This window comes from Pseudoalteromonas sp. AWM4_233 (assembly GCF_056158285.1).
In genome coordinates, this window is the sequence record NZ_JBSWSZ010000001.1 from 1,209,353 (window position 1) to 1,267,023 (window position 57,671).

Here is a 57,671-nt window from a genome sequence, read left to right on the forward strand (position 1 = left end):
TGGCGTTAACATTAAAACGCCCAGTGCTCACTACCAGTAATAAAGATGGAGAAATCACCACCACTCAATCATCGGTTGAGTCAGAAATTCATTTGCCATTACTGACCTTACTTCCTTTAAATGCACTCGCTGTTGATGACGTGAACATTCATTTTAATATGGAAGTTAAATCGAGCTTTTCTCATGAGAAAAGCAATGAGCAAAGTCAGTCGGTCGGCGCAGAAGCGTCGTTTACTCAGAAGCTGAATTACGGCTTAGGCTCTACAGAAGTCTCAGGCTCAGTGTCATATTCGAATGAAAGTAAAAATAGTGAGACTGAAAAATATAATAAGAGCAACAAAGCAACTTACGATGTCAAAGTACATGCAGGTCAGTTGCCTTTGCCCGAAGGAGTTGGGGTGATAATTAAAGCGTATACAGACAACATTTCACCTGTGATCATCAGTGGCGATGGGACCAAAGCTGACGCCTCAGGAGGTAAAAGTAACTAATGAGTACAATAATTGATTGTCCATATTGTGAATCAGAAGGGCGTAAAAGCCCTATTGTGATTGAGCCTAATTTATTGCTGCAGGGTAAATCTTTTACATGCAGTTGCTGTAAGAGTGAGCTCTCTTTAAAGCCGCAAAGCGCGAATGTATTTGAACGTGGTTTAAAAGCGTATCAAAACTATCAACATGTGACTGCGTCATTGCAAGATGCAGGTAACACACCGAGTTTGGCTTAATATCTATGCTACCGAGTATATGTCGGTAGCTGTAAGCTCATTTTTTAAACTCAACCATAACCCGACATGAAGTCGGTGCTACCTAAATTTATTTAGTCCCAAAAATTAAATCTCTGTAGCAGCGAATTTACTTCGCGTCTCATCAATACCACTAAGTTAAATATAATCCCCTGATTTTACAACGCATTCCACCGATTAAACACTTATTTAAAACAACATACTAAGGCTGTTTCAAAACACATAAATGAGATTAAAGAGGATATTTATGAAACAGGTTTTATGGTCGTTGTTGTTTGTGACATGCGGGTTGTTTACAGCAAAGATAAATGCAGAAGATCAGCAATTATGGGTGTCGGCAAATAAGACGCTTTTTAAACAAGGGACGGTTTCAAGTTCATTTTACACCGAATTGAGAACTCAAAATGGAGTAGATGACTTGAGCGGTTTTTTTGCCGGGCCCAAGTTGAGTTACAAGCTTAACGAACATGTCAAAGTAGCAACCGCGGGTAAGTTCATCCGCTTGTATAACACCGCAGGTGATGACCAGTTACAACGTTTAGAACTAGAAGCGTCGTTTTCATCAGGAAAGCTCGCCAGTGGCTGGCGTTTTGGTTTACGCAATCGCGTTGAATATATTGAAAAAGACAGCGAAACCAATGGTCGCTATCGTATTAGAGTAAGTGCAGATAAAGATGCATCACTCGCTCATATTAAGCGCTTTCACATTCGCCAAGAGTGGATTTTAGATGAAGACTATCAGCTTACTGAATACCGCCTTGTACCTTTTGCTTTCACTTTAAAAGATGCTTTGATGGGCGCACAAGTCAGCTACTTGTTAAGACGAAAAAGTAAAACCGGAGAATACAGCCATGTATTAGGTTTGGCTTGGCAGTTTTAAGGAGTGAAGGCGATGTCTGTAAATACGGCACTGAATACATTGAAGTTAAATGGGCATATTGCGGTGATTTATTCTGCTGATCCTGCACAAGTAGGTTCAGTGATTTATCGAAGCTACAACACGCGAAGCTGGAAAAGCTATCAAAAGGTGGCGAATGATATCAAAGAAGGGCTTGAGCAAGCAGGATTTAATCATGTTATCTGTTTGGCCGATGATCAGCATTTAGCTAAGCAGTTAGCTGAAAATAAAATCGACTTTGCTTGGCTAAATACGGGAGGGATGCAAGGCGCAGATCCTTGTTGCCATGGTGCCGCGCTGTTAGAAAGTTTGGGTATCCCTTATGTTGGGCATACGCCGCTTAATGCCGCGCTTATGGATAATAAATTTCTGTTTAAAAAGCTTTTACAGCAACTTGCTATTCCTACGGCAGAGTATGTGCTTTGGCATCCTGAAAAGCCAAATACGGCTGAAGAATTGGTGCTCAGGCATAACAAACTTCACTTCTTTGGCGATGCTAAACTCATTGTTAAACCTGTATCGGGGCGGGCTTCTAACCATGTGCATTTAGTAAACTCTTTGCGCGAATTAAATGAGGTTTGTCAGCAGGTTTATTCACACACGCAAAGTGCCGTTTTAATTGAGCAGTTTTTATCAGGAGACGAATACTGTGCTTCGGTGATCCCAACCATGGGGGAACTGGCTTCGCCCACTTGTTTTGGTATTTATCAGCGCAATTTAGGGCCAGGCAATCGCATATTTACGTCAATGGATATCAAGCCAATCGGTACGGACTCCATCATTACATTATCTGATGAGCAACAAGCGCATCTTAATGAGACGGTGACAGCTTATTGTAGAAAGCTCTTTTCCGTGTTGAACTTATATTGCTTGTTTAGGCTTGATTTGAGAATGGATTCAAAAGGACAGTTATGTGTTCTTGAAGCAAACCCTAAACCTGATTTAGGGGCTGTACATAATGGAACAGGCAGCTTGGTTGCAATGGGTTTGCAAGAGCTCAAAGTCTCGTACACGCAATTTTTAGACTATTTAGTTCAAGTCAGTTTGAGCCATTTATCTTTGCATCGAACACCTAAATATCATGCGCTGTTAGCACGTATAGGTGCGCCATGTCAGTAGAGTCAGAGGTTATGCATAACCCCAAAGAGCAACATGAGGCAGTAAATCGCATTGGGCTAATGTATTTGCTTAAGCAAACTGTGCAATTGCAAGTCACCTTATTATTGTGTGTTGCTGTGATAGTGTTCATTGCCGCGGGTGAAGCATACCGGGTTGCCCCAGAGTTGGTGCTTAAAAATATTTGTAATCAATCACATATCTTACGTCAGCAAATTAATCAGTCGCTCAGCTTAGGTATGCCGATTGAATACAAAGGGTTTGCACCGCAAGTACATACTTTTGCATTGCAAACCCAAGGGGTCGAACGGGCTGAAATAAAACCCATTTATGCGCAAGCTGACACGCAAAACAGTGCTCTCATTCCCTTATCTTGCTCAGCAGCTCCAGGACAACTCGTTGAGCAAATTGACATTGATATACTTGGTTTAGTGCTGCCTAAAGCAGCCTCACAGCAATATGTTTTGCAACTGCCATTGGCAACTAATACCGCTGATGTAGGCGTGCTTTCAATCGCCCTGACTGCGGGCATTTTCAATCAAGAAATCCATCAAGCATTTGGCAAAATTATCGATTCAATACCTTGGGTTTTCATTATTTTTACCTTTTTTGTGGCAGGGCTTTTCCAAAAACAAGCTAAGGCCAGTACCTTGAAGTGGGCGTTTTATTGTGTATTTAGCTTACTTATCGTGCAATTGGTGATGACCTCTTTTTCTCTATATCAAACCAAAATTATTGGTCAAAGTGATGCTGTGCTTGATTTATTGTCGCAGCGTTTGAGTGAAGTGACCGATATGGGGTTTGATTTAGATCATCAGGTACGTGGTGTTGATGAGTTATTAGAGCCTTATCGGGTTAATAACAGTATTTTGCACAGTTTGAATGTGTTTAAGTTGGGTGAAGCATCAGGACTAGATAACAAAGAGGGTGTCATAACAAACTGTCGACAAATTGGTTTGTCTGATTACCAAGTGTGTAGTGAGGTGCTAAGTAACGACATTTATCAAAAATTGTGGAAGGCCGTTCGCAATATTTTCATTTTATTAGCCGCTTTATTATTGATTTTAAATGTCTTAGTTGAAGCTGTAGTCAGCAGTCAGCGAAGCAGTAAAGTGAGAAATTCTGCTTTACCGAGTAGCTATCGAGCAATCAGAGCAATTTTTGTTTTGGGTGTTTTGCTTGAGTCGATCACCTTATCTTTTTTTCCTGCTTACTTAAGGCAAACACTGGCGCTTGGTAGCGGCGAATTACAGTTGATATTCAGTTTGTACTTCTTAGGATTTGCTTGTGTCATGGTGCCAGCAGCAGTGTGGGTGAGACGTTTTGGCGTTCAAACAATGCTTCGTTTGGCCTTGGTGGTAAATAGTCTGTCGTTGCTTGTGCTTGCCTATTTTGTTGAAGCTGAGTTACTTGCAATTGCGCGATTATTATCGGGTATGTCACAGGGGTTATTGGTGATCTGTGTGCAAAGTCAGTTTTTACGTATCGCTCAATCTCACCCTCAGTTTTCAGCGAGTAATCAATTATTAATTGGTTTTTATATCGGGGCCATCGCTGGGGTGTCAGTGGGAGCGGTCGTGGTGCCAATTTTAGGCGTTTCAGGGGTATTTATGAGTGCAGCTGTTATTGGCGGCCTGACATTTCTTTATAGCTTGAATCAATCTATAGAGCTGGCAGTCGATACAAGTGGTGACGACGATGCTAAACCCTCTGCAAGCAAGGGGTTACTAACAGACTTATTAATGATGTTTAAAGATAGGCAATTACAGCAATGCTTGTTACTTATCGCCATTCCAATCAAAGCCATACATACCGGGGTGATCTTGATTTATATCCCAGTGCTTATCAATCAGCAGTTTGCAGACCCTAATATCGCTGGGCAAATCATTGCCTTGTATTTCTTCGCGATCCTGATTGCGACACATTTAGCTAAGCCCAATGCCAATAACCAACTACGAGCCATTAGTTTGAGTGTTTTGGGAGCAGGGTTAAGCATTATGCTCATAGCCAGTTTTGAGTGGGTGGCGCATACCTTAAGTCACTATGGGTCACTGCAAAGCTATCAAGAACTGTTGTCGGTGAGCGTTATTGTGATTGCGGTACTTATGGTGGGCTTTTTTCAGGGCACATTGGGCAGCCCATTGGTCGGGGTGATGCTGAGTAGTCACTATGCTAAACAATTTGGCAGTGACATTACCGCGGCTAATTATCGATTTTTGGAACGCATGGGGGCGGTATTGGGCCCCATGTTGACAGCAGTAATTTTGGTACAAGATAGCAATAGCAAAGTGAATACTAACTTGTCTTTGGTGGCTTGTATTTTCGTTGCTATGGGATTTGTTTTTTATATTTTTATGAGGTTAACATGTCAAAAGGACAAGTAATATTGACGCTGTTTTTCACAGTTTTTTTAAGTGTGTTCAAAACTCAGGCTTTTGAAGTGGGTTTTTGCGATAGAATGTTTATCGCTTATCAAAAGGTTGCGCCAGAGCATAATGGTTTAACCTGTAAAAAGCGTTTTGTAAAAAGCGCCAAAACAGGGCGATTGAAAGAGCAAGCGGAGTTAAATCGCTACCCCGATCCGCAATTTAAGATTTTGGTTTTATCACCCAAATGGTCCACCGCCTATGATATTTCTACGGCAGAGATTGCCCGTGATTTTAGAAACTCAGGCATAAAAACCAATTTCACTTTATTCAATTATGAAGGCAATGAAGTGGAAGCCGAAGCTATGGTTGCATGGGCGCAGTTAAAACAGTTCGATCTCATTTTTTCAATGGGCTCTAAGGCAACTGATTTTGTAAGTCGAAATTACAAAAATGGCGCGATTCCGGTTGTCAGTGCCTGTAGTAAAGATCCGATAGCCATGGGTTATGTTGATCCCGTGTTGATGAAAAGCCAAACAAACATTGCTTATACATCTTTGAACATTAATGTAGACACGCAACTGGCCTATATCAAATCTAAGTTCTTATCAGATCTCACAGACTTGGCAATTATTTATGATACCAATAACACCAGTTCAGTGGTGACACAGGTAAAACCGTTTCTGAGCCTCCAAGAGGCATATAAAGTAAAAGTGAGCGAAATTGGTGTGGATTTAAAAGACCCAAATCATAATCTTGAGCGCAAAATGCAAGAGTTTGTTGAGCTTGAGAAATCGAACCAAGCCAAAGCCTTTTTAGTGACAGGCAGCTCTGAGCTTTATGAGAATGTCGATCTGATTAACGTCTATGCGCAAAATGTGCCTGTGCTGAGTGTCACGCCGAGTCATGTTGAAGGTGGTGAGCGCAGTGTCTTTATGGCTATAGGTGTCAGCTTTGAAAGTAACGCCCGTTTAGCTGCAAACTATGCGAAGCGTATTCTAATGCACAAAGGCAAGCCAGGTGAGTTGCCCGTAGGCTTAGTAAAAGCACCTGATATTGCCATAAACTTGATGCGAAAACCTGATGAAATCACCAGTCTACCCATTAACTTCTTAGAAGATGCCCTGCATATTTTCAATAGCCAAGGAGAGCCGATGAAAGTTGGCGGCTTGATTGTGTCTCCGACACAGCTTTAAATAAATAGGGCTGACAGTTATGACAGAGCTCGAGGAAGCAATGGCAGAGCTGGAATTACTGGTGGCTTACATTTGTCGTCAAGGCTTACAGCTTGACGGCAAGTTACTCAAAGACGTACTTAGAATAAAAACCGAGTTTAACGAACAAAAAGCATTGTCAGAAGAAGAGGAAGCGGCGTTTTGGCAATACTTTAATGAGCTAGTTAAGCAGGTTGCGCCAGCCAGTGTAGTGAGTATTCGTGACAGTAATCCTAGCCACTCTTGGCAGGCGCGCTTTCCTAAGCAATTCAAACAAGTACACCGTATTCCTTTATATTATGGGTTGTTAGTATGTGCCATTATTGTACTGACAGTGAGCTTGCAAACTTATTATATGGTTGGTATCGGGGTAATTCATAAAACCCATGCGTTATTCGCAGAACGTAATGAGTTTCGAGAAAAGCTACAGGCACTGAGTTTAAATCCCTCACATAAAGCAAGTTCTGAGTGGCTAGCCATAAAGCGCAAAGAGCAAGAGCTTGATCAGGAGTTTGATGCAAATCGTACCTTGCTACTCAGGTGGAACACATATTGGCGATTGGGTTTTAGCCATGAAGTGACGATTTCGGAGTTTGATAAATTTAAATATCAGCAGAGTAAAGCCAAGTTAACGGCGCAATTAGACTTCATTACTGAGCAGCCACGAAGTCATGAAAGCGCTAAGCAAATTACACAGCTAAAAGATAAGATCTCGGAGTTAGATAAAGCCTTTGTGCTTCATCAAGCTCGGCAAGCCTTTTTTGACTCACGGCTTTCGGCCGAATATGTGGTTAACTTATTGGCGAATTATATTTTACCCCTGCTGTATGGGCTATTAGGCGCATTAACTTTGGTATTGAGAAACCTACACCTTGACTTCAAGCGCGGTACGTTTTCCAAAAAACTCTGTTTAGATTACAACTTACGTATTTTGCTCGGTGGTGTTGCCGGTGTGTCTAGTAGTATGTTGATGGGGGAGGGCACAGGGGTACCACAAGGTAGTTATTCACCTATGCTGTTCGCGTTTGTTCTGGGCTACAACGTCGAAATTATGTTTGCATTGATGGATAACATTGCGAATCGATTAGGTGATAAAAAAGCCTGATTAGTCAGAGGGTTTCCCCAATTTATCGATTTTAATCTTGTTTAAAGTGTGATTTTTCAGCAGAAGAGTCACACTATGAGGCAATCCCTTTTTTCTTTAAAAATCAGCGCTAGACGGCATGGTATTGGTAAAGTAGTTCAGTTACTTATAACCCTTAAACTATTTATTTCTGGTGTCTTGTTTTCTATTCACAGCCAAGCTTATACGCCAAAAGATGAGCATGCTCTCACGATTGATGCTTCAACGCTTTGGACCACACAGCAAAACACTAAACAAGGATTTTCGAGCTCACTATTTTCGGCAAATATTGATCTTGGTCTGCAATTGAACACACAACAATTAATTCAGCTTGGTATTGAGTACAGCCAAACGCCCGATGAGCAAGGACAAGCTTTGTTCGCATTATTCGAAAGTAGTGCCGACTTGCTGACCACACAAGATGCAAATGAAGCCGGCAGAGCTCAAATTTCTACGTTTTATTGGCAAGACTCAGGCGCATTTAAACAGCCAAATAGCAATACAGACACCGAACTCACCATTGGTTTGTTAGATATCGAAGGCGGTGTCGATACCAATGGCATTGCCAATGACGAAAACACCCAATTTTTACTGCCAGCTTTGGTGAATAACACCAGCATCTACACGCCAGATTACACCTTGGGCATACGCTATCTAAAACAGCCCAGTGAAAATGAGCTGGGATACACTTTATTAGTGAGTCGAAGTGAGGGAGTGGCGGATAAACAAGGCAATTACGCTGATGTACTTATGCAGGGCAACAGCCAACTATTTATCGCCAGTGAAGTGAAATGGCGCGTTAACAACTCAGAAGTACATTTAGGTGCTTGGAAAAATCAGGCCGAAGCGGCAACGGGAATTTACTCTGCCTTGCAATATCACCAACCAATAAGCACAGGCGAATTAGCTTTGTTGGTGAGAATGGGCTTTACCAAGCAACAGCAAAGTGACGTCGAAACACAAACGGATATTACTTCTCCTGAATTTAAGCAAACACTCACCCATTCTACTCTGAGTGTGGCTTCAACATGGACGCAAAGCAACTGGCAGTTAGGTCTAGGTGTAGCGACTGAAAGGCAACAAGCAAAGCAAGATGATGAAATACATCAAGGAGAAGCCTGGCTCAAATATACCTTGCATGATATGGCCTCTGTATCCTTGTTCAATCAATGGCAGTGGCCAGATAAGCAAAGTAATAGGGTGCAAGCAAGACACTCAGGCTTACGGTTGTTTTTGCAATTTTAAGACTATGTTTGATGAGCCAGTTTCTGATAACCGCTTATATTCGCCACTCTTATGCGACCGATCTGCTCAGGCTACCTGAGCAGCATCCGCTGTATCGTAAACATGCGTGTTTGGTAGTAAGTGACTTAACCCATAAAACCTCTGCAGCGCATGGTTTTGGCTTTAACGGTTATATTAGAGAATCTATTCCGCGCAAAGGGAAAGTTATCTATAAGCAGCCACTTCTACTATCAAAAAATGAAACTAAAATTGACGAGCTCTATCAGCACCTCACCAGCCGCTATGCACCAAATTACAGCATTGAGCATTATAACTGTGTTGATCACTTGTATTTTTGTCTAAAAGAAGTAGGCATTAAAAGTAAGTTATTAACTCATTTTAAAAAGGCTAATATGAAATGGTATAAAAATGAAAGGCAATAAATTTTTTGTTAAACCTTTGCTCTTTAATGGAGCTAAATTGGGTATGTTTTTGTTTGAAACTGTGCAAAAATATTGAACCATAATAATTATTCTTTAGGGAAAATAAGATGAAAAAACAATATGGTTGTTTAGCTGCAATAGCTTTAACTGTGGCGCTTTCTGGTTGTGCGACTTCGCCAAACGCAGAAAAAGACGACAATACCAATCAATTAACTGTGGGTGTTGTGCAAAAAGAAATAACAACTGGTATGCCGTCAACAGACGTGTTAACAGCACTTGGTAGCCCAAATATTGTTAAAACTAACCCAGAGGGCAATGAAGTTTGGGTATATGATCGCTTTTCAAAAGAACAGGTATATCAAACCACAGGCGGTGCGTTAGGTTACTTCTCTGGTAATGGCGGCGGTATTATTTCTTCAGAGCAAGGCTCTAGCCAAGTGAGCTCTAAAACACTTACCGTGATCATTAAATTTGATGCGCAAGATAATGTTGCTTCGATTGCTTACCACCGCAGTAAGTTTTAATTGAGGTACAAGCATGTTTAAACTGAAATTAGTCATTGCAGCTTGTGTGGCTTTATTTCTTGTTGGCTGTGCCTCGAACCAGACGCAAATGTCGACAATGGAAGTACGAAGTTTACAAACCAAAGAATATCAAACTTCAGACCATATTCGAGTCTATAAAGGGTTAATCAACGCTTTATTAGACAGGGGTTTCACTTTAAAGTCGTCTGACGCCAACTCTGGTGTGGTGATTGCGCATTACAGTTCTACCGAGCTCAATGGCGCCGAAATTGTCACTAAAGCGGTCGCAACTTATTTAACCTTTGGTCTGAATTGGATTTTTGGTGATAATAATTTCGAAGATATTTTAATCGTAGATATTTCGGCCAACGTTACTGAGTTATCTGGCGTGAGTACAGTGCGTATTAATGCAGTTGGTAAGCGTATGAATAGTGACGGTGAAATTGTTGATACTAAAATGGTGACTGATCCTGAATACTACAACAGCATTTTTCAGCAAATCGAAAAGTCTGTTTTCATTGAAGAAAACCTAAATTAAATTATGTGGGGTTTGGTGATTCGCTGACATTGAATACGCCGCCAGACCTCTTATCTCGTTCAAATAGTCCTTTCTCACATTTATCAAATAAACTTTTGGTTGGCTTTAACCTCACCTTTCGTTATGTTCATCATGTACTTAACCGATACATAAGGAAGTAGCCATGACCATTGAATGGACGTATTTAGCCAAGCATCCTCAACATATCAAACAGTTAGCCGAGTGGTATTTTGATGAATGGGGCGAGTATGTTGAAAACAGCACCGAGTTTGCATTTCAAGAGAAACTCAAAGCGTATTTAAACATTGATGGTATTCCATTAATCATCTTAGCGGTTGAAGGAGATACCCTGGTGGGCGCGGTACAAATTAAGTACCGTGAAATGACAATTTATCCCGATAAAGAATATTGGCTGGGTGGTGTGTATGTTAACCCAGACTACAGAGGACAGCACATCGCATCCCAATTGGTTCAGAATGCAGAAAAACGTGCCATTGAACTCAAAATCAACCTCCTACACTTGCAGACTGAGTCTTTGAATGGGGGTCTTTATGCCAAACTTGGCTGGGAGATTGAAACCCAGGTTAATTACCGAGGTGTTGATGTGGCAGTGATGCAAAAAGTATTAAATTAAAAGAATTTAAAATAAGCAATAAAAACATATAGTTGTGTTTCTATGTCGATGTTTTCAAGACGTTGGCGGGAAACTGTCGTGACGGTTTTTATATAAACTATGTAATCTGCTGAAAAAGTTTAAATACAACCCTAAAAACCATAATGAATAAGCAAGTGAACATTTCTAAAGAAAAAGTCCGCCAGTTAAGAATGAGTAAAGGTTGGCCGCAAGAGCAATTGGCTCTAGCTTCAGGTTTAAGCGTGCGCACAGTGCAAAGAGTTGAATCTGAAGGTGCAGCGTCTTTGAATACGGTAATAAGTTTAGCAGCAACTTTTGAGGTCGACGTCTCTGAACTACAACAAACTTATCAACTTGAAACGTCACAAAAACTGCAATACGGCTTATTTATTGGGTTAGTCATACTCACCTTGTCACTTGCAACTCAACCTTTACAGCTTCCAGGTGATCCTTACTCTACGTATATGAGCTTTATGAGTTATTTTCTTACAGGTCTTGGTATCTTAATTATGACGCCAAGTGTCATTTCAGCCTTTAAGCAAAAACAATTTATTCCTCTTGTATTAGCTTCGATTGGTACGCCTCTCAGCACCATGCTTGTGATTGGCGTGTTGTATTTTTTTCTGAGTCTTGGCAAACCGATGTGGGAGCTATTTGCATTGGGGGTAGGTGGATTATGCCTAATGACGATATCTATTATTAAATTTCGACAATAAAAAGAGGGATTATAAAGCGACAATTGAGGTTGTGTTCTGACAATTAATAATAGAAAGAGTTAGCCAGTTAAGTTGTACTTAGCTGGCACGGTACAAAACTAAAGAATGACAGGAATGGTCCAGCTTGCTTGACTTGAGCCACCAATTCCGGAATAAACAGCACCTTCCTTGATACCCTTAATTATTTGATCTTTTTGAATGTTAGGCAGTTTTTTCATTAGTATATCAAGGTCTATTTCAGACTGGTCAGAGTAATTAACGTCAACCCCCGTCACCGTAAAACCGAGACTACTTGTTTCTATGAAATCAAAGTTACCTAAATAAGTTGCTTTTCCTGGCTCTATTTTAAACTCGACTTTCATTGGGTTTATCGGTGTTAAGGTTGCATAGCCACTTTGAACTCTCCAACGCCATATATGATATTCGCCAGCGGGAAGCTCAGTAGCAAAGACTTCACCTTTTCTATTTAGGTGAGAAAAGTCTCCTTTTGGTGGGATTGGGATAAGCGTAGAACCAGCACCAAACTCAACATAATCTAGTTTATTTGTTTTTGTGTTTTTAAAATAAACGGCGTAGCCAGAATAACCGCCTTGGTAACTAATAGAGGTCACTAATAAGCCCTTATCAGTAGATTCATTTAGGCTGTAATCTTGTTTGACAGTAGTAGCCGCACAACCTGAAAGTAGAAATGTGGCTAAAAGAATAAATAAAATTTTCTTCATTAAGTTTTCCATTATTTTTATGAGAACCGCAATTTTCCATAGGGCTCAAGCTTATTGTTATAAAAGGGGTTTATTCTTTCATTTTAAAATAAAAACCAAACCTACATTTAACTAGATATTTTTTCAATTAGATTAAGTTATTGATGTGAAGGATACCCTAACAATACTTTGAATTTTTTAATAACCCCTTTGGCCAATACCACTTGCCTATAGATGATTTTAACTTGCATAAAGTTAGCACTCCATGGCGTGTTATTGGGCTCCGGCCCAACAATACCATAGCGGGTTTTAATGCTCTTATCTTCTTCTACAAACGTACCGAATAACTTGTCCCAAATGATTAAAACGCCGGCATAGTTCTTATCAATATAAGGGGTATTAGTGGCGTGATGAATTCTATGGTGCGTAGGTGTGTTGAATACCTTTTCGAGCCAACCTAAGTTGCCTATGGTTTGCGTATGCACAAAAAACTGAAAGGCGAGGTTGAGGGCGACAATGGCAAACACAATAGTAGGCGCAAAGCCCAGTAAAATCATGGGCAGCCAAAACAGCCACATGCCTACAAGTGGATATAAAAGGCTCTGCCTAAAAGCGGTTGTGAAGTTCATATGTTTTGAGCTGTGATGGACCACATGGGCAAGCCAAAACCAGTGGATATTATGAGACGCACGATGAAACCAATAGTATAAAAAATCTTGTAGTAAAAAGCCGACTAATAAACTGCCAATTGAAAAGGGCATATCAAACAAGGCAAATTGATGCAACCAATTAAAAAATGGCATCAATAATATGAGCGCGATGGCATCACTACCTTGATGCAACAGCCCGAGCACAGCGTTGTTTAAGCTGTCTTTTATGTTGTAATACTGCCTTGCTTTATAGAACTCAACAGCGACACATAATAAGAAAATCGGGCTGAGACCAAGTAAAATAAGTTCAACGGGAAGCATATATATCTCCAAGTCTATTTAGGCATTGTTCTATGTCTTTTTGAAGGATGGCTTTGAGAACAAATTTGGGAATATACCAAGGACTTTGACATTGAATTCGATACGAAACTTGGGTGTGTTCGCCGATTTTATGAAAATGAATCTTCCCGCGGTGCTGGCGAACAGGGAAGTCATTGAGCACCTGATAACAAATCCCAGTTTGGTCAGCTTGGGTGATCTGCTCTTCAAAATTTACATACAATATTGATACCTGTCGGATACACCCCTTGCCACCTGTTATTTCATCCTTGTTGGCAGGTTTGAGTACTTTGAATTTTGCATTAAAAAAACGGTCAAGATTGCTGTGGTCGAGCAAGGCATTGAGCAAAGTATCTGCGCTACAAGCAATCTGTTTTTGATATTCAACGACTAACATAATCGGATCACATTTGGCTTTTTTAACAGCATAATTTGACAATAAGTGAGGTTCTTGCGCTAATACGACATGGTTTTGTTATTTTGCGACAGGGTTGTTATGGCGTCAGTTTCAAATGCATATTTACATAGTGTCTTGGCTTTTTTGAATGAGCAGGGCATTGCTACAACAGAAATAAAATGCGATATCGCACAGCTCTCATCTGAGCGCATTGCCATGCAAATCTATGTTGATTTGCTTAACTTTGGTGCAGAGCGCACAGAGCTTAGCTTGTTTGGGTTTGAATTGGGTAAGCACATTCAAGCAAGAGATTACGGTGTACTGGGCTATTTGGTCGAAAGCTGTGAAAATCTTTCACAGGCCATAGATGTTCTCATGCGGTTTGATGCGCTGGTCGCTGATATTGGGCAAACTCAGCTAAGTGCTACTGACACATTTGCGCACTTAGATTGGCAACCGCTCACCACCGACTGCAAACAGATGGTGCTTCGAAATACCACAGCTTGGGTTGCGACGGTGAGAAAGATCCTTGGTGAAACGCTTTCTCCTCATCAAGTTTCATTAAGCTTTGCTTTGTCAGCACAAGAAATTGCACAGCTAAAAGAATGGTTTAATTGCGAGGTAATAACAAATACTAATGAAAACCGCATCAGCTTTGATAAAACACTGCTAGCACTACCATTTACCTCTGAAAATAAGGCCATGTTTCAAGCTCTGGTTAAACTTTCTGAAACTGAGCTCTCTCAAACTATTCGAAACAGTAATATCAAACAGCAAGTTGCCACTTTACTCAGTGCTACAAGCAACTTACAGGGTTGCGATCAAAAACGTATCGCCGAAGCACTTTTTATGAGTGCGCGTACATTACAAAGAAAACTAAAAGCTGAGCAAGCAAGTTTTTCGGCTATGTTAGAGGCTGAACGTAAATCTCGTTTAGATAACTTACTTAAACACAATACCATTACGCAAACTGCCTATGAACTGGGTTTTGTGGAGCAATCATCATTTACCCATGCATGTAAAAAATGGTTTGGCATAACACCACTGGCCTATCAGAAATCACTATCAGGGCTTACTGACAAAATGGCAAAATAATTCATTACAATTTTATTGGTGATATTCAGTTTAAATCTTTGGGTCTTAAATAAAAATGCTTTAGTTTGGTTGATAGAACTTGAGATAACAGGGGCAAAGATGAAACAAGATCAAATTAATTTTGCAGACAAGTTTGCTAAATTCAATGAGCATTGGTCGCCGAGAGTGATCGCAGAGATGAACGACTACCAGTTTAAACTGGTTAAAGTTCAGGGCGAGTTTACCTGGCACGACCACAAAGACACAGATGAAGTGTTTATTGTCATCGAAGGCGAGATGGGTATTGAATTTCGAGACCGAAGTGTTCATCTGAAAACGGGCGAAATGTGTGTTGTAGCTAAGGGTGAGGAACATAAGCCATTTGCTGAAAATGAGTGTAAAGTGATGATTGTTGAACCAAAAGGGGTTGTAAATACGGGTGAAGCAGGCGGTGAACTGACCGCACAAAACGATGTGTATATTTAAGTAACCTGAGCTCTGGATAATAAATCTATCTCCAGCGGCTACTTTCAACGTTAACTGCGTTGAATTTACTTGCAATAGACCAGCTATTGACGCGCAAATTCGCCTTGTTATCGTTAAAAGTCTCCGGCTGCAGACTTGAAAAATCACTTATTATTTTAATATCAATATGTAAGTAAATCTCTTAACCAAAGTTCAGGTTAAGTAATTTTAAAAAGGAGCGGTTATGTCTAACGGTTGGAAATGTCCTAAATGTGATTGTCGAGATTATGAAACAGATACCATTGCAACAACGGGCAGTGGCTGGTCAAAGATCTTCGATATGCAAAATCGAAAATTCACAGCTGTGACCTGTGTGCACTGTACTTATACAGAGTTTTATAAAAGTAGTACAAGTACACTAGGTAATGTATTTGATTTATTTACTAATTAAGTAATTTATTGAAAAGGAATTCGAAAATATGGCAAAAATTTATTTACTACTCGCCATTTTAGGCGCGGTACTCCCATATGGGGCCTTATTACCTTGGCTATTTGAAAATGGATTTAATCTACAATTACTTTGGCAAGCAATCACTGCAAACAATATCAGCGTGTTAGCATGGTTAGATGTGGTCATAGCCGCAGTGGCGCTTATTTGCTTCATAGTAACAGATAGTAAAAAGCATCAAGTTAGAGGCGCTGCGTTTGCGATAATCGCGACCTTGACTGTTGGTGTAGCATGCGGTTTGCCACTGTATTTATATCTCAGAGAAAAGCATAGAGAAGGTTAAGGCTTAAATTGTTCGAGGATTTTTGCCGATTCTTTACCGATATTGGCAAATTGCTCGGTGCCTTTTTCGAGCACTTTTTGCGCCTCTTCAATGACCTTTGAATATTTAGGATCGCCCGTAGCCAGAAGCTGAGATAACGCCACACCAATTGCAGTAGTAGTAATGGTGCTTAGGTTTCTTAAATTATCGGTGGCGTCTTGCACGGCAATAGCCGTAGACTGGGCTACGGCTTGTTCAGCTTTTTTGCGTGCATTGACATCCGACATGATAGTGCGAGATTAACCCTGCGATAAGATCATGGCGCATGAAGTACTGACAGAAGCTGTACTTACAGTTTGTGAACTTTGCTGAATGGTCACGGCATTTTGCATCATTAAGCCCACGGTGTCTGCGAGGCTTGAATCTGACAGTTGTGTGATGATATCAGAAATGTTTTTTTCGTTGCTATCAGACATACTTACTCCTAGATAACAATGGGAACTAATCTAGTCCCCAAACATGTTTTACCAATCCACATTAATACTTAATCATTTTGAGGGACTAAAACTGACGCTAGCTTCGTTAAAAATTTCTCTTTTAGAACAACTAAATAGCAAAGTTTTAGCCTTACCTACATGGATGTAGGTACCTCAGCGATAGCAGGACGCGTGAGCGGTGCTATCGACAATTTTTCTTGCCTCAAAATAGATCACTTAATTAAAAGGATTGGTATTACAAAATTGAGTTAGCCTTTCTCAATTAACTCTTCAGTGGTACGGCCCAGTACCGCACTGCCAATTGCACCGAGCGCATTAACACCCTGTACGGTAGCAGCTTGCGCCATGATATTGGCATTCTGCTGTGCGCTGGTGGCATTATTCCCTGCGTTTGACAGTGATAATCCGAGCGCAGTATAAAAATTACCCATCGCCATCGCTGGGGTATCTGCCAGTACTTTGGTATTTACTTGAGTAATAGAGTCTGTGATCTGTTCATTGACTTTATTGAGTTGTTTGTCGGCCATAATGAGTCCTTATTCCGTTTGATTGTCTTCTTGCGTTGTCGGCACACCAAGTTGTTCACTGAGTGCTGACATGGCTTGAGTGAGTGTTTTGTCAACGTCATTCAGCATGGCGTCAACGTGTTTAGAAATTTTGCTGGCTTCTTCAAAAGGTTGGTGCTCGTTTAACACTTTTTGATTGCCTTGCAGGAGCGCATTGACCTCTTGCTGCTTGCTTTTTGTGAGCGCAGTAATTTGTGCTAATTGTTCAGCACAATGAGCTTGAATTGTTTCGGTACTATTCATCGTCAGTTGACTCTTTGGGTTTTTTGCCTAAAAAGTTAAACAAGTTGAAGCGCTTTTTTTGTGGAGGCGGGGGCGTTATTTCCTCTTCAGGCTCTACATCTTCAATATCTGCATCTTGCTCAAGCTGTAAGGGAGCTGGAGGAGCTTGGGGCGCAGCATGAGTTTGTTGAGTCGACGCTGGTAAATGAGTCGGTGTTTGCAATAATCGAGCACAGGCATTGGTGATCGATGCCGAAGTGGTCATTTGTGCACTTTGTTGGTTGGTGATCGCATTATGCATCGACAAACCCAATGTCTCAGCGAGGGTAGCTTCAACCATACTGGTTGGCTGCTGTGAAAATGGGTGGTTGTCTTCAGGTACTTGATTTGTGGTATTTTGTTCGTCACTCATTGCTTTGTCCTTGCTTTAAGCACGCAAAAACTGCGTAGATTAGTTAGAAATTAAATACAGCTTATCGCCTATCGCTTGAACAAAATCGGGGCTTTTTACTGAAAATACGGGGATGATTAAGACAGTAAGATTCATCCCCAAAGTGATTATTCGGCGGTCTCGTGTAACACAGTGGCAATTTTTTCGCCCACCACACTGAAGTTTTCAGCACCTTGAGAGACAATAGATTGTGCCGTTGAAATAGCTTCAACATATTTGCTATCACCCGTTTCTAGAAATTGTGATAACGCGACACCAATTGCAGTGGTACTTAAGGTATTGAGGTTACGTAAATTGTCAGTTGCATCTGCCATCGCCAGGGCGGTAGATTGGGCGATTGACTGTTGTGCGCTATTAACCGCAGACTCACCTGCCTCAGGGGCTTGGTTTAGATTACTCATATTTTACTCCTGCAAAAAAGCCCTTAGTTGCAAGGCAAGTAAGGGCCTGAAGGCATCAGAAAAAGCGATTAAGCGCCTGGCTCAATAATGCTTTCAGCACTGCGGCCAATCACTGAGCTACCAATTGACATCAATGAATTAACACCCTGCACAGTTGCAGCTTGCATTGTGATTGCAGCTTGTTGTTGTGCCGCTGTTGCATTGTGTGCAGCGTTACCTAATGCTTGGCTTGTTGACATGAGTAGGTTACCCATTGCCATTGCTGGTGTTTCACCTACCACTTTAGTGTTTACTTGCGTAACTGAATCAGTAACTTGCGGGTTTACTGTTAGTGCATCTGCCATGATTTTCTCCTGTGACCGAATCGGTCCTTATTAAGAATAAATAAAATTAAGAATTAAAAAGCGCCATACACATTGTATGGCGCTGAGCGCGATTAGCCTTTTTCGATGATGCCTTCAGCGCTTCGACCTACTACAGAGCCACCAATTGACATCAGTGAGTTAACACCTTGCACAGTTGCTGCTTGCATCGTAATTTGCGCTTGTTGCTGTGCTGATGTTGCATTGTGCGCAGCATTACTTAATGCTTGGCTTGTTGACATTAATAAGTTGCCCATCGCCATTGCTGGCGTTTCGCCTACAACTTTAGTGTTTACTTGAGTTACTGAATCAGTGATTGCACCATTAACTGTTGCTGTCATGATAATTTCCTTTCTTTAAGTTAATTTTGACTGTTAAGTCGTAAAGTTAAGAGAGAGGTTTTGCAAAGCAAAACCGCTCAATTAAGATAAAATCTCTGCGGTACCGCGGCCGATCACTGAGCTACCAATCGACATTAGTGAATTCACACCTTGTACTGTCGCTGCTTGCATTGTGATTGAAGCCTGTTGGTTACCTGTTGTTGCATTTAGCGCTGCTGTGCCTAATGCTTGGCTTGTTGACATATGCACGTTACCCATTGCCATCGCAGGTGTTTCACCAACCACACTGGTGTTCACTTGCGTTACTGAGTCAGTGACTTGGCTATTTACTTGAAGTGGTGTTGCTGCACCACCAGCTGCTGCTGCCATAGTTTGTTTCCTTCTTCATGTTGATATTTTGCTCATTCCAAGCGGTTTGAGCTTTTATGCTTTCGCATACTTGGCGCCAAGAGAGAGAATTAAATTCGCTCCAATGGCGGTATTTGTTTTGATCAGCACATTGTGTTGCTGCTGAGAGTAAGTGGCATTGTGTGCAGCATTACCCAGTGCTTGTGCTGTTGCCTGCACTAACATGGCACGAGAAACTTGAGGTGATTGTTGGTTAACTAAGTCTTCTATTTGTGTGCTTAAGTCTTCCATCACAGTTATCCGTGCTTGTTTCGATAAGGTCATATTAGGGGTTGCAACGTTTTGTTAATCGGGCAATTGTGCTAACAATTGCCGCGAATATCGGCTTGTCTAGATTCGGTATGGTTTGTATTGTTTTTTATAGTCGCGAGGTGACATACCGGTATAACGTCTGAAGATTTTTTCGAAGTGGCTTAAGTCGCCAAACCCAACCTCTAAACATAAATCAGTAATACGAATGTTAGGGTCCTGGGCTATCATGGCTTTGGCGTGTTCTATTCTTAGTTCAGCCAAAATTTGCTTAAAACTTTTGTTTAATGTGTTTTTAAATAAGTAAGACAGATGAGAGGGGCTGACAAATGCCTGATTAGCAAGGCCTGTTAACGTGATCTCTTGTTGCCAATTGTTCTGCATATAAATTAATGCTTTCAGCAAACTTGGGTGTAACGCTCTTTGTTCAACAACTTGTTTTTTAAACAATATAGTGACGATAGATTTTCGGTGCTCTCCTAACGTTTGGACCGCACTATTTTCTAGTTGTTGACTAAATTCAGGCAGTGTCTGTTTAAGTACCTCTGAGCTGATATCGTCTTGATACGAAAGGGCGATTAACTTAACCAGAGTTTGCTCTAATTGCATCATATTGCCAGGCCAGTCGTACTGGCTTAGTAAATCAAAGCAATCTTTTGCAAGGCTTTGCTTGGCACTAATCTTATGGTAGTCAAATAAGGTATTGATGAGTAAAGGTAAGTCAGTTTTTCTGTCTTTTATACTTGGAATTGGTAGCTCAAGAAAGCTTAGTTTTTCAAACAGGCTGCGAGAAAATAACCCCTGATTAACCCGAGCATATAAATTGTGTTCACTACTAGAAAGTAACCTGGGCTGAGACGTGTTTTGTCTTAGGCTATATTGATTAGTCAGCAGGGCATTGAGCTGAGTTTGTTGCGACATCGGCAAATGGCTGACATTGGCGATTAACAAAGAGCCATTTTGCGCCTGTTCGAATGCTTGTTTTAATTTACTTTCAAAGTTATGTGCGTCAATAGATGTGCAATCAAGCTCAACAAAAGGGCCTGCTTTTTTATCACTTAACATATGAATGCTAATCGCTGTTGCGAGCGTTTCACTTCCTGGTGGGGCATTTAAGACGAGGGGGAATAAGGTGTTGGCACACTTTTCTATGAGTCTTTCAAGTTTGTTTATCTCTGCGCTATAACCTTGGAGCGCAAAGCTTTGGCCAAATTTTTCGTCACTCAGTTGTGCGACTCTGAGCCTCGCAAGCATCAATCCGAGCTGGCTTGCAAATTGTTTAAATGCAAGCTCTTCGCTTGAACCCTGCTTTACTTCAACAAGTAAATGTAATGTACCAAGCTGTTTTCTTTGATAATTAATGGGGATTTTTGAAATGGGCTTTTCAAACTGCGCCGATTTAGGCCAAAAATGTGAAACAGTATGACAGGTTTGATATTCAACCACAAAGTCACAACGTGTTAAGTGATTAAATTTATTGTCTAGTAGCTGTACAATTGAATTATTGAACAAAAGCGCTACATCTAAAGGTTTCCTTTTCACTTGTGAGCGAATTTCCATTTTATTTCTCCGGTTGGTTAGCCACCACACGCTTCTATTTTATTTGTCCCAAAAAAAACAATAAAAATCGGTGTTAAATAAAATCCTTTATCAGCATTTTTGTGGTGAAAGTAGTGTGTAATTGGCAAAGTACTGGAAAAGACGGGCCTTAAATCGGGGAAATCAAGCGAATAGTGATTACAATTTATTACACCTATTAAGAAAACGTCTTATTAACATCGTTTAGGCTTTTAGTGCCAAAAAAATGGATAAGCGCTTGCCAAAGTAGAAAAGTGCAAGGAGCTAGCCAAATGCAAAAATTGCAATTGCGCATATTTGTATCAAGCTTGATACAAATGAATCACAAACGGATACCCAAAAGGTGGTTTAATATCGATACAGTGGTTTTGACTCATCAATGGGAAGACAACACAATGAAAAAAACTTTGTTAGCAGTAGTACTAAGCCAAATTATTTATTTACCCGCTCAGGCGAGTGAGTTATGGCAGCAAACCACACAAAACCGCAGTGCAGAGCTTAAACAGCTTGCTCGGTATCATCTTGCAAGTAGTCAATTACAAGCTAAGCTCATGGCGCCAAGCCAAGAGGTGGACGTTCAATTACCCTTACCCAGTGGTGAGTTTGTCGTATTTAGACTTAAACCCAGTAAAGTCATGTCTGATACTCTGGCGGAAAAGTTTCCAGACATAAAAACCTTTGTGGGTTTTCAAGTTGATAACCCAGCTAACACAGGCCGTTTCGATATTGGACCAAAAGGCTTCTTTGGAGTTTTTAATCAAGGGCAATCACGGGTATTTATAGATCCAGAGCAGTCAGAACATGTTTATCGCAGCTACGAAGCTAAAGCACTGCATACATCTAAACTAATTAAGCAAGGTGCCCCGATTAAGCGCCTACAAAGCAGTCAGTTAAAGCGTGAACAAATACAATCGAGCGAGACTCAGGCGGAAGATAGTGCTTTACCTAATACACATATCACTTACCGTATTGCGTTCACTACTACAGGGGAATACAGCCAATTTCATGGTGGCACAAAAGAAAAAGTGATGGCGGCTATCGTGACCATGGTGAATCGTCTCAATGATGTATATGAGCGAGATCTAGCCATGAATTTTGAGATAGTGAGTGACAATGACAAACTGATTTTTTTAAACCCTGAAACCGACCCATTTGCAAATACCGATGAAGATATCGATATTCTCACAGAGCAAATTAATGGCTTAATTTCACAAGACAGCTATGACATAGGCCACCTAGTAGGAACTGGCGGTGGCGGTTTAGCTGGGTTTGAAGTGGTGTGTACTGAGTTCAAAGCTGAAGGTGTAACAGGCAGTGAAGCGCCTACCAACGACGCATTTCATATTGATTATGTCGCCCATGAAATCGGGCATCAGCTAGGTGCAGATCACACCTATAATGGTTTAGCTGGGGCGTGTGATGGAAACCGAGTAGATCACAGTGCCTATGAACCAGGCAGTGGTTCTACCATTATGGGCTACACAGGCATTTGTGATGAGCAAGATTTACAAGCTAACTCAGATCCTTATTTTCATATTCGTTCATTAGATCAAATGAATAACTACAGTCGTTTAGGGGCGGGTAATACGTGTGGTGTTCATAAACAACGTACGAATGCAAAACCTTCAGTTGAAGCAGGTCAAAACTATACTATACCGGCTAAAACTGCTTTTAAATTAGTAGGTTCAGCCCAAGATAGCGATGGGGACACGCTCAATTATAGCTGGCAACAGTTTAACTTAGGGCCTGCATCTGCTGATAAACAACAAGACAGTGTTGATGATGGTAAGCGACCCTTGTTTAGAACGTTTAATCCAAGTTCAGAGCCAACCCGTGTTGTGCCTCAGATGAGCGACCTCCTAAAAGGTGAGCTGAGTTACGGCGAAGCGTATGCAACCACAACGCGTTCGCTAGATTTTCGTTTAGTTGTTCGCGATGGGCAAGGCGGTGTTAGTGATGACACCATGCAAGTTAATGTAGTTGAAGTTGAGCAAGGTTTTTCTGTCACGCTACCTGACCAATCAAGTAATTGGCGTGATAATGAACAAGTTGTTACTTGGCATACAGCGGGTACTGAAAACGCACCGGTCTCTTGTGGAAAAGTGGATATTTTACTTTCGGATGATGCCGGACAAAGCTTCAAAACTACCTTGGCGCAAGGTGTTGCAAACAACGGTCAATTCAATGTTCAGATCGAAAATGTAACCACGACGCAAGCGCGTATAAAAGTGATGTGTAGCGATAATATCTTTTTTGCGATTAATTCTGGTAATTTTGCTATTGAAGTTGGAGAAGGCCCAATCACAGAAGTCGCCCCACAAATTACGGGTCAAATCGCGTTGTCAGTGAATGAAGATAGTAGCATCACAATAAAGACCTCTGATTTAACTTATGCAACAGCAAAGCCTGTTGATAAGCTCACCCTACAGCCTGGTGAAAATTATGCACTGGACAACTTAACTATCACGCCCACTGCTGATTTTAATGGCTCGCTTAAAGTGCCGGTTACCGCATCTAGAGGTGAGCTTACCAGTGAAGTATTCCAGCTAACAATTACAGTTGCAGCGGTTAATGATGCACCTGTTGCGCAAGATGACACTTTTGAAGTGGACTTTGAAGCCAATGAAGTGACATTGGATGTACTTAGCAATGATTCAGATAAAGATTTAGATACATTGGTCGTTGAGAGTGTTGATTACCAAGGACAAGGCACAGTCGAGATTAAAGAGGGCAAGCTTGTCTATTCAGCAGCAAGCGGTTTTTCAGGAAAAGAAACATTTAATTACACTGTATCAGATGGTAATGGTGGTACAAGCACCGCACAGGTAGAAGTTACAGTGAAAGAGGATCCGACGCCAGTAACGCCTCCAACGCCTGAGCCAAGTAATAATGATGGTGGCTCTGGAACATTCGGCTTATGGTCGTTGCTAGGACTTGCTGCATTATTCTTAAGAAGAGTGAGGAAATAATAATGATAAAGCTCACCAGTATCGCTTTATTAGCTGGGTGCTTAGTAGGTTGTGCATATACTGCACAACCTACTCAGGCCAGTGCCCAGCAAACCAGTCAGCGTGAAATGACAAAACAAATAGAACAGGCAGTAGAAAGAAATGACTATAGATTGCTTGCCTTGGCAAGCAGGCGTCTAGTTTTTCCGGGCTTAGAGCAAGAAGACACTGCGAAATTAAAGAAAATGTGTGGAGTGCGCTACGTCGACAACAGCACAGACATTATTAAGAGCACAGAAGATAAACAAAAGCGCAGAGATGCTTATGCTTTCGCAAAATCGTTTAACCAAGCTATGTTAAAGCACTGTTTAAATTCAGCTACTGATTCAATAGATACTGTTGAATGATACACTTATGTTAGATGAAAAATGTATCAAAGCAGGGCATACAGACGTGCATTCAATTTTAATAATTGATGATGATATTGAGCTGACCGACTTAGTTAGCCAATTTTTAACTCAAAATGGTTATAAAGTCAGTGTTATTAATGATGGCAGTGACGCAATCAAAGAAATAGCTTCTGAGCAGCCAGACTTAATTATTCTTGATTTAATGTTACCAGGCACTGATGGGCTGACCATATGTAAAGCTATTAGGCCAAGCTTTACTGGGCCCATCATTATGCTCACCGCTTTAATCGATGACATAGATGAAGTGACTGGTTTAGAAGTGGGTGCTGACGATTATTTATGTAAACCCATTAAACCTAGGGTGCTTCTGGCGCATATTCGAGCCCAATTGAGAAGACAATCAAGTTTAACCGAGAAGCAGCAAACAACCCTAGTATCTTGTGATGGCGACCTAAAGATTGATTTACCTAATCGACGTGTTAAATATTTATCTCAAGATATAGATTTATCGAGTGCTGAATTTGATTTGCTAGTAATTTTTGCAAGTTCACCTGGCGAGATTTTCTCTCGAGAACAGCTGCATAAACGCATTTTTAAGCTTGATTATGATCCCATGGATAGATCTATAGATTTAAGAGTATCTCGTCTTAGAAAAAAATTAGGAGATGATCCAAAACAGCCTAAGTTATTGACTACAGTGAGAAATAAAGGGTATTTACTTGCAACTTAACCTGAATAAAGTCGTTCTTGGCGCTCTTTTTTTGCTTCTATGTAATTTAGTGGCTGCGCATGTCACTTACCACTATGCTCAACCTGCTCTAGTTGAAAAGGCCATTGATGAATGGGAAGCACATCTTTATGAAGTAGCCAATGATCTTGAAATAATCTTTACTAATACTTCAGCGACACATTGGGAGCGTGAAGCGCTTAAAGCCAGTGAACGTTATGGGTCAGATGCTTATATTGTGTTAGTTGAAAACCTTGCTGCGTATGAGCAAGACTTATTTTCAAGAGCCCTTGTAGAGAATCAAAAGAGTTTTATAGACCTTTCGACATCCAGTGTGTTTTATAATCTTGATGATCAGCAATTGGTGATGCTCGAAAATGTGTATTTTGATAGTGTAACTAACTGGCTCTCTGATTGGCTTTTATGGTTGGTATCTAGTGTGCTGAATCTCGGCGCATTGGCTTTATTTACCTTTCATTGTTGGTCTGAGCAAAAGCGTTTGGAAGAAAACATTTCAAAGATTAATGAGAAAAGCAGTCCTCGTTCAAGGTCAATTGACGAGCAAATTATCCAAATAAAACATTATTTATCCGATATTAGTGCGCAAAATCAAACTCAATTAAACTTACAAAGAGATCTTCTACATGGTGTTGCTCATGAGTTCCGAAGCCCTATGGCACGTATTCAGTTTGCACTAGATATGCTAGAAGATGCCCAAGAGCAAGATAGACAAGACTTAACTCAGTCAATGCAAAAGGCATTGCAGGGGCTAGATGATCTAGTAAAAGAGTTGCTTTCATATGCGCGCTTAAAAGATGGCTCAACAGTGCTAAATATAGAGCCTTGTGTACTTACTGACTTGATAAGGCAAGCACAGAAACAAGTAGAGGCTTTTTACCCAAGCATTCAATTTGAGGTAAAAGACAGTCAAATAGAAGCTGAGGTTGATACACATTTATTAACTAGATTACTTATTAATATACTTCGTAATGCTGGCAGGTTTGCTAAAAGTAAATGTGAGATCAGTTTAACTTTAGAGAGCGACTCAATACTCTGTATTGTTGAAGATGATGGTATTGGGATCCCGCCAGGAAAAATAACCCGTATTTTTGAACCATTTACACGCCTTGATCCAAGCAGGTCAAGAGATTCAGGTGGATGTGGCTTGGGGTTAGCCATAGCGCGATCAATTGCGCATCTACATGGCGGTGAATTAACTGTTATTGAAAAACACCAGGGTTTGGGCGGCGCATGTTTTTGTTTGGTTTTGCCATTCAACCCAAGATGATTGCCATTCATTTAATACTCAGATATTTTGGAATAAATTTTGGTACATATTTATTTCGGTCGTACTTATGTTTACAAAAAACACCCCTAAAACAGTTTTTATTGTGGTGATACTACTAACGTTGATTTTTGATCAGCTTTCTAAGCTCTGGGCTGCTACTTCTCTAGAACCTTGGCCAATGGCGAGTTATTTTAATGATGTGTTTCGAATTGGTTATGCTGAGAATCATGGTGCTTTTTTGAGTTTGGGCGGTGCAATGCCTGAATCAATGAGAAAGGTCGCTTTCATTGGTGTGGTCGGGGCTTTTCTATTGGGTATTATCATTTACGTATTAAGAGATAATAAACTGACAAACCCGATGGCGGTCGCTTGGGCGCTGATTGTCTCTGGTGGTGCTAGTAATTGGCTAGATAGGGTATTAAATGATGGTGGTGTTATTGATTTCTTAAATGTGGGCATCGGTAGCTTACGTACAGGGGTTTTTAACATTGCCGATATGTTTATTTTAGCCGGTGCAGGAATGTTATTATTTTATGGCTGGCAAGAAGAGCGCGCTGCGAAACAGACTGCTAATTCTTAGTTTTATCAACTTTTTACAATAGCCCACCGTCAATGAATTAGAGCTTTGTGTTTGTAATTGTTATTAATTGTTACACAAAGCTTGCACTCTCTTTTCATTTCATCTTTTAACCAGTAGTCTTAGCACCAAGTATTATATTTGAGGCAAAGACATTGATTAAACATCTATTTTCAGCAGCACTGTTAGTTGCTAGCAGCTCAGCAATGGCAACCATTGTAGAGTTTCAAACTTCCCAAGGCAGTTTCCAAGTTAACTTGTTTGATCAAACCACGCCTAAAACGGTTGAAAACTTCATGAAATATGTCAACGCGGACCGTTATCAAGATGTAATTTTTCACCGCTTAGAACCAAACTTTGTGTTACAAGGTGGCGGCTTCTTTTATGAAGGCAGTATTCCGCTAAGCCAAGTAGAGTCATTTGGTAATGTAGATAATGAGCCTGTTTATTCAAATGTGCGCGGTACCATTGCGATGGCGAAACTGGCAGGTGATCCAAATAGCGCATCAAGTCAGTGGTTTTTTAACCTTAAAGACAATAGTGCTAATTTAGACGTGCAAAACGGTGGCTTTACTGTATTTGGCCAGGTGATTGGTGATGGCATGGATATCGTTGATAAAATTGCTAAATTAGAGCGTTGTGGTTCAATTCCTTTGGTTGATTACTCGCAAGAAAAATGTGCTGACGATCAGGTTAACCCAGACGAGAGCAATTTCATAACAATCAATGCAGTAACGATTATTGATGACAGTGAAAATACGGCAGAAAATTTAGAACCTAAGAAAAATACGTTGCTGACAACAACTGATCCTGACACGGGTAATAACAATTCAGAGAGTAGTTCAGGTAGCTTATTTAGTATGTTGATGCTGTTAGGTGCAGGCTTATTTGTTAGAAGAAAGCGCTAGTTTTCTTAAAAACAAAGTCCGCTTAAAAAATTAAAGCCCAGACTAATTAGTCTGGGCTTTTTATATTAACCCTCTAAATTAAGCATGATTGAGGATTGATATTATTTAAGCATTGATCACCAGTTGAATAACAACGCAGATACTGCAAGTAAACCAACCACTAATACAAAGTACGTGCTTAAACGACCTTTGTATTTATGTAGGCTTGGTACTTTGTAGATGGCGATGGTTGGCATGACGAATAAAATCATCGCAATGATAGGGCCTGAAATTGCTTCCATCATACCCAGAATGCTTGGGTTAATTACCGCACAAATCCAAATTGTGACAAACATCACTGCAACACCAATTTTATCCGCAGTCGCATTACCTAGTTTAGTTTGTTTAGTGACCAAACCATTAAAGCTTTCACGTGCACCTAAGAAGTGACCTAAGAAAGAAGACGTAATTGCAACGAATGCCACGAAAGGACCAAGTAGCGCAATATATGGGTTGTCATACACGTTAGCTAAGAATGATAGAACCGACACATTTGCTTCTTTTGCTTGTGCCATTTGCTCTGGTGTTAAAGAGAAAATGCAAGAGAACACAAAGAGTAATACAAATAAGATCAGCATTAAAGAGGTGTACTTTAGGATCTTTTCGCTCTTGCTCACTGCTTCAGATTTATAATGACGACGCTGCACATTGGCAAAGCTAGAAATAGCAGCTGCATGGCTGAATGAAAATACTATCACAGGTACTGATAGCCATAATGTGCTGCTCAGTTCACCGATATCTGGTGCAGACACTGCTGGCATTTGCCAGTTTGGAATAAGGTAAAGTGATAAGAAAAGTAAAATCGCGACTAATGGGTAAACTAAAGCAGAGAAGGCGCGCATCAGTAGCTTTTCACCACCCAGCATTAAACCAACCATAAAGGCAACAAGTACGCCAGATAGCGCAATTCGCGGAATAGATTCCATACCCAGTTGATTTACCATAAAGCTGTCTACCGTATTGGTTAGACCAACGCCATAAATAAGCAGAATAGGGTAGATAGAGAAGAAGTAAAGCAGTGAGATTAGGCGGCCCGCACCAGCACCAAAGTGCTCTTCAACCACGTCTGTGAAATCTGCGTTATCTTGCTTTGATGAGAGCACAAAACGGGCAAGACCACGGTGTGCTAAAAATGTCATTGGGAAGGCTAGTAAGGCCATAATTAGAAGTGGCCAAAAACCACCAATACCGATGTTGATTGGTAAAAATAAAATACCCGCACCGACCGCTGTACCGAATAGGCTTAATACCCACTGCGTATCGTGCTGAGTCCAGCCACCCCTACTGGCTGAAGACATATCTAACGTCATGGCTTCTGGGGAGTTACTCATACTTGTTGTCCTAGAAATTAATAAGAATTATTTTTCGCGCGCATAATATAGAAATTGGCGCAAAGATGCATTTATAAAGGCTTAATCGACACTGAACGGTGTAAAGGGAGTTTGACGAATTTGCAGTTTGTTCCTGGATTGGTTAATTTATGTGTTTGTTATTGCTTAAAGGACAGTCAATGCACGAGATATTGAAAATTGCTTTAATCGGAGACTTCGACCCACAAGTACTTGCCCACCAAGCGATTCCTAAGGCATTGAAATTAAATGCGTCTCAGAAGGTGGAGTATTACTGGATTCATTCATCAGAGGTCGACTTAAAAGGCTTATCTCAGTTCGATGGCATTTGGTGTGTACCGAAAAGCCCATATGATAATATGGAAAACGTTTTGTCTGTGATCCGTTTTGCTCGTGAGCATAAAAAACCATTCTTAGGTACTTGTGCAGGTTACCAACATGCCGTGCTAGAGTTTGCTCGAAATGCGTTAGGGTATGAACAAGCGGGTAATGCAGAAGTGGATTTAGAAACACCCATGCCTCTGATCAGTGCTTTAGTGTGCCGCTTAAATCATGAGCAACATGGCGTTACTTTAAAAGCAACCAGCAAAATACAAGGTCTGTATGATCAAAGAGAAATTACAGAAGAATTTAACTGCGGCTTTGGTGTGAACCCAAAATACCTAAACTTGTTTGCAGAAAGTGATTTGCTATTTAGCAGTGTTGACCACAATGGAGACCCAAAATCGTTAGAGCTGCAATCTCACCCATTCTTTATGGGTACGGCCTTTCAGCCAGAGCGAAGCGCTTTGCAGAATAAGCAACACCCAGTTATAAAAGCCTTTCTAAATGCTTGTCTAGGTTAGTTTAAAGCAGAGTAATAAAAATATTATTGCTCAGTCATCATATTTACCAATCTCAACTGCTATACTGCTTTTTAATCATAAGGTTAAAGAGAAGTAATATGAAATTAGTTTATTTGGTACTGGGCTTACTTTTTACGTGCTCGGTACTTGCAGAAGAAAAGAAACCTGAGCCTGAACCACTTGATCCTATGTACCATGGCCTTCATCCGATGGCATTGGTGAATAAAGGCTCCAATATTTATGCAGTAAATATGTCAGGTTATCGCCCGCCTCATGATCTTCAAATTGTGTATCAAATTAAAAACCCAGACGTTGCTTTCTTAAATTTGGTTAAAGATGCAGATCTGGTTACGATTAAACCGCAAACATTTAACATCCAGCGTTTGCTTCGAGGTGAAGAGATCACAGTCACTGCTGATGTTTATATGGGTCACTTTGACAGAGGCGGTAATTTATTTTACGCAAACCGTACCATAGAATTTACCGATAAAATTTATGCAAGAGAGTTTAAAGACTTACAAGATTCGACTCAGTGGCAAGATTATGATTATGTGGATATCAAAGGCAATGAACGTTTATATATCCACAAAATCCAAAAAGCTCCTAGCTATAGTCACTTGATTCATATTGATATGACTGGGGCTTGCTTGCAAAAATTCAGAACATCGAAGCGCGTGCCGAAAGAAAGCGAATTGACTTATAAATTTGTGAATTGTGGCACTTTAAAGCCGCTTTATTACGAAGCTGAAGACTTTCAAGAAAAGTAATGTATAAATTCTAATAAGCGCCTTAATCGGCGCTCTTTTTTTGCCAGTAACCCGCTAAAAGAGAGCCACTGATGTTGTGCCAAATTGAAAATAGCGTACCCGCAATGGCCGCTGTTGGGGTAAAAAATTTAATCGCAAGCGCCACTGCCAACCCAGAGTTTTGCATACCCACCTCAAACGCCACTGCGCGACAAACCTGCTCGTTAAAACCTAATTTTTTCGGTGCCCAGTAACCTAATGTTAGCCCGATAAGGTTATGGAGCATAACTGCTGCTACAATCAATAGGCTCAAGCTTTGCAGCTTTTGCTGGTTCAAGGCGACGATAATACTGATGATAAAAATGATTGCCAACATAGCAATTATTGGCAATTTGCTTTGTATCTTCGCAATAACATTGGAAAAGGTGTAGTTGAGCACACTGCCAGCTAAAAGAGGTAATAAGACAATTTTGGCTAAACTACTCAGCATCGAAAGCACAGGAATATCAACATTCTGACCAATTAATAGGCTTGTTAAAAGCGGCGTCATGAACACTCCAATTAAGGTACTGACTGCTGTCATGGTCACAGACAAAGCAACATCGCCTTTTGCCAAATAACACAACACATTACTTGCGGTGCCACCGGCAACAGCACCAACAAGCACCATACCAATTAGCATTTGAGTGTCTAATACAAAGAGTTGGCTGAGCAAAAAAGCGGTGATAGGCATGACAGTAAATTGCAAAATTAGACCAAGCCCCACGGCCTTTTTATTTTCAACGACTCGTTTAAAGTCTGCTGGTTTTAGCGTTAAACCCATCGTGAGCATGATGAACATTAACAGCGGCACAATACTGGATTTAAAACCTGTAAATAGGCTTGGGTTTAAGTAAGCAATAGCAGAGCTGATAGCAGCCCATAGAGGAAAAAGTTGAAGTGATAGATTCATCGTAGTTGGATGTGTTTTTTATTTCATACTACCCATTAATATTGTTGATTGATATAGCAAAAACACACATCATCAAATGTGCTTAATGTATTTGAATATTCAGAAAGTAATACTAAAAAAAGCAACTAGGTTTAAAGTGACCTTAGCACAATACCTAGTTGCTTTAATTGGTTATGATGTTGAATTAGTTCACTGTTACCGATAAACCACGACGCTTAAGTAAGGCTTCAGTCGTTGGCTCTTGTCCGCGGAATGCTTTGTAAGATTCCATAAGGTCACGTGTGTTGCCTACTTCAAGGATGTTCTCACGATACTTCTGGCCAATCTTACGGTTTAAACCACCTTGTGTTTGCACATACGCATACGCATCTGCCGCTAAAATTTCACTCCACATGTATGCATAGTAACCTGCTGCGTAACCACCCATTGAGTGATTAAAGTAGGCTGATTTATAGCGAGGCGGGATGTAATCAATGTTTACGTTATGTTTTTCAAGCGCAGCTTGCTCAAACTTAACTATGTCTTGCTTCGGTGCAGAAGCAGGTAATGAGTGCCATTCCATATCTAGCAGTGCAGCTGCAACATATTCAAAAGTATCGAAGCCTTGGTTGAAGCTACGAGATTCGATCACTTTTTTTAGTAAATCTTTTGGAATTGGCTCCCCCGTTTTGTAGTGTTTTGCATAGTTTGCAATAACTTCAGGGTACATTGCCCAGTCCTCTTCGAAAGTAGAAGGGAACTCTACAAAGTCACGAGATGTAGAAGTACCTGAAAGAGTAGGGTATTTCACTTGAGACAACATGCCATGAACACCGTGTCCCATTTCATGGAAAATAGTGGTCGCTTCTGAGTAACTGATAAGCGTTGGTTCACCCTCAGGGGCTTTTTGAATGTTCATCACATTCACAATCACAGGGCGCTGGTTGTCTAGGCCAGACTGTTTAACAAAAGCACTCTTCCATGCACCACCACGCTTACCTTCGCGGGCAAAATAGTCGGCGTAGAAAATAGCTAGGCTAGAACCGTCTTCGTCTAATAGTTCATAAGCTTCTACGTCTTCATGATAAACCGGTAAGTCTGGACGCGGCTTGAAAGTGATGCCGTATAAACGGTTCATAGTGAAGAACACACCATCTTTCAGTACACGATTAAATTCGAAATACTCTTTTACTGCGTTTTCATCTAGGTTGTACTTATCTTTGCGTACTTGCTCTGCGTAGAAGAACCAGTCCCATGGTGCTAGTTTGAAGTTTTCGCCAGAGGCATCAATTTTAGCCTGAATTGCAGCAGCTTCCGCATCTACATTTTGAAGAAGCGCAGGTACCATGCTTGAAAGCATATCTAACACAGCTTGTGGCTCTTTTGCCATTTGTGATTCAAGGCCAAAGTGCGCATAACTGTCATAGCCTAATAGTGCAGCGCGTTCAGCACGTAATTTAGTGATGGTAGGCACAATATCAGCGTTGCTGTTTTCACCTGTCAGAGCACGCTCAGCAGATGCACGCCACACTTTCTCACGAAGGTCACGATTCTCTAAAGAAGCAAGAATTGGTTGACGTGTCGTATTCGTGATTTTGATAAGGTATTTACCTTCATGGCCCGCTTCTGAAGCAGCAGTTGCTAGTGAAGCGATTTGCGCATCAGAGAGGCCTGCTAGTTGCGCTTTATCTTCAACAATAACGACATTGTTTTTAATCAGCGCCATAATGTTCTGGCTGAACTGAGTACCAATTGTAGAAAGCTCTTTGTTGATTTCACGAATACGCGTTTTTTGATCTTCGTTTAGTTTCGCACCTGAACGAACAAAGCCTTTATAAAGAACTTCTACGAGACGCTTTTCTTCAGCGGTTAGATTAAGTGCAGCACGTTGGTTATAAACCGCTTCAACACGTTCGAAAAGCGCTTTATTTAAGTTGATATTGTCGCCATGTGCCGCAAACTTTGGTGCCATTTCTGTTTGAATAGCGCGGCGTGCGTCGTTTGAGTCAGTACCGTTTAAGTTGAAGAAAATACGGCTTGCACGAGTCAGTAGCTCACCGCTTTTTTCCATCGCAACAATGGTATTTTCAAAGCTAGGTGCTTCAGTGTTATTCACAATAGCATCAATCTCAGCAAGTTGCTCTTTCATGCCTTGCTCGAAAGCAGGTACAAAGTGCTCGTCTTTGATTAAATCAAATTGTGGTGTTTGAAATTGCAAAGGGCTTTTCACAAAAAGTGGGTTTGTACTTTTAATTGAAGCAGAAACTTGCTCATTTTGCGCAGTGTTATTTGTTGTTGTATTGCTTGGCTCTGAGCAAGCACTTAATAAAAGTGCTGAACTAATAGCGGTAGCGATCAGTGTTTTCATTGTTTTTCTCTATTTATGTGTTTAAAACTAAGATGGTTAAAAGGAAAAGCGTGCACTTAAGGCACAATGGTCACTTAACATGTCGTCAATATTCATATTGTCGAAATAATGAAACTTTAAAGACTCATGGTTGTATTGAGTGCTCAATGCACTCGAGATAAAAATATGGTCAATTGGCGCTGGGTATTTCGGATGACAACCGGTTTTGCCGTCAGTGAGGTTTTGTAATTGCTTGTTAGGTAAGCTGGTGTAAGTAAATAAACCCGGTGAGTGAAATAAATCTTTTCTGAAGCGATTGTTAGGGTTCGCCAGTCTGTGATTGAAGTCACCTAACACAATCCAATTTTCTTGATTTAGTGGCTGAGATTCTAAATAGTCATCAAGAATCTTTACCTGTTGAGCAAGAACAGCGCAAGACTCTCTATCAGAGTCTAGGTAATCATCCACAAAGCAACCGCTTTTAAGGTGAAGATTGACGATGTGAAGCTTTTCATCTGCATGTTGAACAGTTAACTTTATCCCCTGCCTTAAACCTGGTCGAGGTATAGCAATGGCTTTTAGTTGTTCAACACTGTCTATTTTCAGTGAATTTCTTACCGCAAAAGCAGTTTTTTGCTGTGTCGATGTCAGGCCGCTTTCTCTACAGGTATAAGTTTGAGAATCAGGGCGGTCTGAGATGATTATTTGCCACTCATCTTCAGGAAAGATACGCGCTACTGCTTTGGCTGATTCAACTTCTTGTAATGCTACAACGTCTGCTTTTAGGTTACTTGCATATTCCTTTAGTTTTTCATAGTCAGTTTCATTGCGCGCTTTACACCCTTGGCCATTATTTTCAGCCAAATGTTCAATATTCCATGTAGTAACCACCAGAGATTCTTCTGGATTAGTAACCGTACTGCATGCGCTGAGTGCGATAGTGGCGCAACAAGTAAAAAGTGAGTGCTTGAAAAATTTATTCATCAACGTGCTTCTGAAAAACTTGAATATCGTGATATGTTATAAAGTAACATAAATTGATGCAATCTTTATTGCGTTAAATGGCAGAGGTGTACGATAAGTGGTAAGACCAAAACGTCATGTTCTGGATATGCCTTTGCCAAACCGAAATTTCTTTGGAAAGACATTTGCCGATATGCCATAGACTTCCAATAGTTCAAATATTGAAAATCATTGAGAGCACGCTGTATGGATATCAATGTTAGACCACAAAAGCATGTAGTTAAGTCGTCGGAGATAAAAATAATGCTGTTACCTGATATCACTTCGAATCAGAATAAAGAGTTTCCTACACATTTGAAGTGGGTAGGTATGGAGCAGATATCTGTGCCTTTACTCATTGAAGTTAATAAAAATTATAATGCTGTCAATGGGCAAGCAGACTTGTTTGTGAGCTTAGACAGTGACGCAAAAGGCATTCACATGTCGCGTTTATATTTACTACTGAATGAGTATATTGCAGGGCAAGAATTTAATCAGCAAACACTTGCAGCTATGATGGATGCGATGCTGAGTTCGCAAAAAGGCTTAAGCCAGCAAGCTAAGCTAAATCTAAAGTTTGAACTACCTATTCTAAAGCCTGCTTTGTTAAGCAGTAACAGCGGATATAATGCCTACCCAATTGAAATAGAGGCAGTACAAAGTAAGCAATCAATGCAAATTAATGTATCTTTGACAATACCTTACAGCAGCACTTGCCCATGTTCTGCCGCATTATCAAGGCAATTATTAAGTGATGCGGTAGAAGCTAAGTTCTCGCAGCAGACTCACATTGATAAGGCACAATTAAAAGCTTGGTTGGAGAGCAAAGAGGGCTCAATTGCAACTCCGCATAGCCAACGTTCGTATGCCTACATTCAGCTTTCACTAGCTCAGTCAGTATTTCCTAAACTTGCTGATTTGGTGACACTTTTTGAGCAAAGCATTGGCACACCGGTACAAACCGCTGTTAAACGAGAGGACGAACAAGCTTTTGCCGCACTTAATGCGGAGAATTTGATGTTTTGCGAAGATGCAGCCAGAAGATTGAAAGCGACGCTTGAGTCAATGAATTCAGTGACAAACTACCAGTTTAAAATCGAACACCAAGAGAGTTTACATGCGCATAATGCCGTTGTGTATGATAGTAAATTTAACTGTTATTCATAAATTGAAACAATTTAATAACCAGAGCGTACCGCAAACAATTGCTATTTTAGGTGCGCACATTAAAGTACCCGATTCTTTCCCTTTGGGGATAAGTGAAAACACTAACAAGCAGCTGAATCTAATAAAAATAGAAATTCAGCAATTATAATATTGAGGGAAATCATGCGTATTAAAGCATTAACAGCCGCGATTGTGCTTGCAGCAAGCAACTTTGCGATTGCTGACGAGGGTATGTGGCAACCACATCAATTACCTGAATTAGAGTCTGTATTAAAACAAAAAGGGTTAGAAATTGACGTTAAGTCGATCTCTAAACTAACAGAATTCCCAATGAATGCGGTGATCAGCCTAGGTGGGTGTACAGCATCTTTTGTATCACCGAAAGGCCTTGTGGTTACAAACCACCATTGTGCTTATGGTTCAATTCAGTACAACTCAACAACTGATAACAATATTTTAGAAAATGGCTTCTTAGCGAAAACACCATCAGAAGATCTACCTGCAGCACCGGGCTCACGCGTTTATGTAACTGAAGAAGTGACAGACGTGACTGCACAAGTAAACCAAGGTACAGATGGTCTATCGGGTAAAGCACGTTACGAAGCAATTGATAAAAACCGCAAAGCCCTCGTAGCTGAGTGTGAAGCTGACGGTAGCTACCGTTGTAACGTATATACCTTCCACGGTGGTCTTGAGTACTACCTAATTAAATCTCTTGAAATCAAAGATGTACGTTTAGCTTACACGCCAGCGATGGGTGTTGGTAAATACGGTGGCGATATCGATAACTGGATGTGGCCACGTCACACAGGTGACTTCGCTTTCTATCGTGCATATGTAGGCAAAGACGGTAAACCTGCTGAGTATTCAAAAGACAATGTACCATTTGCATCTGACTCATACTTAAGCGTGAGTGCCAAGGGCGTACAAGAAGGTGACTTTGTAATGGTAACCGGTTACCCGGGCCGTACTAACCGTTACCGTATTGCGACTGAAGTTGATTACGTGTTCAATACAGCTTATCCGCTAGCACGAAAGCACAACTCTAAGTATGTTGAACTAATTGAAGAAAATGCACCTGAAGGGTCTCAAGCGCGCATTGCTTACGAGAGCACCATTGCAGGTTACAATAACTACATCAAGAACTATGGTTCTATGATTGAGAGCTTCAAAAAAGGCTCAATGTATACGCGCAAGCAACAGTTCGAACAAGACTTAGCGGCTTGGATCAATGCCAATAGCGATCGTAAAGCAAAATATGGTTCAGTGTTAACTGATCTGAATAAATTAGTTGCTGAATCTCAAGCGCATAATCAACGTGACCGTATGCTAGGTTATGTGCACCGTTCACAAATGATTTCTACGGCACGTATGCTTTACCGTTTAGCAGTTGAAAAGCAAAAGCCAGATGCAGAGCGTGAGCGCGGCTATCAAGAGCGTGACTTACCACGAATTCAAGCGCGCCTTAAGAGTATGAGCCGCCGTTATGATGAAACGGTAGATAAGGCCATCTTACTTCACTTCTTAGAGCTTTATGCTGCATTGCCAAAGTCAGAGCGTTTAGTTGAAGTTGATAAAGCATTCAATCTAACTAATGGCTTTAATAAAGCGAAACAAAAAGCATTGCTAGATGACATGTATGCAAACTCTAAACTGGCTGATGAAAAAGCCCGTTTATGGATGGCAGAACTTGAGTTCTCACAAATTAACGCAAGTGCAGATCCATTCGTTCAATATGCTAAAGCCATCTTTACTGTGATGAAGCAAATTGAAGATCAAGACAAGGAGCTTGCGGGCAAACAGCAAGCGGCTCGTCCGGCATTAATGGAAGCAATCATCGCGTATAATAAGTCATTAGGTAAGCCAGTTTATGCTGATGCAAACAGCACATTACGTGTGACTTACGGTACCGTTGGCGGTTATTCACCGCAAGACGGTCTAGTGGCGACACCATTTACTTCTCTTGAAGGCTTATTAGCTAAAAACACCGGTGTTGAGCCGTTCAATTCGCCAGAGAAACAAAATGAATTAATTAAACAAAAACTTTACGGTGCATACACTGGCGGTATGAATACAGTACCTGTTAACTTCTTATCAAATGTAGATACAACGGGCGGTAACTCAGGTTCACCAACACTGAACGGTAAAGCTGAACTAGTTGGTTTATTATTCGACGGTGTGTACGAAAGTATCATAGGTGACTGGGATTATGACGCAAACCTAAATCGCTCTATCCACGTAGACTCACGTTATATGCTTTGGGTAATGGACAAAGTAGATAATGCACAAAACCTACTAAAAGAAATGAACATTGTTAAGTAATAGTTAGTTCTTAATTCATTCAAAAAGCGCTCATATTTTGTGAGCGCTTTTTTATTGCGCAAAGAAAATGACCCAAAAACTTTACATTAGTCGAAAAGTGTCGCAACTTGGAAAAAGAAATTTAGTGATTAATAAGTAATGCAAAGTTTTTTTAAGGAGTTAATTATGCGACTATTTCTGCGAGTTTTAGCGTTAGCAGGTTTTGTACTGGCTATCACCATAGGTGTTATTTCAGGCACTTGGAAGTATGCGATTGCTACTGCGGCATTGAGTACATTACTGTTTATTGTGACCTTTAAAAAACCTAACGAACCCACCCGCACAGCAACAAAAGTAGGTAAGGGCACTGATAACGCCAACGCCACAATCATAGCTGGTGCAAGTATCACAACTCACAACCTTTCAAATGATTCGTCGAGCTCATCTAGTAGTTTCGATAGTGGTAGTGGCGGTGGTGCTGACGGCGGCTGTTAAAGCTTATTGCAAGGAGCGTTAAATGCTTAATAGATATAACACTGGTCTAGTGATTGTAGATATTCAGGGTAAGTTAGCAACACTTGTTCATGAAAGTGAAGCGATGATTGCGCAAACTGTAAAACTGGTTCAAGCGGCAAAAATACTTGATTTACCTATTGTATTCTTAGAACAACTCCCTGAGAAACTTGGGCCCACGATCTCCGAATTGCAAGCGCATTTGGATGATATTCCTGCCATTGTTAAAAGTACATTTGATGGCTGTGGCAGTGAAGAGTTTTTACAAGCCATAGATGCTGCCAGTGTCGATAATTGGCTGGTTTGTGGTATCGAAGCCCATATTTGCGTATATCAAACGGCGATGAGCTTAAAACAAAGAGAGTTTGGTGTTGAGCTAGTACAAGATTGTATTTCTTCTAGAACACGTGAAAACAAGCAGCTTGCTCTGACTAAATTAAATCAAGCAGGTATTCAACTTACAAGTTTTGAAATGTGTTTATATGAGCTGATAAAAGACGCTAACGACCCTGTATTTAAACAAGTGTTACCGCTGGTGAAATGATCAAAACCGATCATTTCCCGTGCTATTCAAGTTATTGATTTTTGTTTTCCCCAGCATTTTTAAAAGTAGGTTTCTGAAAAAGCGCAACACCGGATATAAAACGGCTGAAACGCGCTTAGATTTAAATAGCCAATAATTCAATTTATTAAACACGCCAGAGCGTGAACTGATTAGCGCGAGGGCGTGAATGGCATCCGCACCGTAATAAATCACGCCACCCATCTTTAATACCATACCTTGATCAATATCAAGTCCGAGCTGAGTGATTTCTTCTAACACTTCACTGCTTTCTCGAGCATTGATAATTTTGAGCTCACCAATACTTTCTCGAATACGAACAACTTGGCAGTAGTTGTCACAGGCAGGGCAGTCTTTATCGTAAACCAGTAAAATTTCTTCTTTATTCATAAATTAACCCACTGTTGCTTTAAGCCGATAAAATGCACTAAACCAAACGACAAGCAAATGACCGAGCTCCAAATCCAAAACTCACTCGAGCGACCCATGGGGTTACTAATAAAGAAAAAACCAGCGACCCCTCGGGCGGTATAAATTAAAGTAATTAAGATTAAAGCGATTTTTAAAAGCGGTAATTTTGTAATAAGCCCGGCAGCAGAAAAGGCATAGGCAGACCAAATACAAAGCATGAGCACGATACCACTGGTGATGAAAGCGGGTTTATTACTGCCTTGCTCTGCAAGTTTTGCCATTTGCTCACCAGCACCAAAAAAGCGATACCAAGGTGCGCCAAAGTAAATGCAACCTAGATGCATAACTGCGGCTAGGGCACTTAAAGAGCCTGCTATTGTGAGGAAAATGTTCACTCTGAGTCCTGTTAAAATTTTCTTTAAACTTGATGGCTACTTTAACGTGTAACTATTTTGAATACATTAACTGATTGGTAAACAAACATTTCTAACATCATAGACTGTTAATGCTTTGGTTCCTCGCTAACTCAACAGTTTCTCGTATCTTTTTGATGACCAAGTCTGGCGCATCTTCTGGAATATTATGAGTCGCACCTGTTGCTATGATGTGCTCAGAATTGTTAGAAAGCGCAGCGATGCTTTTTTGCATGTCTTGCCATTTATCAGTAATGCTAAAAAATCGTGGGTTATCTGCATAAGCTTGTTTGTCATGACTGATTACCAGCATTTTTAAATTGCCAAAGTCATAGTCGAACGTTTCTAAAGGCGTATAAAAGCCTTTTTCATATCGATAGCTTGAAAGGACATGTGCGTATCTGAAGCTGCCATAATATTGGTCAAGTCGTTTTTGCATCGGTGTGTCATAGTGTTTGAAAATATTTTTTATATCAGATAATCCAAATGCAGCGTTGAGATACTGTAAGTTTTTAACCGAATCGGGAATTGGGTCGAACTTTCCTCGCATAATTTCATGCTGATATTCATGGGCAGAGTCTAAAAGGATAAGTGCAGCCAAGTTAATCTCATTTTTTGCTGCTGTTCTTCTAGAAATAATGCCGCCATAAGAGTGTGCGACTAAAACAACAGGTTCATTGCCAGCTATATGCTTTATCAGTGCAGTTTGCAGTGCTGACTTTTCATTTGTTGTAAAAGTAACTGGCACATTATCACTACCACCATGACCAAGTCTGTCGTAATAACAGCTAGTAAAGTTATTGGGTAAAGCTTTTGTGATAGTGTCCCAGCTTTGCTCTGAGTCTGCTGCAAATCCAGTTTCGAAGAACACAAAAGGCGCATTATTTCCTTTGCATAAATACCGAACTTGTTTGTTTTGATAAGTGAAGTATTGACCGGGCAGCTTAATGGTTTGGTGTTGAATAAAGGCAACAAAGCGAAGCAAGACATAGATGAATAATATGAGTGAAAAAGCAAAAAGAGCTTTGTTTGATTTTATGCGATGCGCAAATTTTGACATGGAAATTCTTCCCAGAAATTATCATTATTTTTGTATAACGATTCACAGCTTGAAAAGGGGTGAAAATAAATTTGAGAAATTTATTGTATTTTGACACTTCATCAAAGTGTCAAAATACAATAATACCCGGCCAGATTAAGCTACTTTTTCTTTCCCAATCAAGCTATCAATATCAACCTCGTCTATTTGTGAAGGGGCGAGATGTTGCTTGGCATAGTCCAAGTACACACCCGAGGTTAAAAATAGCTCAAAAACACCTGAGTCTATGTGTTGATCTTTCACCATAAACTGCATAATTTTCAGTGACTCTGATAAGGTTTTCGCTTTCTTGTAAGGTCTATCTGAAGCGGTTAAGGCTTCAAAAATATCAGCCACAACAAGGATGCGTTCAGGGATCGATAAGTCTTCTTTCTTCAGTTTTCTTGGGTAGCCTGTGCCTATTAAAGTTTCGTGATGGGTTGACGCCCAACGCGGTACATTGGCTAAATCATCAGGAAATGGCAGGCTGTCGAGCATTTTGATGGTGCTTATCATATGCTCATTAATTCTGAAACGGTCTTCATGCGTAAGTGTGCCGCGAGAGACTGTTAGGTTATAAAGCTCGCCTTTATTACTAAGTAGATCTGGGGTGTCCATTTTGATCCCATATTTTTCGGCATACTCAGGCTTGATTGTTCTGGGTTGAAGATGCTCAGTTTTATCACTGAGCAGCATTTCAACACAAGGCAATGGGGTTTTTAACCCGTGTTTGGCTTCCAGTTCCAATTGCGATAAACCAAGCGTATCGTCAAAGTGGCGCTCCCAAGTAATAACAGATAAATTTTCAAGACGTGCCACTGCTTCCTCACAGAGGTATTCTCCACCTTGATTACACTTTGCAATAAATGCAAAGTCATCTTGTAGTTGTTTGAACTTTCTCTCAAGTTCGATTTTGTAAAACGCCTGAGATTCTGGGTGAAGCTGTGTGTTTTGGTGGTAGTCAATGATTGCGTCTCGATATAAAACTTCAAAACGCATGCGAATTTCATGTATACGATTATAAATCGTTTCTAATTTGGTTGCTTTGTCTACGATATATTCGGGTGTGGTGATTTTGCCACAGTCGTGTAACCACGCAGCCATTTTAAATTCACGTTTTTGTTCAGCGGTTTTCAAATTGAAACCACTAAACATGCCATAATTAGCCGACGAGGCAGCTTCCGCTAACCGAATCCCTATATCTGGCACGCGTTTACAGTGACCTGCAGTATAAGGTGATTTGTCATCGATGGCTTGTGCTATTAGCTCTACAAACGACTCTAATAATTCAGCTTGCTGTTTTTCATGTTGTTTAATTGAGGCCGACATCTCAGCTAAAGACGCGCCAAGCTGATCAAGCTCTTTAATGTTACTATGCTCAATAGCAACGTCATCGTACTGCCTACGTTTGATTTTTCTGTTCTGTGCCATAAGTTTGTGGATGGGCTGCACTATGGGGGCTGAAAACAAGTAAGACAAAGGAAGCAAACAAACAAGGCATGCTGCAGTGAGGAAAATAGATACTTTTACTTGGTCTAAGCTTTTTTGATACAGCTGGTTAGTTGGGGTGACAATAGCGAAAAAGGTTTCTTGTCTGTCATTTACTTTAACAGGGCTGATATAAACATATGTTTCTTGATTATCGATGCTGACAGTGAGCAGAGTATTTTGCAGATTATTTTCGCTGATCGCTTCTAATAAGACTTTGTGAGGAACAGCAAAGGCATGGGTGCTAGATTGGTGAGGATCAGATTTCGTTAACCATTTATTCCGCAGGTTTGCCTCTTGAATATCAGAAATACTTGCCATTGCACGATTTATAATTGGAATTAGGTTCTCAAACTCTGGTTTGAGAAGTAAATGTAAATTAGACGGAAAATCATAATGTGAGAATGATAGAGGCTCATTGACTATCACATCTTCTATAAAAAACTGAGACTGTGTTTGTAAAAGTGATAAATGGCTATCAAGCCCAGCGTCTGCTTGGCCACTTTGTACTGCGAAAAAGACGTCTCTAATGGTGTTTACTTCTAAAAGATTGATTGCGGGAAACAGTTGTTTTAGTGGCTGGATAATTGACCAACCTTTCGCAATTGCTAAGGTTTTACCATTAAGATCAGTAATAACATTAATTTTAGAGGCGTTAGCTCGAGTGACTGTGGCATAGGGTAAATTGAGGTAAGGTGCAGACATGAAACCCATACTTTCATTTTCAGGCGTTCTATAGATTGCCTGTAGCCCATCTAATTCATTATTTTTATATTTGCTAATGAGCTCTGGCCAAGTAAAGCCATTCACAAACTCTATTTCTAATCCTGTCATTTGAGCTATTAGGTTCAATTTATCAACTGAATAGCCTCTTGGTTGACCAGAAATGGCAAAGTCGATTGGACTCCAGTCTTTTGAATTAGATATTTGCAATGACGGTGCATTGCGGACGATTTCTTTTTCACTTTCTGTGAGTGAAAAATTGCTATATTCGAAGCTAGCATTTTCTGAGGCTAGTTGTTGATTGGTTGCAATAACCTCACCGGTTGCCTGATAAACAAATAAGTTACTTTCTATGGCGAGACTATGTTTCTTTAGATACATAGATAAGCTAGAAAGTGCAATATCAACACCTAATACAGCTTCTGATGCTAGCATGTTTTTAGAGTAGGTTAACCCAGGTGCTTCTAGAGACTTAAATTGATAAGGTGCTGACTTATAAACCTGTTCATGACTTGCACCTTTAAACCAGGGGCGTGCTCTCGGGTCGAATTCATGGGATTCACTGTAACTGATACGAGGCGTTAAGTTTTGATCTAAAAAAGTGACGGTTCTAGTCGGTATATCAGCATTTGGCGCTATTTCAATTTTTAGCCACCTATCAGAAGCCAAAGCGTTCAATTGAATTTTAATCTCTTGGGAGTTTAGATTGATAAGTTGTCCAAAATGGCCAGAAGGGTGGCCAATGAAAATAGAGTAATAAAGTGGGTTTTTTTCCATTGCTTTGGAAAACATTTGCAGTTGCTCTGTCGATAATCCTTCGACTTGGTTAAAGCGATTATTAGTAGAAAGTAACTCCGTCAATTCACTGGCTTGGTGATCAATCGCCGCTAAATAATCTCGTGTATATTCAGATGACATCTGAAACTGCTCAAAAGCACTTTGTTTCGCTTGCTGAATAGAAAAGTGATACTGCAGTAAAATGGCAATGCCTGCAGTTAATGTAGTTGCAATGACAAAAATTGAAAAGAGCGTCAATCTAATCGAAAAACGCCACCTCGTTGTTGAGGGCATGAACACATCCTTGCATGCTTATAAAATAAACTAGTTCCTAGCTTAGAAAAGGAATCACAATATTTCCAATGAAAGTTCCTCAAATTTCATTAGGTTAATTCCCAGTATGGTGTTTCTTCAAAGTGTGCTTTTAAATAGTCGATAAAAACACGTACTTTGGGTGCGAGTAATCTAGAGCTAGGGTAAACGGCCCAAATAGAGGTATTGCTAACAAGCGGTGTATCGGTGAGCACAGGGACAAGCTGTTTGGCTTGAATTGCCTTGTATGCGCACCACTGCGAACAAATAGTTAGGCCTAGTCCATTGATTGCCGCATCACGGATCGCTTCGCCGTTATCTGCACGCAAAAAATGTTTGATTTTAATTGACTGATGCCCTTCGTTAGTTTGAAAAGTCCAAGTATCTAGGCCCATGAGATCGATACATTGATGATTATGTAAGTCACTAGGCTGGTTTGGGGTACCATGTTTATTTAAATAGTCCGGAGATGCGCATACAAGGCGAGTATCTTTTGCAATCTTGCGAGCGATCAGACTTGAATCATTTAAAGCGGCGTTGCGAATAGCCACATCAAATCCACCCTCGACCATATCAACAATACTGTCACTTAACCTAAGGTCTAAGTTTAAATCTGGATATTGAGCCATAAAGCCGTTTAGAGCTGGTATAAGGTGCATTCGCCCAAAAGAAGCGGGTGCTGTAATACGCAGTCTACCTGAAGGAGACATATTACCAGAGCCAACAGAAGCGAACGCGACATCAACACTACTCAGTACCTCTTGAGCATGGGGCAAAAATACGATGCCATCTTCAGTTAATGATACTTTTCTTGTGGTGCGATGTATCAAGCGCACACCTAAGCTTTCTTCTAGTCTACTAATATGACTGCTGGCAACGGCAGGAGATAAACCTAACTCTTTGCCTGCTAGACTGATGTTGTGACAGGCTGCAATGCGAATGAATAACTTTAAATGCTCAATGTTCAAATTTTTACCTGCTAAGTTTGACGTTCGATTATCAATAAAATATTGAAACTGATTTCAAATATATCGTTATTATCAATTCCCTGTCTAGTGAGTAAACTGGCTACATCACAACGGAGGATAAAAATTATGCAAGCAATGGTTATTGAGCAATTTGGTGGTATAGACGTTTTTCAATTTAAAGAGGTTTCAACGCCTCAGGTAAAGCCTGGCCATGTTGTTTTAAAGGTCGCAGCAACCAGTGTGAATACCGTCGATATGATGATCCGAGAGATGGGGGATGCACTGCCGTTATCTCCAGCGCTTCCTGCTATATTGGGAATGGACTTTGCCGGCACAATTACCGAAGTTGGCGAGGGGGTAACTCAATTCAAAGTGGGTGATGAAGTGTATGGTTGTGCTGGTGGCTTGGCGGACTTACAGGGAGCACTGGCTGAATATATGCTCGCAGATGCAAATTTGATCGCATTAAAACCTAAATCCATTTCAATGAAAGAGGCAGCTGCTTTACCACTGGTTGGGATCACTGCGTTTGAAGGTCTTACAAGAGCTGGTGTTAAACAAGGTCAGAAAGTTTTAGTGCATGGCGGCTCAGGTGGTGTCGGACATATTGCGCTGCAGCTTGCAAACTATTTTGGCGCTGAAGTGTATTCTACCGGAGGCGGTGATGCGCAGTTATTTTTAATAGAGTCTCTGGGCGCTACGGGCATAAATTACCGAAATGACACTGTTGAAACTTATGTTGCCAAATATACTGATGGTCAAGGTTTTGATGTTGTTTATGACTCTGTCGGTGGTGCGAACATGCTCAATTCATTTGAAGCAGCGACTTTGAATGGTCAGGTGATAACGACCGTTTCTTTACTTGAACTCGACCTAAGCTTAGCGCATTTTAAAGGGCTTTCCTTACATGTGGTATTTATGTTGATCCCCATGTTACATAACCACAAGCGTGCAGTTCATGGTGAAATATTGTCGTCATTGGCAAAAATAGTGGATGAGGGTAAGTTAAAGCCGGTTGTTGATGAACAAGTCTTTAGTTTAGACCAAGTCGGTGAGGCTCACGCTCGACTTGGCAGTGGTAAGGCGATGGGGAAAGTTGTCGTAACGGTCTAAATAGATATAAAAGTGAGTAAAGCCCAGTTGATACCTAAACTGGGCTTTTTTGTATTTGTGCTTGGTTATTCAGGAATAAATTCAAAAGAAGCCGCGCGAGAAAGACGGTTGTTAACTGCCTGCCAGTCGTCGCTCACAGGTGGTGTTTCAACAAAGATTTTAGCCGGTGTCCGTTTATCTAAACAGTATAAATCGTAGTAAAGGCCTTTACCGTAACCGGCGGCGTCGCTGGCGATTTGCTTGATGAATTCTGGCTGTAAATCGAGTGCATTCAGCTCGGCTAAAACTTGCTCTGAGTAGGCAAGTACCGCGATGTTTTTGTTGCTTTCATTTTCAATAGCCTGTTTAAGCTCATCGGTTTTAACTAAAGTCACCGGTGCATTTGGTTGGTAGTGGGCTTTAACGTTACCTGGCACTGCTTCGTTATGCTCCATCGGCGTTGTAACTGGTTTACCTAAGCATTGCTCAATCTCAGTAGCTGAAATTGGACCTGCACGTAAAACTCTTAGTGCATCTGATGTTAAATCTAAAATGGTCGATTCAAGCCCATGCTCACACGCGCCACCTTCTAGAACCGCAGGAATTCGACCTGTTAATTGCTCAACCACTTGCTCAGGTACTGTTGGGCTTAATTGCTTATAGCGATTTGCCGAAGGTGCTGCTAACCCTGTGTCTAAATCAATTAACACTTTCAAAAACAGCGGGTGAGAAGGCACGCGAAGTGCGATGGTGTCTTTACCACCAGTAACTGGGTTATTTAGCCCAGCTTTGGTGTTTAAAATAACCGTTAATGGCCCCGGCCAAAATGCGTCTGCGAGTTTTTGTAGATCTGAAGGCTCTGAGTCAGCCCAACGTGCAATATGTGTTTCATCAGGAATATGCACGATTAAAGGATGATTTGATGGGCGACCTTTTGCGGCAAATATTTTCGCCACGGCTTCAGGCTGCGTTGCATCTGCAGCAAGGCCATACACGGTTTCAGTCGGTAGGGCGACACATTCACCTTGTTGTAGAAGCTTAACGGCTTGGGCGATCCCTTCGTCTCCGGTGAGAAGCTCGAGTGTTTCAAATTCATTCATAGGTAAACCTTAAGGATTACAGAGCTGACAATAATAGGGATCGGCAGCGGTTTGTTCGGTATTTTTTAATTCAGTATGGTCGCAGCATTCACAGTGATATTTATGCTGCTTTATTTGTTGTGTTGCAAGGCCGCATTGTTCACAAGGCAAACCTGCAACGGCTTCTTTTGCAACAAAATTTTTGGCATTGCACTTAGGGCAAATGGCATTAAGCCTGTTTGCTAAATCGTCAGCAGCTTTACTGATCATTTGTTGGCGAAGCGGGCAGTGCATAGCGCGTAAATCTGGCTCAATTAACGCCTCGGTTAATTGCTTGTCAGCTAAAGTTTCAATCAACGTTTCGCTGCTTAACCCTTTTAAGATTTGCTCATCAAATTTCAGCAACCAACGCTGACCTTGAAAATGATTTAGCTTTTTTAACAAGGTATCGCGGCAAGTCTCATTGTTTACTTGGATACTCGAGATTGCAAAAGGCCCAGAGGCGGTTGCGTAAATTGCTTGCCCGGTTGCACGTTCATAAAAACATAAAATCTCGTCGTTCCAGTTCACTATGCCCGGGTAAGGACCATTGCCAAAACTCCCTTCGCTGCCCAAACCAAATTCGGCACCGAGCAACTCACACGCCATTCTCGCTTTTTTTAAAGCCGCTTCTTTAGGGCTGAGCGTACGTTCTATGTCGCCTGCGAATGTGCCTAAGCTATCGGTGTCAAACGCATTGCTTTCAACCACATCAAAGCCAAGCGGCGCGAGTGCATTTGCGATGCACTTAGCTTTATCATGTTTAGTGATAAGTACAGCTTGATTCATTAATGACCCGACCTTAAAACAACTCAATTACCGAAACGAGATTAAAATAGCAAAAGCTCAAAGCTCTGATAAAAACAGGCTTTAAAAAGGGGCGCTATTATACGGTGAGTTGTATAAATTTGTCACTATTTTCGCCTTGTCAGATGGGGAAGTGGGACGTATGGTTTTTAAATCTGGCGAAGATGGGTGAAGAAAAGGAGAAACTGGGTGTTTCTCCATAAATAATCTGAGCTCAGGTTAAATACGTAAACTTACTTGCCTATCATTTTAGTTGGGCTTTGTGCTGCAAGATACGCAAATACAGCGTAAACTGCTACGTTCTGGTTTAACTTTGCAGGGTCGATTTTATCTAACGTGTCATCAGCAGTGTGGTGGAAGTCAAAATAGTCAGTACCATCTTGATGTAGAGAGAAAATAGGCACGACTTTAGAGTCTTTAAATGGAATTAGATCAGGGCCACCAAAAGCGTTGTTACGCGCATCGTATTTAACCCCTAAGTCTTTTAAATGCTTAGCAATCGCGCGCACAGTCGGTAATGAGTTTGAAGCAACGCGAGATTCAACTGCATAGATAAGATCGGCACCAAAGTCAGACTCCGCCGCTGCAACAATATTACCTAGCTCATCTTGGTGCTTCTTCACATAAGCTTTCGCACCCCAAAGACCTTGCTCTTCAGCGGCGAATAACACTACGCGTACACTGCGTTTGGTTTTTGTTAGCTCGCTAATGTGTTTTGCCGCGGCCGTGATAATCGCCACGCCCGCGCCGTCATCAAGTGCGCCTGTGCCTAAATCCCACGAATCTAAATGTGCACCTAACAGCACGTATTCGCTTGGCTTTTCTGTGCCGGTAAATTCACCAATGACATTGTAAGAAGTGCCCATGCCTTTTGATTCAGCTTGTACGTTTAAATTAACTTCAACTTTATGACCCAGTTGCAATAAACGTTCAATTTGGTCGGCATCTGGGTTTGCCAGTGCGACGGCAGGAATGGCCTTAATGCCATCTTTATAATGGTTACCGCCAGTGTGTGCAAAACGGTGTTTTGCAGTACTGACCGAGCGCATCATAAATGCCACAGCGCCTTTTTGGCTGGCAACCACGGCACCTCGGTTACGCGCCTGTACAGCAGGGCCGTAACTGTTGCCGTCTAGGCTGCGGTCCATACGGTAATTGATAAAGACAATCTTACCTTTTGCGGCATTTTTAGGTGCTGCTTCTAGCTCTTCTAAGGTTTCAAAGATGACAATAGGTGCGCGCGTACCATCTTTTGGTGTGCTGACACTGTTGCCAAGTGCGGTGATGTGGATAGGTTGTTTTGACGGCAGAATAATTTCGGCAGATTCAGAATAGCGCAACCAAGCAGGGAATTTTGCAGGTTCTTTCCAAACTTTGTCGAAGCCCAAACGCTTTAGCTCTTTCATCGCCCAGTCTACGGCTTCAAGATCTTTAGGCGTGCCCGCCATACGCGGCCCAACTTCGGTGGTTAGCCTTGCCACAATATCGTAAGCCAATTCGCTATTGAGTGACTTTTCTTTTAATTGTTCGGTTACTTCAATTGTTTGTGCATCAAAGGTGTCGGCAGCAAAAACGTTGGCGCTTAACACCAAGGCTGCCAATAATAACTTTTTCATTTTTATAAGCCTGTTGTAAATATTACTACTATTTTGGAACGTTCTAGGTGGGTGTGCAACTATACGCGATGAATCACAAACAGCTTATCGATTTGTGATAAATAAGCCAAACAAAAAAGCCCCATTCAATCGGGGCTTACTAGGGCGTGTTGACCTTTGCTGTTTGTTTTTGCAGCAGTGAGTTGGGTATTTAGACCAGGAAGAGGCTGCGTAGCATAGTTGTTCTATGTAAGTCAGCCGATAACGCCGAATAAATGACCAACTAGCGCTGCTCGAAGAGTTCAACCAAAAGCTTCCACTACTTTGTCATTAGCCACTTGCATAACCCATTATGCTTCGTAGCTCATTTCGTGTACTGAAAGCTTTTGATTTGAACAAAATTCATACCTCAAAGATAAACACGCCCTAGGGAAAATGAGCATTAAACACTATTTAAATAGAGATAATGGCTCACTAAATTGAGATAAATTAGGAAATACTTGGCTCAATGATGTGTCATTTAGTCCTAACCACTGTCCTAAACTTGCCGCATATTGCTCAATGGATGTTGTGGGGATCAATCGGCCGCCTCCAGCATCAAAATCATGGTCGAGTTCAGATACGGGCACATCGCCAAAAATGGTGCCACCGTTGACCGCGCCTCCCATGACGAAATGATGGCTACCCCAGCCATGATCGGTTCCATCACCATTGATTGCTAAAGTTCGACCAAAATCAGACGCGGTGAAAAGCGTGACGTTATTACTTAAATTTAAGCTTTCCATGGCATTATTAAAGGCAACAAGTGCACCGTCTATGTTGCTTTGTAAATTGGGTAAGCTTTGCGCTTGGCCTGAATGGGTGTCAAAGCCACCCATTGCCACGATAAAGATTTGTCGTTTGGTGCCCAGCTCGGTGCGTGTTGCAATACTTCTACTCACCGTCTCTAATTGCATAGCCAAAGGTGTGGTAGGGAATGGTGGTAATGACACCTCAGTGTTAGCAACGGCGTTGTTAAATTGCTCGTTGGCCGTATAAGAGTCATTCATAAACTTGGCCAAGTCTTTTTGCAGCAAGTTACTTGAGCTATGGTTTTGTGCACTAAAGTGGGCTATTAGTTGCGCATTATTGTCAAATTCTTCTAATGCTCTGATTGTAGCCGCTTCGCCGCCACTAACATTATAGGGGAAGGTGTTTTCTCCAGTTAGCCATAAAGGCGCTTCATCGGTCGAGATAGCATTAAATGGCGTTTGCTCAGCAAGCCCTTGCGTTACTAATGCATCGCTCATGAGCCCGCCCCACCCAAATTGTGCGCCTTCTGTCTGTCCAGATAACCAAGTCGATTGTTGGTCATTATGCGAGAATAGCCGAGCAGGTAACTTGGCGGTTTTTTGTTTAATCATTTCGGCCGAAATGGGCTCGACCAGTGGCCCTACATTACCAACAATGGCCAACTTGCCTTGCTGGTATAAATTGGCCATGCCTGATAATTCAGGGGCCAGCGCAAAGCTGCGCGTTCCAAATCGAGAGGGCGTATTAATCGGGTTGAGGTTTGCAATGGTTCGTTTCGTTGTATATTGACTCAGTAAGCTACTTCTGTGGCTCGCCCATGTGTTGTAGCTGTCGCTATCATATGGAATAAGCGTATCGTGGTTATCCATTCCGCCATATAAGAAAACACATACCAGCGCTTTATAATCTTCATCTTGAGCGTCGGTATTCGCAAGTGCTTGTCCTAATTGCAGCATAGATGTTGCCATCATAGAAGCGCCACTGAATTTTAAGAAATGTCGTCTATTCATGAGAAAGCTCCTATTTTTGAACCAAGTAATCAGGTGATGTCATAACCAGTAAAATGGCCAGTTTTACTCTCAGTAAATAACCCTCTTCATCGTCTTCTTCGATACGACTGATTATAGGCTTTATATCCTCAAGCGTTTTAGCTGACAGCTGCTCTGCACTGAGGAGTAAATTTAAATGTGCCAGTAAGGCATCAACATCATTGGCTAATGCCAGTTCTTTATCGTAATCCGTAAAAAAGCTATTCACTGCATTGCGAGCATCCAGTCGAATGTTGTTGTCATCAAAGTCGGCTTGTAATTCTTCTACATCAACATCTCCTTGAAGGCCTGCGATATAAAAGGTCATAAAATTGGTGTATCCGGGGATAGAAGTGGCATTGGTGATCTGAAGCTCAGGAGCGACTAAACCATTGGCAGCTGTCTCAGTGCCGGGGGCTGCATAGCCAGGTCTAAAAAAGTTAAATACGCTTTTTGAGGCGTAAGGGTGTTGGCTTAACATACTTGCAGGGCTGGTATCCCAAAGCATCTCTTGAAATTCAGGCGTGACGTTTTCGATTTCGAATGCGCGTGCCCATTGTGTAAAACGTAAAATCGGCTCTCTTATTTTACCTGAACTATTGATCGGCTCACCTGTGGCTTCTGGGTCAAATAAAATGGCTGCTAAGGTCGCGGTTAAATCACCTCTTTGTTTATCGCCGACATTTGAACCATCAGGGAGTGTAAATTGACCTTGAGAAAAAGCAGTTGCTACTCTAGTTACATACTCAGCAGAGGGGTTCGATGACACCAAACGTTGAATAAGCTGCTTACTAACAAAAGGAGGCATATTTGGATGATTAAAAATATGATCCAGTGCTTGAGTGATTGACGCTTGAGCGCCCGTACCTGCAGCGATTTGCGTTCCTAAAAATGATTTTTCTTTTTCTGAGTGTAATTCAGGGTAAATCGCCATAGGGATCGCAAATTCGTGGCTTTGCGTTTCTTCAGCAGTATCGTGATCAAGATCTAGGCCTGTGAAAACGCGAGCAAGACCGGTGATATCTTCATTACTATACAGTTCAATTTGTTTGCCATCGTCATCTATTTGCTCTGTACCATCTTGGTTTAAAGCAACCACACCGAGGGTGAAAAGTTGTAGTAGTTCTCTTGCGTAGTTCTCGTCGGGGACTCTGCCAGTTGCCTCATCGCCTTTCATATTGCCCATGTAAGTTAAATAAAAGCCCATTGCTGGGGAGTAGGTGACAGCCTCGAGTAATGCTCGGTAATTACCAAATGCATGATTGATTAGGATATCTTGATAACTCGATACCGCCTCTGGAATGTCTGTGAGTTCTTCACCGCCGGCATTTGAAACAACGAGTATTTCTGACAAGGCAAAGGCCATACGTTGCCTTAATTGGTCATCAGCTGAGATAGCATGTCGCCAAAAAGCGATGGTTGTTGCGCCTATATGCAATAAATCGAATTCATCGTCGTCATTGGTTTCAGTCGGGGCATAAGCATTCACAACAGGCAGTTTTAAACTCGGTGGCAGCTGTAGTTGATCTTTAAACCACTTAGAGGCACTTTGACCCGTTAAATTGGTGATATCGGTCGGTGTGGCGCCAAAAGTGGCATGTTGAATAAAACGAGAAGTCGAGGTAGCAGTGGCAAAGGTTAGGTCATTTTCTCCACTTGTGTCGTCACCGGTATTGTCGTCGGCATCTTGATCATCAGAGTCATTATCTGCATCGTTATCAGCATCATCATTTTGATCTGAGTCACTATCTGAGCCTGACTCTTCGCTCGAGTCATCACTCGAATCATCAGTGTTGTCTTGCCCTGAACTGTCATTTGAGTCGTTGTTGGAGCTTGAGCCACTACTATTATCGACAACTTGTTCTGGTGCCTGAGAGGTTGATTCTGAACCACCAGAGCCGCAACCCGCAAGGCTTAAGCAAATCAGAACACAGAGATATTTTAGTTGAATTAGTTTAGTCATTGTTTCTCTCTCGTTACTTAACGATAAGTTAAGTGTAGAGCTAAAAACGCTGAGCGTGTTTTACAGTTGTAGTACGGCTTTCATACAAAATTGTATGAATTTAAGGCATAGGAATTTCGATATTAAATACAGCACCTTGCTGCTTATCTAATAAGCATAATTGCGCGTTATGGACATCACAAATTGCCTTCACAATACTTAGACCTAAGCCATTTCCAGGTTTAGAGCGACTAATATCAGCGCGATAGAACTTATCGAAGACTTTATGTTTGTCTTTGTCTGGTATGCCCGGTCCATCATCGCCAATTTGTAGCAGAGCACTTTGAGTATGACTTTGTAATCTGATCCAAACTTGTGCATTGTTGTTTGCATATTCAAGCGCATTTTCAAGTAAGTTACATAGCAACTGGCTTATTAAATCTCTATCTCCATAGCATTGCACACTGGGTACAACTGATATCTCAAACTGGCGACCGCTATCTTCAAATACAGGTTGGTAACTTAGGGCTAATTCATTGACCAGCTCAGATAAATTAAACACGCTAAAGCCTTGAATATGCTTGCCTGACTCAATGGCATTCAATCGCACTAAATTGTTAAAGGTAGTGATGATATGAGTGAGGTCTTGACTGGCTTTCTCGAGGTGGAAATGTAGCGCGTGTGCATCATCAATATCTTGATACATAGATTGCAGTCGGTTTGATACACGAGATAGGGGGGTTTTTAAATCATGGGCAATACCGACCGACATGGTTTTCATATTGTTATGCAGGTGCACAATTTCATCTAGCATGGTATTGATTGATTGGCCAAGCGCTTGCCATTGTGGATCTGTGCTGTCTACTTTAATTCGCGCCGAGTCAGGGGCTTGTGCAACGGCATCAAGCTGGCCAATAATCGCTTGAATTGGTTTTGAATCTCGACGTGTAATAAAGGCAAATAAAATACACAAGGTAAGCCAGCTAAAGGGTATAAACCAAGCAAGCAATTCATAGGCAAAAATGCCTTTCAGTCTTTGTGTTTCTTCTTGTTTTTGCCAAAAGTGAGCATATGCATGCTCATTAAAATATAAAGTGGTGGTGAGCACTTGAGTAGGGGCGTCTTCTTCTAAATTTAAAGTGAACCAAGTTGGGGCATCGGCTGTGGGTAAATCGGTGTCGGCGCCAAGCATAAGTTTGCCGTCTCTAAAGCCTGCAACTAACCACTCTTCTTCTAATAGGTGTGTCTTTGCTTCATCGTCAGTCCATTTAGGTCTATGGGTTAGCTCAAGTTCTTTTAAGATGGCACGAGGGCCTTGCTCTTCATAGATATGCTCTATTTCTTCAGCATATTCAGCAAACTCATTCTTTTGCTCGTTCTTATCAAGCCAGAGCGACATTTCGATGAAGATAAATAAAACAATGAGTAAAGCACACCAAGACAATGTGCTTAGCTTTAAAGTTTGCACGATTTGATGTTTATTCATCATCTAGTTGCCTCGACAATAAGTAGCCACAACCACGTACGGTTTTGATCATATCGAAAGCAAAGGGTTTATCTATTTTATTTCTAAGTCTAGACACATGAGTTTGAACAAGGCTGGTTTTCGGATCAAAGCTAAACCCCCATACTTGCTCTAACAGCATGGTTTTAGTGATAAGTTGATCGGGGTTTTGCATCATAAACTCAAGGATTTGGTACTCTTTTGGCATGAGTTCAATTTCTTTTCCTGCCCTGAATACTTGCCTCGTGGTTCGTTCAAGCTTGAGTTCACCAATGCAAATTTCAAGGCTACTTTCTTTTAGAGGTTGGCGCCGGGCAAGGGCTTTAACTCGAGCATAAAGCTCCGAAAAAGCAAACGGCTTTACTAAATAGTCGTCAGCGCCGGCATCTAACCCTGCAACTCTATCAGATGTATCACTAAGTGCAGTAAGCATAATGATAGGAATGGTAACTTTGCTTGCTCGCAGAATGCGAACGGCATCAAGGCCATCCATATTAGGCAGTAATCTATCGAATATTATGACATCAAATTCACTTGACGATGCTAACAGCATAGCCTGTTCAGCATTATCACAGTGTTGAACTATTTCGCCATGTTGCTGTAGTCCCTTGCTGATAAATTCAGCAGTATCTAAATCGTCTTCAACTAATAAGATGTTCATAACGCTCTGAAAAAAATGTATTACCTTTTAAGCATATCCTATTTATTGAGTTTTGATTCATACAATTTTGTAAGCTCTTTTTTTTGCTAAAGTTATAGATCAGAAGGCTCCAATTCTTTACTACTAATGAGTTTTTTTAGATATAGTTCAGTAAACATATTGTCATTGTAGTCAGGTAACCAGTCGCTTTTGAGCAATTTGGTCGCGGCTAATTTTACGTTTTCATCATCTTGTTTAATGATATGCCACTTAACTTCATTGAAGTCGCTGAACTCACCGTTGAGTTCACGCCATAGTGCTAAGTCCTGTGTGAGCTTTGCAAGTGTTTGACTTGTTTCTGAACTTTCATGTACTGCATTACCCATTTCTAAACCTTGCAAAATTTGCGCATAAGTAAGATACAACCCAAGGTTCTGCTCAACAGGTGTTGTTAAACTTGAAAATTCAGCAAAGTGTTTAGTAAATAAACTAAACGCCATTTGAAAGTTGTTATTGGCCATCAGTCCATGAATGTAAGGGATTACATAGCGATTTAATGCTGGAGCGAGTTGATACCTTTGCTCAAGCTTTTCGAGTGCTGAAGTTAAGCGCCTATCTTTAGCTGCAATTGCCGCTTCAACATACCAAACAAAATCGTTAGGAATATATTGTTTATTTGTTTGCTTAAAAACAGTCTCAGCATTTTCTAATTGGTTTGTGCTGAGTAAAAACAGCACATGCTGTAATTGAAAGTGGGCAAATTTATTGTTGTACTCACTATTCTCATTGTCATAACTGTATTGTTCGTACCAAGCTTCATAGTCCGCAGCAATAGGTTTAGTGAGCGTGTAGAAATCTAACGCATAAAGTGGCGCATTTCGCAGATTCGGTGCAATTAAGCGGGCACGTTCAAAGTATTGCTGCGCTTTTTGGCGATCGCGCTTAACTAAATAGGCATAGGCTAATTTTACAAGCACTTCAGGGTCATTTGGGCTTAGCTTGAACGCAGTTTGCAGTGAGGTGAGTGCCTCTGTTGTTTGCTGTTGCGACAGTAAGAAATCACCATAAAAAAGGTGAAATAAACTACTTTTCTGCTCTAGAGAGCGTCCTTGTTCGAAATAGATTTTTGCGGTTTCAAAGTCACCATTTTGCTGGTGGAGCGCACCAAGTAATGCAATAGCATTAATATGATAAGTATCAATTTCTATGGCTTTTTGCAGCAAGGGTAAACAGCTTGCGTAGGTTTTCGTTTGGCTGTGCTGACCGTAAACAAGCAGTTGGTAATCGCTGTTGCATAAACCAAACAGGGCA

General features: G+C 41.1%; 61 protein-coding genes (2 of these 61 running past the window's edge). 30 read left to right on the plus strand and 31 right to left on the minus strand.

Annotated elements, in window-relative coordinates:
• The 13 genes from ACXAC4_RS05285 to ACXAC4_RS05345 form a co-directional block, all read left to right on the plus strand.
• Positions 1–491 carry the 3' portion of a DUF2589 domain-containing protein gene (locus tag ACXAC4_RS05285; protein WP_349285801.1) on the plus strand. It extends 220 nt beyond the left edge of the window, so the window shows 491 of its 711 coding nt (coding positions 221–711); its start codon lies beyond the left edge, outside the window; the stop codon is at positions 489–491.
• Positions 491–727 (plus strand): hypothetical protein, encoded by a 237-nt coding sequence (locus tag ACXAC4_RS05290; RefSeq protein ID WP_349285802.1) that lies wholly within the window; start codon positions 491–493, stop codon positions 725–727. Before ACXAC4_RS05285 ends, ACXAC4_RS05290 begins: the two co-directional genes overlap by 1 nt.
• A 265-nt stretch (positions 728–992) precedes the next feature.
• Complete coding sequence (locus ACXAC4_RS05295) at positions 993–1,625, plus strand: DUF2490 domain-containing protein (protein WP_475159577.1); 633 nt, start codon at positions 993–995, stop codon at positions 1,623–1,625.
• A 12-nt stretch (positions 1,626–1,637) separates the two neighbouring features.
• Positions 1,638–2,762: an ATP-grasp domain-containing protein gene (locus tag ACXAC4_RS05300; protein WP_475159579.1), complete on the plus strand. Its 1,125-nt coding sequence runs from the start codon at positions 1,638–1,640 to the stop codon at positions 2,760–2,762.
• Positions 2,753–5,143, plus strand: coding sequence for an MFS transporter (locus tag ACXAC4_RS05305; RefSeq protein WP_475159581.1), 2,391 nt, complete (start codon positions 2,753–2,755; stop codon positions 5,141–5,143). Before ACXAC4_RS05300 ends, ACXAC4_RS05305 begins: the two co-directional genes overlap by 10 nt.
• Positions 5,125–6,321 (plus strand): ABC transporter substrate-binding protein, encoded by a 1,197-nt coding sequence (locus ACXAC4_RS05310; protein WP_475159582.1) that lies wholly within the window; start codon positions 5,125–5,127, stop codon positions 6,319–6,321. Before ACXAC4_RS05305 ends, ACXAC4_RS05310 begins: the two co-directional genes overlap by 19 nt.
• Positions 6,322–6,340: 19 nt before the next feature.
• Positions 6,341–7,444, plus strand: coding sequence for a hypothetical protein (locus ACXAC4_RS05315; RefSeq protein WP_475159583.1), 1,104 nt, complete (start codon positions 6,341–6,343; stop codon positions 7,442–7,444).
• Positions 7,445–7,519: 75 nt separating this feature from the next.
• Positions 7,520–8,707 (plus strand): hypothetical protein, encoded by a 1,188-nt coding sequence (locus tag ACXAC4_RS05320; protein ID WP_475159585.1) that lies wholly within the window; start codon positions 7,520–7,522, stop codon positions 8,705–8,707.
• Positions 8,708–8,718: 11 nt separating this feature from the next.
• Positions 8,719–9,129, plus strand: a complete 411-nt coding sequence (locus ACXAC4_RS05325; RefSeq protein ID WP_475159586.1) for a hypothetical protein — start codon at positions 8,719–8,721, stop codon at positions 9,127–9,129.
• A 107-nt stretch (positions 9,130–9,236) separates the two neighbouring features.
• The gene (locus ACXAC4_RS05330; RefSeq protein WP_475159588.1) at positions 9,237–9,653 is read left to right on the plus strand and encodes a hypothetical protein; all 417 of its coding nucleotides are present in this window, start codon (positions 9,237–9,239) and stop codon (positions 9,651–9,653) included.
• A gap of 13 nt (positions 9,654–9,666) precedes the next feature.
• Positions 9,667–10,191, plus strand: coding sequence for a hypothetical protein (locus tag ACXAC4_RS05335; protein ID WP_475159589.1), 525 nt, complete (start codon positions 9,667–9,669; stop codon positions 10,189–10,191).
• A 163-nt stretch (positions 10,192–10,354) separates the two neighbouring features.
• On the plus strand, positions 10,355–10,825 hold the full coding sequence (locus tag ACXAC4_RS05340) for a GNAT family N-acetyltransferase (RefSeq protein WP_475159590.1): 471 nt from the start codon (positions 10,355–10,357) through the stop codon (positions 10,823–10,825).
• Positions 10,826–10,968: 143 nt separating this feature from the next.
• Positions 10,969–11,541: a helix-turn-helix domain-containing protein gene (locus tag ACXAC4_RS05345; protein ID WP_475159592.1), complete on the plus strand. Its 573-nt coding sequence runs from the start codon at positions 10,969–10,971 to the stop codon at positions 11,539–11,541.
• Between the two features lie 98 nt (positions 11,542–11,639).
• Here ACXAC4_RS05345 and ACXAC4_RS05350 read toward each other — a convergent pair whose 3' ends face one another.
• The 3 genes from ACXAC4_RS05350 to ACXAC4_RS05360 all read right to left on the minus strand — a co-directional run bounded on the left by ACXAC4_RS05350 (position 11,640) and on the right by ACXAC4_RS05360 (position 13,628).
• Positions 11,640–12,263, minus strand: coding sequence for a membrane lipoprotein lipid attachment site-containing protein (locus ACXAC4_RS05350; RefSeq protein ID WP_475159593.1), 624 nt, complete (start codon positions 12,261–12,263; stop codon positions 11,640–11,642).
• Positions 12,264–12,400: 137 nt separating this feature from the next.
• Positions 12,401–13,213 (minus strand): sterol desaturase family protein, encoded by an 813-nt coding sequence (locus tag ACXAC4_RS05355; RefSeq protein WP_475159595.1) that lies wholly within the window; start codon positions 13,211–13,213, stop codon positions 12,401–12,403.
• Entirely contained in the window at positions 13,200–13,628 is a 429-nt protein-coding gene (locus ACXAC4_RS05360) for an SRPBCC family protein (protein ID WP_475159596.1), read from the minus strand. Before ACXAC4_RS05360 ends, ACXAC4_RS05355 begins: the two co-directional genes overlap by 14 nt.
• 99 nt (positions 13,629–13,727) lie before the next feature.
• Here ACXAC4_RS05360 and ACXAC4_RS05365 point away from each other — a divergent pair, with 99 nt between their 5' ends.
• The 4 genes from ACXAC4_RS05365 (at position 13,728) to ACXAC4_RS05380 (ending at position 15,958) form a co-directional block, all read left to right on the plus strand.
• Positions 13,728–14,723, plus strand: a complete 996-nt coding sequence (locus ACXAC4_RS05365) for an AraC family transcriptional regulator ligand-binding domain-containing protein (protein WP_475159598.1) — start codon at positions 13,728–13,730, stop codon at positions 14,721–14,723.
• A gap of 99 nt (positions 14,724–14,822) precedes the next feature.
• A complete protein-coding gene (locus ACXAC4_RS05370; RefSeq protein WP_475159599.1) occupies positions 14,823–15,188 on the plus strand; it encodes a cupin domain-containing protein in 366 nt (121 codons plus the stop codon).
• A gap of 223 nt (positions 15,189–15,411) precedes the next feature.
• Positions 15,412–15,618: a zinc ribbon domain-containing protein gene (locus ACXAC4_RS05375; protein WP_058029381.1), complete on the plus strand. Its 207-nt coding sequence runs from the start codon at positions 15,412–15,414 to the stop codon at positions 15,616–15,618.
• 28 nt (positions 15,619–15,646) lie between these two features.
• The gene (locus tag ACXAC4_RS05380) at positions 15,647–15,958 is read left to right on the plus strand and encodes a DUF2834 domain-containing protein (protein ID WP_475159601.1); all 312 of its coding nucleotides are present in this window, start codon (positions 15,647–15,649) and stop codon (positions 15,956–15,958) included.
• On the opposite strand, the gene ACXAC4_RS05385 is transcribed toward ACXAC4_RS05380, so the two are convergent.
• The 11 genes from ACXAC4_RS05385 to ACXAC4_RS05435 form a co-directional block, all read right to left on the minus strand.
• Positions 15,955–16,224, minus strand: a complete 270-nt coding sequence (locus tag ACXAC4_RS05385; RefSeq protein ID WP_058029383.1) for a hypothetical protein — start codon at positions 16,222–16,224, stop codon at positions 15,955–15,957. The genes ACXAC4_RS05380 and ACXAC4_RS05385 overlap by 4 nt on opposite strands.
• A gap of 12 nt (positions 16,225–16,236) precedes the next feature.
• Entirely contained in the window at positions 16,237–16,413 is a 177-nt protein-coding gene (locus ACXAC4_RS05390; protein WP_475159603.1) for a RebB family R body protein, read from the minus strand.
• Positions 16,414–16,682: 269 nt separating this feature from the next.
• The gene (locus ACXAC4_RS05395; protein ID WP_058029384.1) at positions 16,683–16,961 is read right to left on the minus strand and encodes a RebB family R body protein; all 279 of its coding nucleotides are present in this window, start codon (positions 16,959–16,961) and stop codon (positions 16,683–16,685) included.
• A 9-nt stretch (positions 16,962–16,970) separates the two neighbouring features.
• Complete coding sequence (locus tag ACXAC4_RS05400) at positions 16,971–17,243, minus strand: hypothetical protein (RefSeq protein ID WP_475159605.1); 273 nt, start codon at positions 17,241–17,243, stop codon at positions 16,971–16,973.
• Positions 17,236–17,634, minus strand: a complete 399-nt coding sequence (locus tag ACXAC4_RS05405; RefSeq protein ID WP_475159607.1) for a RebB family R body protein — start codon at positions 17,632–17,634, stop codon at positions 17,236–17,238. Before ACXAC4_RS05405 ends, ACXAC4_RS05400 begins: the two co-directional genes overlap by 8 nt.
• Positions 17,635–17,780: 146 nt before the next feature.
• On the minus strand, positions 17,781–18,074 hold the full coding sequence (locus ACXAC4_RS05410) for a hypothetical protein (RefSeq protein ID WP_058029386.1): 294 nt from the start codon (positions 18,072–18,074) through the stop codon (positions 17,781–17,783).
• A 68-nt stretch (positions 18,075–18,142) separates the two neighbouring features.
• Positions 18,143–18,418 carry a RebB family R body protein gene (locus tag ACXAC4_RS05415; protein WP_058029387.1) on the minus strand — a complete coding sequence of 92 codons (276 nt, stop codon included), beginning with the start codon at positions 18,416–18,418 and terminating at the stop codon, positions 18,143–18,145.
• A gap of 92 nt (positions 18,419–18,510) precedes the next feature.
• Positions 18,511–18,783 carry a RebB family R body protein gene (locus tag ACXAC4_RS05420; protein WP_390446018.1) on the minus strand — a complete coding sequence of 91 codons (273 nt, stop codon included), beginning with the start codon at positions 18,781–18,783 and terminating at the stop codon, positions 18,511–18,513.
• Positions 18,784–18,858: 75 nt separating this feature from the next.
• Complete coding sequence (locus ACXAC4_RS05425; protein ID WP_138480629.1) at positions 18,859–19,146, minus strand: RebB family R body protein; 288 nt, start codon at positions 19,144–19,146, stop codon at positions 18,859–18,861.
• Between the two features lie 54 nt (positions 19,147–19,200).
• A complete protein-coding gene (locus ACXAC4_RS05430; RefSeq protein WP_475159609.1) occupies positions 19,201–19,449 on the minus strand; it encodes a RebB family R body protein in 249 nt (82 codons plus the stop codon).
• Positions 19,450–19,515: 66 nt separating this feature from the next.
• Complete coding sequence (locus ACXAC4_RS05435) at positions 19,516–20,994, minus strand: helix-turn-helix domain-containing protein (protein WP_475159611.1); 1,479 nt, start codon at positions 20,992–20,994, stop codon at positions 19,516–19,518.
• A 413-nt stretch (positions 20,995–21,407) separates the two neighbouring features.
• On the opposite strand from ACXAC4_RS05435, the gene ACXAC4_RS05440 reads away from it, so the two are divergent.
• From ACXAC4_RS05440 to ACXAC4_RS05465, 6 genes are all read left to right on the plus strand, one after another.
• Entirely contained in the window at positions 21,408–23,981 is a 2,574-nt protein-coding gene (locus ACXAC4_RS05440; RefSeq protein WP_475159613.1) for a reprolysin-like metallopeptidase, read from the plus strand.
• A 2-nt stretch (positions 23,982–23,983) separates the two neighbouring features.
• Positions 23,984–24,367, plus strand: a complete 384-nt coding sequence (locus ACXAC4_RS05445) for a hypothetical protein (protein ID WP_349285825.1) — start codon at positions 23,984–23,986, stop codon at positions 24,365–24,367.
• 7 nt (positions 24,368–24,374) lie between these two features.
• On the plus strand, positions 24,375–25,100 hold the full coding sequence (locus ACXAC4_RS05450) for a response regulator (protein ID WP_138480624.1): 726 nt from the start codon (positions 24,375–24,377) through the stop codon (positions 25,098–25,100).
• Positions 25,090–26,385, plus strand: coding sequence for a sensor histidine kinase (locus ACXAC4_RS05455; protein WP_475159616.1), 1,296 nt, complete (start codon positions 25,090–25,092; stop codon positions 26,383–26,385). Before ACXAC4_RS05450 ends, ACXAC4_RS05455 begins: the two co-directional genes overlap by 11 nt.
• A gap of 67 nt (positions 26,386–26,452) precedes the next feature.
• Positions 26,453–26,965, plus strand: coding sequence for a signal peptidase II (gene lspA / locus ACXAC4_RS05460; protein ID WP_475159618.1), 513 nt, complete (start codon positions 26,453–26,455; stop codon positions 26,963–26,965).
• A 152-nt stretch (positions 26,966–27,117) separates the two neighbouring features.
• Entirely contained in the window at positions 27,118–27,870 is a 753-nt protein-coding gene (locus ACXAC4_RS05465; RefSeq protein WP_475159621.1) for a peptidylprolyl isomerase, read from the plus strand.
• A gap of 116 nt (positions 27,871–27,986) precedes the next feature.
• Here the strand turns inward: ACXAC4_RS05465 and ACXAC4_RS05470 are convergent, their stop codons facing one another.
• On the minus strand, positions 27,987–29,240 hold the full coding sequence (locus tag ACXAC4_RS05470) for an aromatic amino acid transport family protein (protein ID WP_475159623.1): 1,254 nt from the start codon (positions 29,238–29,240) through the stop codon (positions 27,987–27,989).
• A gap of 179 nt (positions 29,241–29,419) precedes the next feature.
• Between ACXAC4_RS05470 and ACXAC4_RS05475 the strand changes: the two genes are divergently transcribed.
• The gene (locus ACXAC4_RS05475; protein WP_475159625.1) at positions 29,420–30,103 is read left to right on the plus strand and encodes a CTP synthase C-terminal region-related (seleno)protein; all 684 of its coding nucleotides are present in this window, start codon (positions 29,420–29,422) and stop codon (positions 30,101–30,103) included.
• Positions 30,104–30,201: 98 nt separating this feature from the next.
• On the plus strand, positions 30,202–30,870 hold the full coding sequence (locus ACXAC4_RS05480) for a hypothetical protein (protein WP_475159626.1): 669 nt from the start codon (positions 30,202–30,204) through the stop codon (positions 30,868–30,870).
• Positions 30,871–30,892: 22 nt separating this feature from the next.
• On the opposite strand, the gene ACXAC4_RS05485 is transcribed toward ACXAC4_RS05480, so the two are convergent.
• From ACXAC4_RS05485 to ACXAC4_RS05495, 3 genes are all read right to left on the minus strand, one after another.
• Positions 30,893–31,801 carry a bile acid:sodium symporter family protein gene (locus ACXAC4_RS05485; protein WP_475159628.1) on the minus strand — a complete coding sequence of 303 codons (909 nt, stop codon included), beginning with the start codon at positions 31,799–31,801 and terminating at the stop codon, positions 30,893–30,895.
• Between the two features lie 184 nt (positions 31,802–31,985).
• Complete coding sequence (locus ACXAC4_RS05490) at positions 31,986–34,148, minus strand: M3 family metallopeptidase (RefSeq protein ID WP_475159630.1); 2,163 nt, start codon at positions 34,146–34,148, stop codon at positions 31,986–31,988.
• A 36-nt stretch (positions 34,149–34,184) separates the two neighbouring features.
• Positions 34,185–35,111: an endonuclease/exonuclease/phosphatase family protein gene (locus ACXAC4_RS05495; RefSeq protein ID WP_475159631.1), complete on the minus strand. Its 927-nt coding sequence runs from the start codon at positions 35,109–35,111 to the stop codon at positions 34,185–34,187.
• A 225-nt stretch (positions 35,112–35,336) separates the two neighbouring features.
• Between ACXAC4_RS05495 and folE2 the strand changes: the two genes are divergently transcribed.
• From folE2 to ACXAC4_RS05515, 4 genes are all read left to right on the plus strand, one after another.
• A complete protein-coding gene (gene folE2, locus ACXAC4_RS05500; RefSeq protein ID WP_475159633.1) occupies positions 35,337–36,296 on the plus strand; it encodes a GTP cyclohydrolase FolE2 in 960 nt (319 codons plus the stop codon).
• Positions 36,297–36,458: 162 nt separating this feature from the next.
• A complete protein-coding gene (locus ACXAC4_RS05505; protein ID WP_475159634.1) occupies positions 36,459–38,618 on the plus strand; it encodes a S46 family peptidase in 2,160 nt (719 codons plus the stop codon).
• A gap of 165 nt (positions 38,619–38,783) precedes the next feature.
• A complete protein-coding gene (locus ACXAC4_RS05510; RefSeq protein WP_475159636.1) occupies positions 38,784–39,092 on the plus strand; it encodes a hypothetical protein in 309 nt (102 codons plus the stop codon).
• A gap of 22 nt (positions 39,093–39,114) precedes the next feature.
• A complete protein-coding gene (locus tag ACXAC4_RS05515) occupies positions 39,115–39,654 on the plus strand; it encodes a hydrolase (RefSeq protein WP_475159638.1) in 540 nt (179 codons plus the stop codon).
• Here the strand turns inward: ACXAC4_RS05515 and ACXAC4_RS05520 are convergent, their stop codons facing one another.
• The 5 genes from ACXAC4_RS05520 to ACXAC4_RS05540 all read right to left on the minus strand — a co-directional run bounded on the left by ACXAC4_RS05520 (position 39,655) and on the right by ACXAC4_RS05540 (position 45,842).
• A complete protein-coding gene (locus ACXAC4_RS05520; RefSeq protein WP_475159640.1) occupies positions 39,655–40,062 on the minus strand; it encodes a DCC1-like thiol-disulfide oxidoreductase family protein in 408 nt (135 codons plus the stop codon).
• Positions 40,059–40,478 carry a hypothetical protein gene (locus ACXAC4_RS05525; RefSeq protein WP_475159641.1) on the minus strand — a complete coding sequence of 140 codons (420 nt, stop codon included), beginning with the start codon at positions 40,476–40,478 and terminating at the stop codon, positions 40,059–40,061. The genes ACXAC4_RS05520 and ACXAC4_RS05525 overlap by 4 nt, the downstream gene beginning before the upstream one ends.
• A 97-nt stretch (positions 40,479–40,575) precedes the next feature.
• Entirely contained in the window at positions 40,576–41,556 is a 981-nt protein-coding gene (locus ACXAC4_RS05530) for an alpha/beta fold hydrolase (protein WP_475159643.1), read from the minus strand.
• Between the two features lie 135 nt (positions 41,557–41,691).
• A complete protein-coding gene (locus ACXAC4_RS05535) occupies positions 41,692–44,856 on the minus strand; it encodes an HD domain-containing phosphohydrolase (RefSeq protein ID WP_475159644.1) in 3,165 nt (1,054 codons plus the stop codon).
• Between the two features lie 89 nt (positions 44,857–44,945).
• A complete protein-coding gene (locus ACXAC4_RS05540; RefSeq protein WP_475159646.1) occupies positions 44,946–45,842 on the minus strand; it encodes a LysR family transcriptional regulator in 897 nt (298 codons plus the stop codon).
• 126 nt (positions 45,843–45,968) lie between these two features.
• Here ACXAC4_RS05540 and ACXAC4_RS05545 point away from each other — a divergent pair, with 126 nt between their 5' ends.
• A complete protein-coding gene (locus ACXAC4_RS05545; protein ID WP_475159647.1) occupies positions 45,969–46,955 on the plus strand; it encodes a zinc-dependent alcohol dehydrogenase family protein in 987 nt (328 codons plus the stop codon).
• A gap of 65 nt (positions 46,956–47,020) precedes the next feature.
• On the opposite strand, the gene ACXAC4_RS05550 is transcribed toward ACXAC4_RS05545, so the two are convergent.
• The 8 genes from ACXAC4_RS05550 to ACXAC4_RS05585 form a co-directional block, all read right to left on the minus strand.
• The gene (locus ACXAC4_RS05550) at positions 47,021–48,034 is read right to left on the minus strand and encodes an L-threonylcarbamoyladenylate synthase (protein WP_475159648.1); all 1,014 of its coding nucleotides are present in this window, start codon (positions 48,032–48,034) and stop codon (positions 47,021–47,023) included.
• Between the two features lie 9 nt (positions 48,035–48,043).
• Positions 48,044–48,841, minus strand: a complete 798-nt coding sequence (locus ACXAC4_RS05555; RefSeq protein WP_475159650.1) for a DUF6671 family protein — start codon at positions 48,839–48,841, stop codon at positions 48,044–48,046.
• Positions 48,842–49,092: 251 nt separating this feature from the next.
• Complete coding sequence (locus ACXAC4_RS05560) at positions 49,093–50,475, minus strand: M20/M25/M40 family metallo-hydrolase (RefSeq protein ID WP_475159652.1); 1,383 nt, start codon at positions 50,473–50,475, stop codon at positions 49,093–49,095.
• 428 nt (positions 50,476–50,903) lie between these two features.
• The gene (locus ACXAC4_RS05565; protein ID WP_475159653.1) at positions 50,904–52,256 is read right to left on the minus strand and encodes a DUF1501 domain-containing protein; all 1,353 of its coding nucleotides are present in this window, start codon (positions 52,254–52,256) and stop codon (positions 50,904–50,906) included.
• Between the two features lie 10 nt (positions 52,257–52,266).
• Entirely contained in the window at positions 52,267–54,237 is a 1,971-nt protein-coding gene (locus ACXAC4_RS05570; RefSeq protein ID WP_475159654.1) for a DUF1800 domain-containing protein, read from the minus strand.
• Positions 54,238–54,337: 100 nt separating this feature from the next.
• Complete coding sequence (locus ACXAC4_RS05575) at positions 54,338–55,705, minus strand: sensor histidine kinase (RefSeq protein WP_475159656.1); 1,368 nt, start codon at positions 55,703–55,705, stop codon at positions 54,338–54,340.
• Complete coding sequence (locus ACXAC4_RS05580; protein ID WP_475159657.1) at positions 55,695–56,381, minus strand: response regulator transcription factor; 687 nt, start codon at positions 56,379–56,381, stop codon at positions 55,695–55,697. The genes ACXAC4_RS05575 and ACXAC4_RS05580 overlap by 11 nt, the downstream gene beginning before the upstream one ends.
• Before the next feature lie 92 nt (positions 56,382–56,473).
• Positions 56,474–57,671, minus strand: partial view of a tetratricopeptide repeat protein gene (locus ACXAC4_RS05585; protein WP_475159659.1) — the 3' portion only. It continues 662 nt past the right edge of the window; 1,198 of the gene's 1,860 nt are visible here — the last part of the coding sequence; its start codon lies off the right edge, out of view; it ends in the stop codon at positions 56,474–56,476.

Coding starts and splice junctions, on each gene's coding strand:
- ACXAC4_RS05510 (WP_475159636.1), top strand. CDS start 38,784: ATGCGACTATTTCTGCGAGTTTTAGCGTTAGCAGGTTTTGTACTGGCT.
- ACXAC4_RS05535 (WP_475159644.1), bottom strand. CDS start 44,856: ATGCCCTCAACAACGAGGTGGCGTTTTTCGATTAGATTGACGCTCTTT.
- ACXAC4_RS05345 (WP_475159592.1), top strand. CDS start 10,969: ATGAATAAGCAAGTGAACATTTCTAAAGAAAAAGTCCGCCAGTTAAGA.
- ACXAC4_RS05475 (WP_475159625.1), top strand. CDS start 29,420: ATGCACGAGATATTGAAAATTGCTTTAATCGGAGACTTCGACCCACAA.
- ACXAC4_RS05490 (WP_475159630.1), bottom strand. CDS start 34,148: ATGAAAACACTGATCGCTACCGCTATTAGTTCAGCACTTTTATTAAGT.
- ACXAC4_RS05415 (WP_058029387.1), bottom strand. CDS start 18,418: ATGGCAGATGCACTAACAGTAAACCCGCAAGTTACTGATTCAGTTACG.
- ACXAC4_RS05505 (WP_475159634.1), top strand. CDS start 36,459: ATGCGTATTAAAGCATTAACAGCCGCGATTGTGCTTGCAGCAAGCAAC.
- ACXAC4_RS05550 (WP_475159648.1), bottom strand. CDS start 48,034: ATGAATGAATTTGAAACACTCGAGCTTCTCACCGGAGACGAAGGGATC.
- ACXAC4_RS05395 (WP_058029384.1), bottom strand. CDS start 16,961: ATGGCCGACAAACAACTCAATAAAGTCAATGAACAGATCACAGACTCT.
- ACXAC4_RS05315 (WP_475159583.1), top strand. CDS start 6,341: ATGACAGAGCTCGAGGAAGCAATGGCAGAGCTGGAATTACTGGTGGCT.
- ACXAC4_RS05555 (WP_475159650.1), bottom strand. CDS start 48,841: ATGAATCAAGCTGTACTTATCACTAAACATGATAAAGCTAAGTGCATC.
- ACXAC4_RS05340 (WP_475159590.1), top strand. CDS start 10,355: ATGACCATTGAATGGACGTATTTAGCCAAGCATCCTCAACATATCAAA.
- ACXAC4_RS05400 (WP_475159605.1), bottom strand. CDS start 17,243: ATGAATAGTACCGAAACAATTCAAGCTCATTGTGCTGAACAATTAGCA.
- ACXAC4_RS05305 (WP_475159581.1), top strand. CDS start 2,753: ATGTCAGTAGAGTCAGAGGTTATGCATAACCCCAAAGAGCAACATGAG.
- ACXAC4_RS05450 (WP_138480624.1), top strand. CDS start 24,375: ATGTTAGATGAAAAATGTATCAAAGCAGGGCATACAGACGTGCATTCA.
- ACXAC4_RS05300 (WP_475159579.1), top strand. CDS start 1,638: ATGTCTGTAAATACGGCACTGAATACATTGAAGTTAAATGGGCATATT.
- ACXAC4_RS05295 (WP_475159577.1), top strand. CDS start 993: ATGAAACAGGTTTTATGGTCGTTGTTGTTTGTGACATGCGGGTTGTTT.
- ACXAC4_RS05480 (WP_475159626.1), top strand. CDS start 30,202: ATGAAATTAGTTTATTTGGTACTGGGCTTACTTTTTACGTGCTCGGTA.
- folE2 (WP_475159633.1), top strand. CDS start 35,337: ATGGATATCAATGTTAGACCACAAAAGCATGTAGTTAAGTCGTCGGAG.
- ACXAC4_RS05370 (WP_475159599.1), top strand. CDS start 14,823: ATGAAACAAGATCAAATTAATTTTGCAGACAAGTTTGCTAAATTCAAT.
- ACXAC4_RS05375 (WP_058029381.1), top strand. CDS start 15,412: ATGTCTAACGGTTGGAAATGTCCTAAATGTGATTGTCGAGATTATGAA.
- ACXAC4_RS05445 (WP_349285825.1), top strand. CDS start 23,984: ATGATAAAGCTCACCAGTATCGCTTTATTAGCTGGGTGCTTAGTAGGT.
- ACXAC4_RS05580 (WP_475159657.1), bottom strand. CDS start 56,381: ATGAACATCTTATTAGTTGAAGACGATTTAGATACTGCTGAATTTATC.
- ACXAC4_RS05310 (WP_475159582.1), top strand. CDS start 5,125: ATGTCAAAAGGACAAGTAATATTGACGCTGTTTTTCACAGTTTTTTTA.
- ACXAC4_RS05330 (WP_475159588.1), top strand. CDS start 9,237: ATGAAAAAACAATATGGTTGTTTAGCTGCAATAGCTTTAACTGTGGCG.
- ACXAC4_RS05565 (WP_475159653.1), bottom strand. CDS start 52,256: ATGAATAGACGACATTTCTTAAAATTCAGTGGCGCTTCTATGATGGCA.
- ACXAC4_RS05405 (WP_475159607.1), bottom strand. CDS start 17,634: ATGAGTGACGAACAAAATACCACAAATCAAGTACCTGAAGACAACCAC.
- ACXAC4_RS05545 (WP_475159647.1), top strand. CDS start 45,969: ATGCAAGCAATGGTTATTGAGCAATTTGGTGGTATAGACGTTTTTCAA.
- ACXAC4_RS05325 (WP_475159586.1), top strand. CDS start 8,719: ATGAGCCAGTTTCTGATAACCGCTTATATTCGCCACTCTTATGCGACC.
- ACXAC4_RS05390 (WP_475159603.1), bottom strand. CDS start 16,413: ATGTCTGATAGCAACGAAAAAAACATTTCTGATATCATCACACAACTG.
- ACXAC4_RS05560 (WP_475159652.1), bottom strand. CDS start 50,475: ATGAAAAAGTTATTATTGGCAGCCTTGGTGTTAAGCGCCAACGTTTTT.
- ACXAC4_RS05520 (WP_475159640.1), bottom strand. CDS start 40,062: ATGAATAAAGAAGAAATTTTACTGGTTTACGATAAAGACTGCCCTGCC.
- ACXAC4_RS05385 (WP_058029383.1), bottom strand. CDS start 16,224: ATGTCGGATGTCAATGCACGCAAAAAAGCTGAACAAGCCGTAGCCCAG.
- ACXAC4_RS05485 (WP_475159628.1), bottom strand. CDS start 31,801: ATGAATCTATCACTTCAACTTTTTCCTCTATGGGCTGCTATCAGCTCT.
- ACXAC4_RS05575 (WP_475159656.1), bottom strand. CDS start 55,705: ATGATGAATAAACATCAAATCGTGCAAACTTTAAAGCTAAGCACATTG.
- ACXAC4_RS05410 (WP_058029386.1), bottom strand. CDS start 18,074: ATGAGTAATCTAAACCAAGCCCCTGAGGCAGGTGAGTCTGCGGTTAAT.
- ACXAC4_RS05530 (WP_475159643.1), bottom strand. CDS start 41,556: ATGTCAAAATTTGCGCATCGCATAAAATCAAACAAAGCTCTTTTTGCT.
- ACXAC4_RS05425 (WP_138480629.1), bottom strand. CDS start 19,146: ATGGCAGCAGCAGCTGGTGGTGCAGCAACACCACTTCAAGTAAATAGC.
- ACXAC4_RS05320 (WP_475159585.1), top strand. CDS start 7,520: ATGAGGCAATCCCTTTTTTCTTTAAAAATCAGCGCTAGACGGCATGGT.
- ACXAC4_RS05380 (WP_475159601.1), top strand. CDS start 15,647: ATGGCAAAAATTTATTTACTACTCGCCATTTTAGGCGCGGTACTCCCA.
- ACXAC4_RS05495 (WP_475159631.1), bottom strand. CDS start 35,111: ATGAATAAATTTTTCAAGCACTCACTTTTTACTTGTTGCGCCACTATC.
- ACXAC4_RS05290 (WP_349285802.1), top strand. CDS start 491: ATGAGTACAATAATTGATTGTCCATATTGTGAATCAGAAGGGCGTAAA.
- ACXAC4_RS05435 (WP_475159611.1), bottom strand. CDS start 20,994: ATGGAAATTCGCTCACAAGTGAAAAGGAAACCTTTAGATGTAGCGCTT.
- ACXAC4_RS05335 (WP_475159589.1), top strand. CDS start 9,667: ATGTTTAAACTGAAATTAGTCATTGCAGCTTGTGTGGCTTTATTTCTT.
- ACXAC4_RS05440 (WP_475159613.1), top strand. CDS start 21,408: ATGAAAAAAACTTTGTTAGCAGTAGTACTAAGCCAAATTATTTATTTA.
- ACXAC4_RS05350 (WP_475159593.1), bottom strand. CDS start 12,263: ATGAAGAAAATTTTATTTATTCTTTTAGCCACATTTCTACTTTCAGGT.
- lspA (WP_475159618.1), top strand. CDS start 26,453: ATGTTTACAAAAAACACCCCTAAAACAGTTTTTATTGTGGTGATACTA.
- ACXAC4_RS05470 (WP_475159623.1), bottom strand. CDS start 29,240: ATGAGTAACTCCCCAGAAGCCATGACGTTAGATATGTCTTCAGCCAGT.
- ACXAC4_RS05430 (WP_475159609.1), bottom strand. CDS start 19,449: ATGACCTTATCGAAACAAGCACGGATAACTGTGATGGAAGACTTAAGC.
- ACXAC4_RS05515 (WP_475159638.1), top strand. CDS start 39,115: ATGCTTAATAGATATAACACTGGTCTAGTGATTGTAGATATTCAGGGT.
- ACXAC4_RS05355 (WP_475159595.1), bottom strand. CDS start 13,213: ATGCTTCCCGTTGAACTTATTTTACTTGGTCTCAGCCCGATTTTCTTA.
- ACXAC4_RS05360 (WP_475159596.1), bottom strand. CDS start 13,628: ATGTTAGTCGTTGAATATCAAAAACAGATTGCTTGTAGCGCAGATACT.
- ACXAC4_RS05570 (WP_475159654.1), bottom strand. CDS start 54,237: ATGACTAAACTAATTCAACTAAAATATCTCTGTGTTCTGATTTGCTTA.
- ACXAC4_RS05365 (WP_475159598.1), top strand. CDS start 13,728: ATGGCGTCAGTTTCAAATGCATATTTACATAGTGTCTTGGCTTTTTTG.